Raw genomic sequence first — 47,691 nt, forward strand, 5'->3', positions numbered from 1 at the left:
GTGGGAAGTGCGTGTTCGTGTCGGGAACACGAATAGCCGACCCACAGGGATGTGGGAAGTGCACATGTTCGTCGGGAACGAACATGTGCCAGCTCGTAGCTCAGCTTACTCGAAACGCCCCGGCAGCCGCGACACCTGGGATAGGTCCCAATCCCCCACACCCGCCGTGGCCTCCCAGGCCGGCTCCAGACTTGCCGGTAGAGAGGGCAGGAAATTCAAGCCGGTCCGTTGCTCCACCTCATCAATGCTGACCAGGTACTGGCTCAGGGGCTCACCTCCGTCCACGTCCTGCGGCATGATGAAGGCCACGGCCAGTGGTGTATCTCCCGGTACCACGATGATCTTGTAGAAGCTCTCGGGAATCTCGACAAACCCGACCCGATTCAGTGCCAGATGTCTCCAGCTCTCGCCACTCAACCAGTCCATCGGGGTATATATCGGCCCGGTGATCACCTGCAACTGGCCGAAACGAGGCAGGAAATGATCCATCACCACCGCCTCGAGACGTTGCCATAGCTGGCGGTTGAGCTTCGGGCTCTGGGGCAGCATGTTGCTCATCAGGAAGCTGTCCCGCTGAGCGGCCTCGCCTCCGTTGACGGCCATCGCATAATTCGGCGCCAGATGACCGCGATCATACCCACTGCCACGGTAGCTACTGGTATCAACGGGCCACAGTGTGCGCCAGTCAGCGGAAAAGTCCGGGCGTGGTCCGATATCCACACTCCCCCGCTCCTGCAGGCGGTAGCTGGTCCACAGCGCTCCGACACGGAAATCCGACCACCCCACCAGGTACCCGTCATTACGCAGCACCCGTGTAAAGGCCTGAACACCGGGCTCCTGCCACTCGGTTACTCCCATCCAGCTCAGGCGCTCTCGATAGTGCTGTTCGGTGCTCTGCCAGAGCATCACGCCCGCAACCACCAACACCAGACTCATCAACAGGTTACGTGGTCGCGGCAACACCCGCGACAGGGACAGGTCTAGACTCATCCGCAAAAGACTCTCAGCAACAGACAGGCCGACAGGCCAACACAACGGGGGCACATCATCGCAGCGCACACAGCGCCATCAATGACTCATATCACCGGTTTCAGCTCACCAACCGAGGGAGAACATCGTCTCCAGATCGTGCCGTGAGTGGACCTGCATGGCGTTGAGGGTCTCGGTATCGGCAATCCCCTCGACAGCATTGAGGCGCTCAGTCACCAGATCAGCGAGGCTCTCGAAGTCGCGGGTACGAGCGATGGCAACCAGGTCATAACGGCCACAGGTGGAATAGACTTCACTGATGCCCTCGACGTCAGCGAGGCGCTCAGCCACCGCCTTGACCTGGCCTTTTTCGGTATTGATCAGAATCACCGCATTCTGCATGCTCACACTCCTCTTCTTCCGGCGCCCGAAGCCATCAGGCGGCAAATAATCCATATACATCCTTGATATCGCTACGCAGTATATCAGTGCCTCATACTCCAGAGCACTTGATCACTGATGCTGTGCCAGCATATCGAAAGGCAAGGACTTCTGACGTATAAGGGAATACAGGTGCCGCCAGAGCACCACGAGCCGCCACATCAGCTCAACCGGAATCACGACCGTGGAATGAGGACTCCAGATGCCACACCAGAGTCGGCGTAGTTTTCTGCGCCATGTCCTGCTCGGCCTTGCCGCGCTGCCCTTCGGCGGCGCCCTGCTGTCACGCAGTGCCCAGGCCAACGAACTACCACGCCTGCCCCTCGACAATGGCCAGGCCAGGGCACTCGATTATGTAGAGGTGGCCAGCGAAGCCAGTGACAATGCGGCCTGGGCCGAAGGAGAAACCTGCAGCAACTGCATGTTCTTCAACGCTGAGAACAACGGCTGCCAGCTGTTCCCGCGCCATAGTGTCGAAGCGAAAGGATGGTGCCAATCCTGGGCACCCAAAGCCTGAAGACGGGGCGGAGACGCCCCAACAACAACCCGCACTGGTTGACAGGCAACCTCGGCACTCGCTGGCAGGAGCACCGAGGATGCCCCGGCGCTCACCCCCCCTGGTGGTTGCCGGTTTCGTCGCTTTCGGGCAACGGCCAGTGATAGCGCCGCGCCACTTCCTCGCCTTCGATGGACTCCAGCTTGATCGGAAACCCCCACAGCTGATGCAGGTGGCGCATCACCGGATAGACGCTGCGGGCCAGAGGGCGGCGCTGGTCCTGCACATGACGCAGCGTCAAGGAACGATCACCGCGAATATCCGCCTCATAGACCTGGATATTGGGCTCGCGCAGTGACAGCGCATATTGCGCCGACAGCGCTTCACGAATACGGCGATAGCCTCGTTCGTCGTGAATGGCGGCAACTTCCAGCGTCTCCTCATGGTCGTCATCAATAATCTGGAACAGCTTGAGATCACGAATCACCTTCGGCGACAGGAACTGCTGGATGAAAGACTCGTCCTTGAAGTTGCGCATGGCAAAATTGAGCGTCTCGCGCCAATCGCTACCGGCTATATCAGGGAACCACTCGCGATCCTCATCATCCGGCGACTCGCAGATCCGCCTCAGGTCAGTGAAGATGGCAAAACCCAGCGCATACGGGTTGATTCCGTTGAACCAGGGACTGTCGAAAGGTGGCTGACTGACAACGGCGGTATGCGACTGCAGGAACTCCAGCATCAGCCCTTCATCCACCGCACCGTCATCGAACAGGCGGTTCATCAGCGTGTAGTGCCAGAAAGTGGCCCACCCCTCGTTCATCACCTGGGTCTGACGCTGAGGGTAGAAGTACTGCGCCAGCTTGCGCACGATGCGCACCACCTCACGCTGCCAGGGAGCCAGCAGCGGCGCATTCTTCTCGATGAAATACAGCAGGTTCTCCTGAGGCTCAGGAGGATAACGCCCACCCTCATGCAAACCCAGTGGATCTTCCTCGGATGCCTGAGGCTCCGGCGAGTCGCCGGGCAACCGTCCCGGGATAGTCCGCCACAAGGTATTCACCTGTGCCTGCAGATAGTCTTCACGCTCCTTCTGACGCCGAGCCTCTTCCTCGGCAGATACCGGCGAGGGGCGCTTGTAGCGGTCGACACCGTAGTTCTGCAGGGCGTGACAGGCGTCCAGCAACTGCTCGACCGCCTGAACGCCATAACGCTCCTCACACTCGCCCAGATACTTGCGGGCAAATACCAGGTAATCGACGATCGAGGAAGCATCGGTCCAGGCCCGGAACAGATAATTGCCCTTGAAGAACGAATTGTGGCCATAGCAGGCATGAGCCATGACCAACACCTGCATCATCAGGGTGTTCTCTTCCATAAGGTAGGCGATGCAGGGGTCGGAATTGATCACCAGCTCATAGGCCAGCCCCATCTGGCCACGACGATAGGCCTGCTCCGTGGCCAGGAACTGCTTGCCGAAGGACCAGTGGTGATATCCCACCGGCATGCCCACGCTGGCGTAGGCATCCATCATCTGCTCGGTGGTGATGATCTCGATCTGATTGGGGTAGCTATCAAGACGATATTCATCCGCCAGCCGCGCGATCTCGACTTCAAACTCCGTGAGGATGTCGAAGGTCCAGTCGGATCCGCTGGCAATGGGCGTCGAACGACGCCGGGAAAGACTGTTCATGGAAGCATCCTCCTGGTTGCCTGACTTCAACCAATACGTACATTCCCTGGTATACCGAATGGCTGCGGGAAGGTCTCGGGAATTGGACTCACCTCGAGCCCACTCCCCCCCCGGACTCAAGCGTCGGCACGCCGCTTGAACAACTCCCTGAACACCGGATAGATGTCCCCCGGCTCGACAATCTGACGCATGGCAAAGCGATCCGGGAAGGCGGCCTCGACGCGCTCGTATTCTTCCCACAGCGCCTGATGCGCATGGGGGGTAATCTCGACATAGGTGAAATACTGCAGCCGCGACATCAGCGACTCAGTGAGCAGCTCCCGGCAGTTGATCGAGTCATCGTCCCAATTGTCACCGTCCGAGGCCTGAGCTACGTAGAGATTCCATTGCGTTGGCGGGTAACGCTTGTCGATGATCTCATCGACCAGAGTCAACGCACTGGAAACGATGGTGCCGCCGGTTTCTCTCGAATAGAAGAATTCCTCCTCATCCACCTCTCGAGCCGCCGTATGGTGGCGCACGAAAACCAACTCAACACGCTCGTAACTGCGCTCGAGAAACAGGTAGAGCAACAGGAAGAAGCGCTTGGCGATATCCTTGTGCGACTGGGTCATCGAGCCGGAAACGTCCATGACACAGAACATCACCGCCTTGCTGGATGGTTGGGGTTGATTGACCAGATGGTTGTAGCGCAGGTCATAGGTATCGATGAATGGCACCGCCTCGAGACGCTTCTCGAGACGCTCGATCTCATCCTTCAACTCCTGGATACGCGCTGGATTGCGCAACACCGGATCCTTGCGCTCCTCCGTGGCCAGCGCCTCCTGCGCCTCGCGCAGCGCACGACGGATCGGAGCACGCATGGCAATGCGCCGTGCATGGGCCTCACGCATCGAACGCACGATATTGATACGCGCCGGCACTCCATCACGCGACACCCCAGCGCGCACCGGGCGCACTTCCTCGACATCCACCAGCGGCTTGCGCTCGAGGTGTGGCAACTCCAGGCCGTCGAAAACGAACTCCAGGAACTCTTCGCGGGTCAGGCTGAAGGCAAACTCATCCATCCCTTCGCCCTGATTGGACGCTCCGCCTTCACCACTTCCGTCACCTCCCCCGCCCCCACCGGGTCGGCGCAGCCGATCACCTTCCTGAAACTCCCGATTGCCGGGAGCGATGATAGAGCGCCGACCACCTGAGCCATGCTGAAACACCGGCTCGGAAATATCGCGGCTGGGAATCGATATCTTCTCACCACGCTCCATATCAGTAATCGAGCGGCGATTGACGGCCTCCTCGACGGAGCGCTTGATATGAGTGCGATAGCGATCCAGAAAGCGCTGTCGGTTGACCGCGCTCTTGTGCTTCGCATTGGCTCGCCGATCAATGAAGTAGGTCATGCGACCTCCTCTACCTGCAGTGTGCATCCGGGGGCGGGGGCATCCCTGACCCACCTATCTCCCCACCCCACCAGGCGGTGCCCCGTCATGCCGGGGCCGAGAGGCCACTACTGTGACTTGCGCACCCGCAGATACCACTCTGACAACAGCCGCACCTGCTTCTCGGTGTAGCCGCGTTCGACCATCCGCGCGACGAAGTCCTCGTGCTTTCTGAGGTCCGCCGACGATGCCTTGGCGTTGAACGAGATCACCGGCAGCAGTTCCTCGGTGTTGGCAAACATCTTGTGCTCGATCACTCCACGCAGCTTTTCGTAGGACTGCCAGCCCGGGTTCATGCCATTGTTCTGGGCCCGCGCACGCAGCACGAAGTTGACCACTTCGTGACGAAAGTCCTTGGGATTGGAAATACCCGCCGGTTTCTCGATCTTCTCCAGCTCCTCGTTGAGGGACTGGCGATCGAACAGTTCGCCGGTTTCCGGGTCGCGATATTCCTGATCCTGGATCCAGAAGTCGGCATAGGTGACATAGCGGTCGAAGATGTTCTGACCATACTCGGAGTAGGATTCGAGGTAGGCGGTCTGGATCTCCTTGCCGATGAAGTCGACATAGCGCGGCGCCAGGAACTCCTTGATGTAGCGCAGGTAACGCTCGAAGGTTTCCTTCGGCAGCTGTTCCTGCTCCAGACGCTGTTCCAGCACATACAGCAGGTGTACCGGGTTGGCGGCGACTTCATGATTGTCGAAGTTGAAGACCTTGGACAGGATCTTGAAGGCGAAGCGTGTCGACAAGCCGTCCATGCCTTCATCAACTCCGGCACTATCGCGATACTCCTGAATCGACTTGGCCTTGGGATCGGTGTCCTTGAGGTTCTCCCCGTCATAAATACGCATCTTCGAATAGACGCTGGAGTTTTCCGGCTCCTTGAGGCGCGACAACACCGAGAACTGGGCCAGCATGCGCAGAGTATCCGGCGCGCAGGGCGCCTCGTTGAGCGACGAGTGCTCAAGCAACTTCCTGTAGATATTGATCTCTTCACTGACTCGCAGGCAGTAAGGCACCTTGACGATATATACCCGGTCGAGGAACGCCTCGTTGTTGCGGTTATTGCGGAAGGCCTGCCACTCGCTCTCGTTGGAGTGGGCCAGCACGATGCCATCGAACGGGATCGCGCCCATCCCCTCGGTGGGGTTGTAGTTGCCTTCCTGGGTCGCTGTCAGCAGCGGATGCAGCACCTTGATCGGTGCCTTGAACATCTCGACGAACTCCATCAACCCCTGGTTGGCGCGGCACAGGCCACCGGAGAAGCTGTAAGCATCAGGATCATCCTGGGAGTACAGCTCCAGTTGACGAATATCGACCTTACCTACCAGCGAGGAGATATCCTGGTTGTTCTCGTCACCGGGCTCGGTCTTGGCGATGGCAATCTGGTTGAGGCGCGACGGATACAGCCTCACCACTCGGAATTGGGAAATGTCACCTTCGGCTTCGCTTAGACGCTTGGCAGCCCAGGGAGACATCACGCTGCGCAGGTAGCGCTCGGGAATACCGTATTCCTTCTCGAGCAGTTCACCATCCTCTTCGGGCGAGAACAGTCCCAACGGAGACTCATGCACCGGCGAGCCCTTGATGGCATAGAAGGGAATGCGCTCCATCAGCAGCTTGAGGCGCTCCGCCAGCGAGGATTTACCGCCACCCACCGGGCCAAGCAGATAGAGAATCTGCTTCTTCTCCTCGAGTCCCTGAGCCGCATGGCGGAAGTAGGCGACGATCTGCTCGATCGCTTCCTCCATGCCGTGGAACTCGTCGCTGAATGCCGGATAACGGCGAATCACCTTGTTGGAGAAGATCCGAGCCAGCCTTGGGTCCTTGGCGGTATCAATCACCTCAGGCTCACCAATTGCCTCAAGCATGCGCTCGGCTGCACTGGCATAGGCTGTAGGGTCCTGACGGCAGAGTTCGAGGTACTCCTGCAGGGACATTTCTTCCTGCTGAGTGCGAGCGAAACGGTTCTGCACGTGATCAAAGATACTCATCGATGCCTCCTGTATGCCCGGGAACCGGAGTCGGCGACACCCCAGGAATCGAGCCGCCGCCTTTCGCCGGGAGGGTACCTTCAGCGTAGAACAGCATTAGATAAATGCGATGTTCAACTTCAACGATCAGACTCCTATCTCTTGAGAACTCTACATAACAAAAGCGTTTCATCGGCGGGAGAATATTCGCCAAAGAAAACACTGTCGGCACCAGCAGGAATCGAACCTGCAACCCTCCTGATGCACGGCACTTTTCGGGCGGTTTCTCGATGCTGGATGACGCTGACGAAAGCCGCTCGGTGCCCTTTCTGGAGGGGAGCGGAATCCCGATCAAGCACAGTCCAGCGAATCCCGCCCACCTGTCACTCTGCTATTGACACGGCAATCAAATAGCTCACCCGGATCGATTTGATTGTCGTCCGCACCACACTGGCGCAGATACACGGATCTGCTGGTGTGGTGCGGTCTCGCGTCGGCCTGATGGCCGACGGCGGCATGTCCCTGTGCCGCCATTAACCCAACATGAAAGCATGCCGGGTTAATAGAACAGCGTCTCCTCCATACCTCCTACAATGATCACCCCGAGCGTGAGCTGTAAAGCCCTCTGGTCAACCCTTCCAGCACGCGCCTGAACCATCGCCCTGTCCAGACCAGTGAGCCTACCTACAGTCTAGATGCTCGCTGCCACTCGCGTGCCCTGGTCAATCGCACGACGCGCATCCAATTCCGCCGCCTTGTCCGCCCCACCGATGATATCCACAACGATCCCGGCTTCACCCAGTGGTTCGACCAGCTCACGCACCGACTCCTGGCCAGCGCACACCACCACGGTGTCCACTTCAAGACAACGCGGCTCACCAGACACCGTCAGATGCAGTCCGTCATCATCGATACGCTGGTAGTCACAACCGGCGAGCATTTCCACACCATGCTGGCGCAGGGAGGCACGATGCACCCAGCCTGTTGTCGTTCCCAGCCCCTTGCCCAGACGAGAGGTCTTGCGCTGCAGCAGATAGACCTGACGTGCCGCCTCGGGCGCCTGAGGCGGCTTCAGACCACCTGCTTCTGCCACGCCGAGGTCGACCCCCCATTGATCGCACCAATGGACCAGAGGATCACCGACGGGCTCACAGTGAGTCAGGAGTTCCGCCACATCGAAGCCGATACCTCCAGCACCAATGATCGCTACGCGCCGCCCCACACGCTGAGGTTCGTTGATCGCTTCGGCATAGCTCAGCACCGAAGCATGGTCTGCTCCCGGAATCGACAGGGGCCGCGGCGCCACCCCACTGGCCAACACCACATGATCAAACTCCTTGAGCATCTCGACATCCGCCGCCGTTGCCAGACGCACCTCGACACCGGTGCGATCGAGCATGACTCGGTAATAGCGCATGGTCTCGTCGAACTCTTCCTTGCCGGGAATGCGCCGCGCCAGATTGAACTGCCCGCCAAGCTCCGCTCGGCGCTCGAACAGCGTGACCCGGTGCCCACGCTCGGCAGCGGTGACTGCCGTCGCCATTCCCGCTGGACCACCCCCAACCACCGCAACTCGCTTGGCAACAGCGGTTTTCTCGATGACCAGTTCGGTCTCATGGCAGGCCCGCGGGTTGACCAGACACGAGGTCAACTTGCCCTGGAAGGTATGGTCGAGACAGGCCTGGTTGCAGGCAATACAGGTATTGATCTCATCACTGCGCCCGTCCTGCGCCTTGTCCAGCCACGCTGGATCAGCCAGAAAGGGACGTGCCATCGACACCATGTCGGCATGCTCCTCCGCCAGCACCCTTTCGGCGACGGCAGGCATATTGATGCGATTGGTGGTGACCAGCGGCAACGATACCGCTTCGCGCATGCGTCGCGAGACCTCGGTGAAGGCCGCACGCGGCACGCTGGTAACAATGGTCGGAACACGAGCCTCGTGCCAGCCGATGCCGGTGTTGATGACATCGGCACCGGCCGACTCAATGGCACGCCCCAGCTCCAGCACTTCTTCGGCGGTACTGCCACCTTCCACCAGATCGATCATCGACAAGCGGAAGATGATCAGAAACTCCTTCCCCACCACTTCTCGAATGCGGCGCACGATCTCGACGGCGAAGCGGATGCGATTGGCGAACTCACCGCCCCACTGATCCTCGCGATGGTTGGTTCGACGGCAGATGAACTGATTGATCAGATAGCCTTCCGACCCCATCACTTCGACACCATCGTAGCCGGCTGCCTGCGCCAGGCGAGCACAACGCACATAGTCCTCGATCTGCCGCTCCACCTCGTCACTGCTCAATTCACGCGGAGTGTGAGGATTGATGGGGGCCTGAATCGCGGACGGCGCGACCAGGTCCGGAGAGTAGGCGTAGCGACCGGCGTGCAGAATCTGCAGGCAGATATACGAGCCCTCGCGATGCACCGCCTCCACTACCTGTCGATGCTCGTCCAGTTGTGTTTCACGGGTCAGGGCAGCTGCTCCCTGAAACACCGCGCCCTCGGCATTGGGGGCAATACCACCGGTGACGATCAATGCCACCCCCTGCCGAGCGCGCTCGGCATAGAAGGCCGCCAGACGGGCGAAACCGTTGGGCGCCTCCTCGAGGTTGGTATGCATGGAGCCCATCAGCACACGATTGGGCAACTCCAGATGCCCCAGGCGCAGGGGACGAAACAGATGTGGATAGGAGGCAGTCACGGCAAATCCTCGACGGATATCATGAAGTGTTGTTGTCGACTCGGGCGATGAGCACAGCATGGCACCACATCAGCCGAAACGTTTTCAAACAACTGTATGATAGTCGAGATCACGACGCCAGCCCCAGGACAGAATCCACCAGGCCGAAATCCACTAGCCATGGGGAGAAAGCAGCCGGCGACCCACAGGGAAGTGGGAAGTGGGAAGTGGGAAGTGGGAAGTGGGAAGTGGGAAGTGGGAAGTGGGAAGTGGGCATGTTCGTCGGGAACGAACATGCTCCAGCTCGTAGCTCGTGTCCAGATACGAAAAAACCCGATGCCGGAAGGCATCGGGTTGAGATTTCTGCCGAAGAATACTGCTTTTCAGAAAAGCCCTTCGGACTTGATGAGTTGAGCAAATGGCGGACCGGACGGGACTCGAACCCGCGACCTCCGGCGTGACAGGCCGGCATTCTAACCAACTGAACTACCGGTCCGCATGGTGGGTGATACCGGATTCGAACCAGTGACCCCCAGCATGTGAGGCTGGTGCTCTAACCAACTGAGCTAATCACCCGCACGAATTACTCGCAACCCAACTCAAATTGACGATCTTCAGCCTATCGTCGCAAGGCGTGTCATCATGGCGGACCGGACGGGACTCGAACCCGCGACCTCCGGCGTGACAGGCCGGCATTCTAACCAACTGAACTACCGGTCCGCAGCAATGACGGATCGAGATATGATGATGGCGGACCGGACGGGACTCGAACCCGCGACCTCCGGCGTGACAGGCCGGCATTCTAACCAACTGAACTACCGGTCCACTTGCATCAATCTCTACGTGCCCATCACCAGAACTTGCGTAAATGGTGGGTGGTACAGGGTTCGAACCTGTGACCCCCAGCTTGTAAGGCTGGTGCTCTCCCAACTGAGCTAACCACCCGGTCACGTGGCGCTGCATTCTACAGAGCTGGCGGTCATTGTCAACACGCTTTTTTCAATATCCCGCGTCTTGCCGTGCTCCGGAAACTGACCAACATTCATCTACTTGGGCGGAAACATCGCTACCACGCGGCTTTCGCAGAAGATGACTCTGCCTGCAATGAATGACACCTCCATGATTGCGCCCAGTCCCCTGCCTGCTCCAAAGCACCTTCCCCCTTGTCACGGTCACCTGAAAAAATCAGGCCTACCTGCAGAAACCAGGGGTGGCTAAGGGAATCAATGCTGGTCAAGAAATAAACGTGTTCTGTGTGCAGCCTCATCGATCAGTTGTGCCTGACTGACACCGCTGGACTTGCGTGGCGACCAATCGTGATCACCATCCTTGAGCCACTGCACGGACGTCCGCTCACCCAACTCATATCCCACGACCTCCTCTCGGGTGCCAAAGGGATCACGCTCGCCCTGCAGCACCAGCACGGGGCACTCCAGCTGTGGCCAGTGATCAAGGCGCAGGCGCTCGGGTTTGCCGACCGGGTGGAACGGGTAGCCCATCAGTACCAGCCCCGGAACGCTGGATCTTTCTTTGAACTCTCCCCTGGCGGCCACCATGCTGGCCACTCGCCCCCCCATGGATTTACCGCCCAGCCACAGTCTACCCGGCACAAGATGCGACATAACGTCACGCCATTGCCGGTATTCCTCACACAGGCCATCAACACGCGGCGGGGGACGTCGACGCCCCTCATCACGCATCCTGCGCATATAAGCGAACTCCAGTGACAGGGTCTGAATCCCCTGGCTGGCCAGTGCACTGCGCCAGGCGCAGAGAAATGCCGAATCGTGACCGGCGCCAGCCCCATGGGCCAGCAACAGGGCATGCTCCGAGGCAGGGCCAGCCACAATCATCTCTCCCCACTCCGGCGTCAACCAGCGGCCCTCCTCGCCCTGGCGAATTCGATCACCAAGCGTATTCAGCGAGTGCTGCACAGGCCCTCCTGCTTTCCGGAGTCTGTCGTTTTCAGGCGCATTTTTCTCACCAAAGTGTATACATTTATATGCAGATTTGGGATACAGTTAGCCGAGACAATTAGCTGCATTATCAGCACAAGATATCAGTAAGTCACTGTAGTGATGGGATTCCATCCCGAAGACCGTTCGACGGAAGATGAATCATGAGCACAGCATTTGAACACCCGACCTACAACTACAAGGTGGTCCGGCAGTTCGCGATCATGACCGTGGTATGGGGCATCGTGGGCATGAGCATGGGGTTGGTTCTGGCCGGCCAACTGGTGTGGCCGGAGCTCAATCTCGGCCTGCCCTGGACAAGCTTTGGTCGCCTGCGCCCCCTGCACACCAATCTGGTCATTTTTGCCTTTGGCGGATCCGCGCTTTTTGCCACCTCGTACTATGTGGTGCAGCGCACCTGCCAGGTTCGCCTGGTAAGCGATCGCCTGGCAGCCTTCACCTTCTGGGGCTATCAGGCGGTGCTCGTCAGCGCCGTTATCACCCTGCCGATGGGGCTCACCGAGGTCAAGGAGTATGCCGAGCTGGAGTGGCCCATCGATATCGTGCTCGCCGTGGTCTGGGTGGTCTACGCTATCGTCTTCCTCGGCACCATCAAGGTCCGCCGTACCTCGCATATCTATGTGGCGAACTGGTTCTTTGCCGCCTTCATTCTGACAATTGCCGTACTGCACATCGTCAACAGCGCCGCCCTGCCGGTCACGGCCGGCTACTCGATCTCTGCCTACGCCGGCGCCGTCGATGCCATGGTCCAGTGGTGGTATGGCCATAACGCGGTCGGCTTCTTCCTCACCGCCGGCTTCCTCGGCATGATGTACTACTTCGTGCCGAAACAGGCCGAGCGCCCGGTATATTCCTACCGTCTGTCGATCGTCCACTTCTGGTCGCTGATCATGATCTATATGTGGGCGGGGCCCCACCACCTGCACTACACCGCGCTGCCGAACTGGGCCCAGTCACTGGGCATGGCGATGTCCATCATCCTGCTGGCGCCCTCCTGGGGCGGCATGATCAACGGCATGATGACGCTATCCGGGGCCTGGCATAAGCTGCGTACCGACCCGACTCTGCGCTTTCTCGTGGTCGCCCTGTCGTTCTACGGCATGTCGACCTTCGAAGGGCCGATGATGGCGGTCAAGACCGTCAATGCCCTGTCCCACTACACCGACTGGACCATCGGCCATGTCCACGCCGGAGCGCTCGGCTGGGTCGCCATGATCACCATCGGCTCCCTCTACCACATGGTACCGCGCCTGTTTGGGCGCACCGAGATGTACTCGGTCAAGCTGATTGCCGTGCACTTCTGGCTATCCACCGTGGGCACAGTGCTCTACATCGCCGCCATGTGGGTCAACGGCATCCTGCAGGGCCTGATGTGGAGAGCCATCAACCCTGACGGAACCCTGATGTACACCTTCATCGAGTCCATCGAAGCCAGTGGCCCCGGCTATCTCGTGCGCATGATCGGTGGACTGTTCTGGGTCATCGGCATGTGGGTCATGGCGGCCAACGTGTTCATGACCGCCAGACGCCCAGCTCCCCGCCACGAGCCCATGCCTCAACCCGCTTGAGGTCATCAGGGAAACCAACAGGGACGCAAATACCGATGAGACACGAGATTATCGAGAAGAATATTGGCCTGCTGGCGGTGCTGGTGCTGGTCGTGATCAGCTTTGGCGGGCTGGCGGAAATCGTGCCGCTGTTCTTCCAGAAACAGACGACCGAACCAGTGGAAGGGCTCAAGCCACTGAGCGCTCTGGAGCTCGAAGGACGGGACATCTATCGCCGCGAGGGCTGCGTTGGCTGCCATTCGCAGATGATCCGCCCCTTCCGCGCCGAGACCGAGCGCTATGGTCATTACAGCGTGGCAGGAGAGTCCGTCTACGAACACAATTTCCTGTGGGGCTCGAAGCGTACCGGGCCGGACCTTGCCCGCGTTGGAGGGCGCTACAGCGATGACTGGCATCGCGCCCACCTCTACAACCCCCGTGATGTGGTCCCCGAGTCGATCATGCCCGCCTATCCCTGGTTGTTCGACAACCAGCTCGATGGTCAGGATACGCCGAGCAAGATGCGCGCCCTGCGTCGACTCGGCGTCCCCTACAGCGACGAACAGATCGCCAGTGCCACTGATGACGTCCAGGGGCAATCGGAGATCACCGCACTGGTCGCCTATCTGCAGCAGCTCGGCACCGTCCTGCCCAGTTCAGCGAGGGTCCAGTAATCATGAACTTCACGATCATGAACTTCGCCATCATAGACATGGGTACCCTGCGCGGCCTGATCACCGGCATTCTGCTGAGTGCCTTTCTGGGTCTGGTCGCCTGGGCCTGGTCGAAACGACGCAAGGCCGATTTCGATGAGGCGGCCCACCTGCCCTTTGCCGATGACGAAAGCGTGGCGGAAGGCGCCAACGAGACCCAATCCCGCAGCAACAGGGGAGAATCCAACCTATGAGCACGTTATGGGGAAACGACCTCTCCGGCTTCTGGAGCGCCTGGATCATCATCATCACCCTCGGCTCCATCGGTCTTGCCTTCTGGTTGCTGTATGCCAATCGCAGGACCGACAAGGTCCCGGATAGCGATGGGAACGTCGACACCACTGGCCATATGGCCGACGGCATTGCCGAGTACGACAACCCGCTGCCACGCTGGTGGTTTCTGCTCTACATCGGCACGGTCATCTTTGCCCTGTGCTACCTCGCGCTCTATCCCGGCCTTGGTAACTTCACCGGCCTGCTCGGCTGGAGTCAGGAGGCGCAATGGGAAAAGGAGGTGACCGAGGCAGACGCGCGCTTCACACCCATCTTCGAGCAGTACCAGGCGGTACCGATTCCCGAGTTGGCCGAGGACGCGGAGGCCATGCAGGTGGCCGAGCGCATCTTTCTCAACAACTGCGCCATCTGCCACGGTTCCAATGCCCGCGGCGGCAACGGTTTTCCCGACCTGACCGATGAGGACTGGCTATACGGAGGCACCCCGGAAGCCATCACTCACACCCTCGAGAAGGGGCGTAGTGGCACAATGCCGGCCTGGCAGCAGTTGGGTGAGGACAATATCGAGAATATCACCCAGTTCGTGCTTTCCATGTCCGGCAATGCAGAGGACCCACAACGTGCCGCAGCGGGCGAGACGATGTTTACCTCGATGTGTACGGCCTGCCATGGTCCTCAGGGCACCGGCAACCAGGCGCTGGGAGCCCCCAACCTGGCGGATGACATCTGGCTCTACCAGGCACCGGGACAGAGTGTTGCCGACTCGGTGCGCGAAACCCTGCGTAACGGACGCAATGGTCAGATGCCGGCCCAGGCTGAGTGGATCGGTGAAGAGCGTGTTCACCTGGTGGCCGCCTATGTCTATCACCTTGGTCAACAGCACCCCGACAAATAGCGTCAAGGCCGTCGATTCGCGGCACAGTGAAGTGCCGCGATCAACCGCCTGTTCAGCGCTCTCATGATTCCACGTGACCGGTATCCAGCATGAGTGACAGAATTCCCGTCAGTGATGTGACTTCAGCGTTCGTACCGCCCCACGCCGAGGGCGACACTTCCCGAAGTTTGTACGAACGCCGTCGACACATCTACGTTCGCGAATTCAAGGGCGCCTTCCAGCGTCTGAGACGCTACGCCAGCTGGATCCTGATCCTCAGCTACCTGATAGTGCCCTGGGTTTCCTGGGGAGAACGCCCCGCCGTGTGGTTCGACCTTCCCGGACGCGAATTCCACATCTTCGCTGCGACCTTCTACCCGCAGGAGTTCATGCTGCTGTCGTGGCTGCTGATCATCTGTGCCTTCGGACTGTTCTTCATCACCGTATTCGCAGGACGAGTATGGTGTGGCTACGCCTGCCCACAGAGCATATGGACCCTGCTGTACATCTGGGTGGAGCACCGTGTCGAAGGCTCACGCCACCAACGCATCAGGCTCGACCAGCAGCCCTGGAGCCTCGGCAAGCTGTGGCGCAAGGCCACCAAGCACCTGTTGTGGCTACTGATCGCGCTGATCACCGCCGTCACCTTCGTCGGCTACTTCACCCCCATCGGCGAGCTGGTCCAGGGCCTGAGTCGACTTCAGGCGCATGGCTGGTCCTGGTTCTGGCTAGGCTTCCTTGTGCTGTTCACCTACCTCAATGCCGGTTGGCTACGCGAACAGGTATGCACCCATATGTGCCCCTATGCACGCTTCCAGTCGGTGATGTTCGATCGCGATACCCTGATCGTCTCCTACGATTCCGAACGCGGCGAGCCCCGCGGAGCACGCAGGCGACACCAGGATCCTGATACGGCAGGGCTGGGCCACTGCATCGACTGCGGGCTCTGTGTTCAGGTATGTCCGACCGGCATCGATATACGTGAGGGTCTGCAGCCCCAGTGCATCAGTTGCGCCGCCTGTATCGATGCCTGTGACAGCGTGATGGACAGGATGGGATATCCACGCGGTCTGGTGAGCTACACCACCGAACGCGCCCTGGAGGGCCGACAGTCCCGGTTGTTGCGCCCACGTCTACTGGGTTACCTCGCCGCTCTGCTCATCATGGTCGCCCTGTTCATCCATGCCATCGCTGATCGTGTTCCTCTGGATGTGGATATCCACCGCGACCGCGGCCAGCTGTTCCAGACGCTCAACGATGGCAGTATCGCCAACTCCGTCACCATCGTTGTGCGCAACCTCGACCACCGTGATCACCAGTACCGAATCGCGGTCAGCGGCATCGACGGCCTTCACAGCGATGTTCCGCCCATTACGGTACCGGCCGGAGCATCCCGTCAGCGGGTCATGACCCTGAGCGTCGACCCTGACAGGCTTCAACAACGCAGCACCGACATCCAGATCACGATAGCCGCCACCGATGCCCCCGACATGAGGGTTGTCAGAGAAAGCCGCTTCATGGGAGTCAGCCGTCGATGACGTTTCAATCACAAACCTCACCCGCAGCGCAAACGGGAACAGCCGCCGTGCCCCCCTGGTACCGACAGTTCTGGCCGTGGTTCCTGATCGCCCTGCTGCTGTCCTCGGTGACCTTCAGCCTGACCTATCTAGCTGTCTCGATCCGCTACTTCGACGGATCGGTGTCCGAGGACTATTACAAGGATGGCCTGGCCATCAACATGCAGTTGGAGAAACAGCAACACGCTCGGCAGTTGGGCCTTACCGCCGAGCTGCGCATCGATGCCACTACTGGTGACGTCCAGATCAAGCTCGAAGGCGAACAGCGACCCGAGACACTGCATCTGCGACTGCTGTTTCCCACTGCTGGCGACCGTGATATTGAAGTCCGCCTGGGCCATGCACGCGATGGACATTACCGCGGCACTCTCGATCACCGCCTGCGCCACCGCTGGTACCTGCAGCTTCAACCAGCCCCCGGCAACGATGCAGACTGGCGACTGACCGGTGAAGCGGACCTTCCCACGGCTACGCCCATCAGCCTGACACCTGGACTCTAGAGCGGCATGCAGACGCTTCCCTGTTATCACTGCGGCACCACGGTCGGTGACGACAATCGCTGGTCCCTGGAGATCAATGGCCAGACACAACCGATGTGCTGCCCGGGTTGCCAGTCTGTAGCCCAGGCCATCATCACCGGCGGTCTGGGACGCTACTACGACTTCCGTACCTCGCCAGCAGAACGCCCGGCGACTGCTCGACCGGATACCTATCGCTGGCAGTTGTTCGACGACCCCCAAGTACAAGCACGTATGATACAAGCACGTATGGTTCGCCAGGCGGGCGAGAGTCGAGAGGATGTCCAGGCTACCTTCGCCATTGATGGCATCACCTGCGCCGCCTGCGCCTGGTTGATCGAGCATCACCTCAATGCCATCGATGGCGTTACCTCCAGCGCGGTCAACCTTTCCGAACATCGTCTACGCCTGTGCTGGCAGCCGGGTCGCGTAGCTCTGTCCAGACTGCTCGCCGAGCTATCCGCCATTGGGTACCCCGCCCATCCCTGGCACCCTGATGCGGCACAACAGCAGCTCAAGCGCCAATCACGCCGCCTGGTACGCCGCCTGATCGTCGCCGCGGTCGGCATGATGCAGGTGGTGATGTTCGCCATTCCACACTACGTCGCAACGCCAGGGGACCTGGCCCCACACCTTGAACGGCTCTTTGCCTGGCTGTCGGTGGCGCTGACCACACCAGTGGTACTGTTTTCGGCGCAACCCTTCTTCGTCGGCGCCTGTCGGGACCTGCGTACCCGTATGCTGGGGATGGACGTCCCGGTGGCACTGGCCATCGGTGGTGCCTATATCGCCAGCCTGTGGTCGGTCGTCAGTGACAGCGGAGACATGTACTTCGATTCAGTGTGCATGTTTACCTTCTTCCTGCTGTCTGGACGCTATATCGAGGCGCGCACGCGAACTCACCACGGCCGGGTCGGCAACGCCCTGAGCACGGCCTTGCCCGATGCTGCGCTGCGTCTCGACGAACAGCACAACGAACAGGTGGTACCCGCGACCCGCCTGGAAGTGGGCGACAGAGTCCGAGTGCTGGCCGGTGAACAGGTGCCGGCGGACGGCATCCTCAGCTCCGCCCGAGCCAGTGTCGATGAGTCGATGCTCAGCGGTGAGCCGCTACCGGTATCCAGAGTCCGCGGCGACACCATCCATGCCGGCAGCATGGTCGTGGACAGCCCACTGGAGCTGCACGTTACGAGGGTAGGCAACGCGACTCGAGTCACCAGCATCATCGACCTGACCGACCGCGCCTTCGCCGAGCGCCCACGTCTGGCTCGGGCCACCGAGCGCATCGCTCACCATTTCATATTGAGCCTACTGATCTTCAGCGTGCTGGTGGCTGGTACATGGTGGTATATCGATCCCTCTCGCAGTCTCTGGGTCACACTGTCGGTTCTCATCGTCACCTGCCCCTGCGCCCTGGCACTGGCGACGCCAACCGCACTGACGGTAGCCCATGGGCGCCTACGCCGAGCAGGAGTGCTGGTGACACGGGGCGATGCACTGGAAAAGCTGGCAGGTATCGAGCGCATCATCTTCGACAAGACCGGAACCCTGACCCGCGGTCGGATGGTGCTGAACGGCTTCCGAGTGATCAGTGCCGAACACCGCGATGCCACGCAGTTGCTGGCCGTTGCCGCGGCCCTGGAAGCTGCCTCGGAACACCCCATCGCCCGCGCCTTCCGCCGCTGTCGCCGTAGCGACGTACATGCCAGCGATTTCCGCAATCACCCCGGACAGGGCATTCAGGCCCGCTGCCTGAACGCTGAATGGCGCATCGGTCGGCCGGACTTTGCCGTGGAAGGGCAAACTGCCCCTCAACCACCCCCAGACGGTAGCTGGCTGCTGTTGGCCTGCGAGGGAGAGCCCATGGCCTGGTTCGGCGTGGAGGATGAACTGCGCCACGACGCCGCCGCCACCATCCGGCAGTTGCGGAACGCAGGGCTGGCGGTGGAGATTCTTTCCGGCGATGGTGCTGCTGGCGTAGCGCCGGTGGCCCACCGCCTGGGTGTCGATGACTGGCAAGCTGGCGCGCTACCCCAGGACAAGCTGGAACGGGTGCGGACGCTACAACGCCAGGGACAGAGCGTCGCCATGGTCGGTGATGGTATCAATGATGTTGCCGTACTGGCGGGTGCCGATCTGGCCATTGCCATGCCTGGCGCCAGCGACCTGACGCGCAATCATGCCGACATCCTGCTGCTTGGCGAGCAGCTCAGTGCGATCACCGAAGCCACCGAAGTCGCCCGAGCCACTCAACGTATCATTCGCCAGAACCTGAGCTGGTCGGTGGTCTACAATCTCATTGCCCTGCCTCTGGCGGCACTCGGGCTGGTCGCCCCCTGGCTCGCGGCCCTCGGTATGTCCGCCAGTTCCCTGCTGGTGATCGCCAATGCGCTGCGGCTCAAGGCGCCACACAAGCCGACAATGCCCCTCTTTGATGCCAGCGATGCCGACCGATGACCATTCTCTACCTGTTGATACCTCTGTCGATGATCCTGCTGGGCCTGGCGGTATGGGCCTTCTTCTGGGCGGTCAAACACGACCAGTTCGAAGACCTCGAAGGGCCCGCCTGGCGCATCCTGTTTGATGACGATGAACACCCGTCCTGCTCGTCTCGGCCCTCACCACCAACCTCCGAGCCCCCGAAATCGGCGGAGGAACCATGAACCCCACTGGACTCGATCTACCGCCGCTGGCAGCAGCCTTCATCTTCGGCTTGCTGGGTGGCGCCCACTGCATCGGCATGTGCAGTGGCATCATGAGTGCCCTGACCTTCGCCGTCCCGCCCAGCATGCGAAGCCCGGCAAGGATGGTCGGCCTGGTACTGGGCTACAACATCGGACGCATCACCAGCTACATGCTGGCCGGTGCTCTCGTCGCCAGTCTTGGCGCACTGGTCAGCCTGGCTCCAGGAGTCCGCACCGCCATGCAATGGCTATCCAGCCTCATGCTGTGTCTAATGGCGCTATACATAGCTGATATATGGAAGGGACTGCGCCATATCGAGGCTGTCGGCAAACGTTACTGGAAGTATCTCGAGCCTGCCGGGCGCACGCTGTTGCCGGTAACGCGTCCCTATCAGGCCCTGCTGTTGGGGGCGGTTTGGGGCTGGCTCCCCTGCGGACTGGTGTATTCCATGCTGGGTTGGAGTCTGGCGACGACAACACCTCTACAAGGCGCCATGCTGATGCTGGCGTTTGGTGCCGGTACTCTACCGGCACTGCTGGTCACCGGCATTGCCGCCGATCAACTGCGCGGCCTGCTGCAATCACGCTCGACACGGTGGCTGGCAGCCCTGTTGATCATCGGTCTGGCCCTCTGGCAGCTCGCCATCATGCGACAAGGTTGAGGTAATACTGCGTAAAATTTACGTTCAAAAGAGGTATCTAGACTTTATCCGCGAATAGTGGGTGTAGAATATTGGCTATGAGGTGCTGAGATGAGCTAATGCTCGTTATCAGCGTGTTTTATCGATCGCCGACTCACAGGAGCTCCGAATGTGTGCCATGGCCCAGGAGCGACGACGCCCCATGCTGCATGAAACGCGATGCGAATCCTGCAGCCTCAGTTCTCTATGTCTGCCCCTCGCACTCGATACGGCGGATATGGAGCGCTTCGATGCCATTATCCGGCGTCATCCCCCCGTCAAGAAGGGTACCCGGCTGATCGAGCAGGGCGACAGCTTCACCAGTGTCTACGCAGTGCGCTCAGGTAGCCTCAAGCAGATCATTACCGAGGGTAGCGGCGAAGCCCAATTGACCAATTTCTTCCTGCCCAGTGAGCTGATCGGGCTGGACGGTATCGACGATGGCCACTACTCCGGTAGCGTGGTCGCCCTCGAAACCACCACCGTCTGCGAAATTCCTTTCGACCGCCTTGATGCCCTGTCTCAGACACTGCCCGATCTCAGGGCTCAGCTGTTTCGTACTCTGAGCAAGGAACTGCGTCATGACCGACGCATGATGCAGCTGTTGTCCCGCAAGACAGCGGATCAACGCCTGGCCTGCTTCTTCCTCGGTCTATCCGACCGATTCCGTCGCCGCGGCTACTCAGCATTCAGCTTCCGTCTATCGATGTCACGCGCGGATATCGGTAACCACCTTGGCCTGGCCGTGGAAACCGTCAGTCGCATTCTGGGGCGGTTTCAGCAACAGGAGCTGGTGGCCGTCTCCGGTCGCGAAGTGAATATCCTCGACATGAATGCTCTGAGTCGTCTGGCAGACACCGAAGCCGCTCCAGCCTGACCAGCAATGCCATCAGAGCCTGCAACGACAAGGAGGAGCGCAACTCATTGCGCTCCTCCTTGTGTCTTCAGCTGGTTCATCTGGCTGGTGGCGCTCTACTCCATGCGCCTGGTCTGACCGACTCGCCGACTCAGTCGGTGCCGATCACATCGATACGATTGCGCTGGCGGCGCGTCTGCTCCGCTTCCAGCCCCTGGAAGTCAAACAGGTTACGGTCAGCCAACTGCGATGGCGCCACATTGGTCACCGCCTTGAACATGCTTTCGAGGCGCCCGGGATGCCTGGCCTCCCACTCGGCAAGCATTTCCTTGACCACCTGACGTTGCAGGTTGGGTTGAGAGCCGCACAGATTGCAGGGGATGATCGGGAACTGCATCTGCTCGGCATAGGCGGCGATATCTGCCTCGCGACAATAGGCCAGCGGGCGGATCACGATATTCCTGCCATCATCCGAAAGCAGCTTGGGAGGCATCGCCTTGAGACTGCCGCCGAAGAACATGTTGAGGAACAGTGTCTCGAGAATGTCCTCTCGATGATGCCCCAGGGCAATCTTGGTGGCACCGATTTCCTCGGCGAAACCGTACAGTGAACCACGACGCAACCGAGAGCACAGCGCACAGGTGGTCTTGCCTTCCGGCGTCTTCTCCTTGACCACCGAGTAGGTGTCCTTCTCGAGGATGTGGTAGTCCACCCCGATTCTGTCGAGGTACTCCGGCAGCACATGCTCGGGGAAACCGGGTTGCTTCTGGTCGAGATTGACCGCCACCAGCGAGAAATTGACCGGCGCGTTGCGCTGCAGGCTACGCAGCACCTCCAGCATGGTATAGCTGTCCTTGCCACCGGACAGGCAGACCATGACCTTGTCGCCTTCCTGGATCATGCCGTAATCGATGATGGCATTGCCGGTGAGGCGTCTCAGCCGCTTCTGCAACTTGTTGAATTCACGCTTTTCCTTGACCAACAAAAGCGCATCATCCGCTTCGCTTTCTGCGCTCGCGACGGCAGATTGCGGATCAACGGACTCTGGTTCCGGAAAAGCACCGGGGTCAACGGAAACGACGGGCGACATGGTCATTGCACTACACGGCTGAACGGATGGGGCACGCATTCTAGCATTGCTCGACAGGCACCGCGAAGGGCTCAACCCGGCGTCATTGACCGTGCGGGCTAAACCACTTGCAGAATCAATAGATAACGTACCAGCACCCCGAGCAGCAATACCAGGATACCGCTTCGCTGCCAGGCGTGCTCGCGACTGGTCAGGGTCAATCGACGCTCCCAGAATCTGACCACCGACCAGGGATCACCGGTACGACGGATGTACTGCATGTAAGCAATCATCACCATCACCACCCCGGACACCAACAGGATGGGCTCCAGCCATGAGAGCAAGGCATGAACATTCATCAACCGGGCTCCTGAAGGGCACCATTCTGCAGGCGCAGGTGCATCAAGGCCGTGGTAACGGCATCTCCCAGAGCAGTGTGTCGGCCCATGATGGGCACTCCAAGGCGCTCGGCCACCCGTTCGAACTCGGGGCTCACCACGACCTCCGGGTGGCTGCGGCGCAACTGGCGACGATACTCCTGGGCCACGTCGATGGTGGCATTGGGCAGGGCAAAACCCAGCAACTCCTTGAGATAGCGATCCAGGATCGTCAAGTCATAACCGATACACCAGCCCACCAGCGGACGATTGCCGATGAAGTCGAGTAACCTGGTCAAGGCCTCCTCCACGTCCAGACCACCATCAAGATCTATGCCACGCAAGCGGTGCACACAGATCGACTGGCCATCCAGCGACCCCGGACGTGCCAGACGCAGGTCGAGTGATTCACTGGTCAACACTCGGTCATCACGAATGCAGACAGCGGCAATCGAGACCAGCTCGGCAGTCTTCGGGTCGAGTCCGGTTGTCTCGCAATCCAGCGACACCATTTCATTGCCGGTATAGGGATTGAACAGCCAGCCGTAGTCTCCCTGAGCCTGCCGACGACGATCGGCTACGCGCCTGAGCGCTCGCAACATGGTATTCATTCCCGACAGCTCCTTCTTGCATACAGGCCTGTAACAGCCGTTCGTGCCCACTCCTGGTGCTCATGCATCTTTCCGATGCTCACGCATACTCCAGGTGATAGCGGTGCGACAGACGTCCCTTGAATTCCCTGACGATATGCAGGGCCTCTCGCAATAGATCCCTTTCCAGTGATGACAGCGACTGCACCACGATGCGGTTCGCGCCACCCTCATTGATATCCGGCACACTGCCACCGGTCCTCCAACGCAACTCACTGAACACCTGCAGCGCCTCCCCCAGGTCGTCGGCATCTCGTCGCTCGACACGGCCGTCGATGACCAGAGCCTCCAGGCGTTCCAGCGTTGAAGTCGCGCGGATACCGCGCTCCAACGCCAGACTGCGGACACCGTGCACAATAGGAAAGATGCCGCCCTTCTTCAGATCGATGCCATGCTCCGGACGCTTCAGGGAACCGAACAGCGTCAACGGCGTCGAGAACTGCAGCACGGCACGGGCAAAATGACTCAGCAGTACCTCGTTGCCTCGGGTCTCGGTGATCAGGATGTCACGCAACCGGTCCCCCAGCGTCAGGTCGCCGGCAACACTGCAGGCATCCATCAGAATCGACAGCTGCATGAGGTTGTCGGGGCCTGGCTCGGCAACCCAGCTACGAACCCGTTTCTGCCACTGCGTCAAGGTTCCCACCCACTGCGGGTTGGAAATCATGATATGGCCGCTACAGTGCGGATAACCGAGTTCGGCCAGCACATTGGTGAAGTGGGTGGCGTCATCCGCGAGATTCGGCCAGTCACAACCGTCGGCGAGGATCAGCGCATTATCCTGGTCGGTGCGTGACACCTGCTCGCCTCGCCCTTCACTGCCCAACAACAGCAAACAGCAAGCGCTGCGTTGAGGCTCGGCCATGCTCAGCCCCCAGGCCTTGTGGATAATGCGACCATTGAGCGCAGCCAGCATGCTCATGGCAAAGCGCATGCGCACCCCTCGAGCCATCAGCGAGTCGAGCATTTCCGGCACACGCTGACTGGCCGCCCGCAGGTCATCAAGATCACTCGCCTGCTCGACCTGCAGACTGACCACGTAACTGCGGCTGGAGAAGAAACTCAACACATCGGTGAGCTCGACGATGCCGACCAACTGACCACCACTCCAGACCACGACTCGCGCCACCTTGTGGCGGGTCATCTCGATCAACGCCTCAAACAGGTACTGCTGCGCTTCCACCCCCACCAGATCGCGGCTGGCGACGGCGCTCAGCGCCAGCTCCGGATCAGCGCCCTCGAGCACCAGCGATTCGAGCATGTCAGTACGCGTGACCATGCCGTAGCCCTTGCCGGGTCGAGAACTGTCCTCCTCCACCAGACCTTCCTGCCATTCGACCAACAGGCTGTCGGCCTGCCGATCACGGAGTATGCGAACGGCCTCGCCAATGGACGTGGTTGACGCAACCACCAGCGGCTCACGTTGACACTCACTGACCCTGGCCACCATGAAGTCGGCCAGACTGACATCCTCTTGACTGCGCCGCTGGCTCATCAAGCGCGTCTTTTCCGCGATGCGGTTGCGGAAGTACTCGGCGAAGGCCGGTTCGCTGTCGCACAGGGACAGGAACAACTGCCCCGGCATCAGGTAGCAGAGGCTTTCCTGCTCGGCGATGAATCGATAACGGCTGGTTCCATTGAGCACACTGATGGCACCGAACAGATCACCATCGGTGTAGTGGCCGATACGCGACCGTTCTGGAGCTTCATTGATGTCCAGCTCTGCGACTTCGCCCTTGTGAATGACAAAGACGAACTCGCCGGGCTGTCCGGCGTCGAGGATGATGGTATCGCGTGCGAAATATGCAAGGTCGAGTCCGGCACGCAGGTGTTCTCTGGCGCTGTCATTCAACAGCGAGAACGGTGGCTCTGACATGTCGAGATCAACCATGACCTGCTCCTGAAACGCCCCCGGCGCAGGCCGGGGGCGATACTACTCCATGAGGACAACGATCAGTGCCCGTGGGCAACTCCCGCACCTCGCGGTACGCGCACACTCTCGACCAGTTCCTGAATTTCCTCGGGCGGCGCCTTGGTCACACGCGACACCGCAAAGGCCACTACAAAGTGCAACATCATGCCCAGCGTGCCGATACCCTCCGGCGAGATGCCGAACCACCAGATCGAGGGATCGGTATTGATGAACTTGGTGTAGACGATGTAGCTGAAGGTGAACGTCAGACCCACGATCATGCCGACGATGGCACCTTCTCGGTTCATGCGCTTGTCGAAGATACCCAGCAGGATCGCCGGGAAGAACGAGGACGCGGCCAGACCGAAGGCGAAGGCCACCACCTGAGCCACGAAGCCCGGGGGATTGATACCGAAGTAACCGGCAATCACCACCGCGACAGCCGCAGCGGAGCGCGCTGCAATCAACTCTCCCCGTTCACTGAGGTTGGGGTTGATCTGCTTCTTGATCAGGTCGTGGGAGACTGCTGCCGAAATCACCAGCAACAGACCTGCCGCCGTGGACAATGCCGCGGCCACACCACCGGCCGCCATCAGCGCTACCACCCAGGCGGGCAGGCCACCGATCTCCGGGTTGGCCAGTACGATGATGTCGCGATCGATGTAGACCTCATTGTCGCCTTCACTCGGAGTGTTGGTGACAACGCGCTGGCCATGTTCACCGCGCACGGGTTCCTCCAGAGGGCCAGCTTCATAGTCCGGCTTGCCCGCGAATGGGTCTCCGGCCCCCATCTGCACGCGGCCATCATCGTTCTTGTCCAGCCAGCCGATCAGACCGACCCCTTCCCAACTCTTGAACCAGCCGGGAATCTCCTCATAGGTGTTATTGTGCACTGCCTCGATGATGTTGGTACGAGCAAATACCCCGACCGCCGGAGCCGTGGTGTACAGCAGGGCAATGAAAATCAATGCCCAACCCGCACTGACACGTGCATCACGCACTCGCGGCACCGTAAAGAAACGCACGATGACATGCGGCAGACCAGCAGTACCGCACATCAGGGCAGCAGTAATGAAGAACACATTGATCATCGGCTGGCTGCCATCGGTGTAGGGAGTAATCCCCAACTCATCAAGCAGGCCATCGAGACGATCCAGAATGTACTGACCACTGTCATTGCCGGCGGCATCGACAAAGGTGGCACCAAGTCCTGTCTGAGGCAGAACATGCCCGGTCATCATGATCGACAGGAAGACTGCCGGCACGATGAAGGCCGTAATCAGCACGCAGTACTGAGCTACCTGGGTATAGGTAATGCCCTTCATGCCACCCAACACGGCATAGAAGAAAACAATGACCATACCGATGACGACACCAATATTGACGTCCACCTCGAGGAAACGGGCGAACACGATACCCGTACCACGCATCTGCCCGGCGACATAGGTAAAGGATACGAAGATGACACAGATGACTGCCACGGTCCGCGCCACATTCGAATAGTAACGATCGCCGATAAAGTCCGGCACCGTGAACTTGCCGAACTTGCGAAGGTACGGTGCCAGCAGCATCGCCAGCATGACGTAGCCCCCCGTCCAGCCCATCAGATAGACCGAGGCGTCATAGCCGAGGTAGGCAATCAGGCCAGCCATGGAAATGAACGATGCCGCCGACATCCAGTCAGCGGCGGTCGCCATACCGTTGGCTGCCGGATGCACGCCCCCGCCGGCCACATAGAAGTCCTTGGTGGACCCTGCTCGCGACCATATCGCAATGCCGATATAGAGAACGAAGGACGCACCTACGAAGAGATAAGTCAGGAATTGTACATCCATGGAAAAGCTTCCCGTTGATTGACGTTATTTTTCGGGCTTACTGCTCGTGTACGTCGAACTCCTCATCGAGTTTATTCATCTTCCAGGCGTAGAAGATGATCAGCCCGATAAAGACGAAGATCGATCCCTGCTGGGCAAACCAGAAACCAAGCTTGAAGCCAAAGAAGCGTATGTTGTTGAGGACATCCACCAGCAGGATGCCAAAGCCGTAGGAGACGATGAACCACACGGCCAGACAGCCGAGAATGATCCTGACATTGCGTTTCCAGTAAGCCTGCGCACTCTTGTCCAGCATAAGGCTCCCCTCAGAACGATGGTTTAAACACCGGATTCCGCCACGATATTGGCGGTCTTCTCGAAAAACAGCCTAGTCAAAAGGCGCTCTCCGCATAACGAGAACTTTAGTCGAAAGCAATGAATGCACCGCAACACATAATGTAAAAATTATTTATATTCAAAAGGTTAACAAAAGCTACGAAATATTAGCCGATGGTCTATCACGACAAAGGTGCAATCCACGTTAGTCTTATATGAAGAATAATATTCTCGATAATTTCCGGTGATATTTCGTCATTCATCATCCACAAGGCAAACCGGGCCGCAGCACGGCACAATGATCGACAATCCTGCCCGCCCCCTGCCGGGGGAGCCGCCAATGCCCTAGAATGGCCGCTGATGTCGAGGAGGTGGCCATGTTTCCCGGTTGGATATTGATACTTGTCTCGCTGCTGTACATTGCGGTGCTTTTTGCCATCGCCTGGCGAGGCGACCGCCGTGCCCGTCAGCAGGGTGCCAGTCGCCGCCGGCCGCTGGTGTATAGCCTGGCGCTGGCCATCTACTGCACCTCATGGACCTTTCACGGCGCAGTCGGGCAGGCGGCGACCTCGGGCTGGTCCTTTGCCAGTATCTTCGTCGGCCCGGTACTGACGTTACTGCTGTTCTGGCCGGTGCTGGCCAAGATGGTGCGGGTCGCCAAGCATCAGAATGTCACCTCCATCGCTGACTTCATCGCCTCACGCTACGGCAAGACCCAGTCACTGGCGGCCTTCGCCAGTCTGGTGGCACTGATCGGCACCCTCCCCTATATCGCGCTGCAACTGAAGGCCGTTTCGACCTCCTTCAACGTGCTGACGGAGGCATCGGACATCACCCGCTCGCCACTGTTCGGCGACACCGCCTTCTATGTCGCCATTGTCATGGCCATCTTCGCCATTCTGTTCGGCACCCGTCATACCGATGCCACCGAGCACCACGAAGGCCTGATCCATGCGGTGGCCTTCGAATCCCTGATCAAACTGCTGGCCTTTCTGGTCCTGGGCATCTACGTCACCTGGGGCATGTTTGATGGTCTCGGGGAGTTGCTGGCCATTGCCGATACTCAACTGGAGCTGCAACGCCAACTGGCACAGCAGGACTTCGGTCAGAGTTTCTGGGCCCAGACTCTACTCGCCATGCTGGCCATCCTGTGCCTACCGCGTCAGTTCCACGTCACCGTGGTCGAGAATACCCACCGCGATGATGCCTCCCGGGCGCGCTGGCTGTTCCCGATGTACCTGGTGGTGTTTGCGTTCTTTGTACTGCCGCTGGCAGCGGCGGGCTTGACCGTGTTTGCCGGGACCGACGTGTCACCGGATACCTATGTACTGTCACTGCCGATCGCCGCCAACCAGCCCTGGTTGACGCTGCTGACCTTCATCGGTGGGTTCTCGGCGGCCACCGGCATGGTGATCGTAGCGGCGGTGGCGGTGTCGATCATGATCTCCAACGAGATCGTGATCCCGGCACTGTTCCGGTTGCGCTGGTTCGATACCAAGGCGCGTGACTACGGTCGTCTGGTGCTGCGCGCCCGGCGCATCACCATTGCCGTGATTCTGGCCATGGCCTATGGCTTCTATCAGTTGATCGGCGAGTTCACTTCTCTGGCATCGATCGGCATGCTGTCCTTTGCCGCCGCCGCCCAGTTCGCCCCGGCGCTGATCGGCGGACTGTACTGGAAGCGCGGCAACCGCCTGGGCGTCATTGTCGGCATGAATACGGGCTTCGCGATCTGGGCCTATACCCTGTTGCTGCCGGCCATGATCAATGCGGGTGTGCTGCCGTCCAGTTGGCTGGCCGGGGGCCCCTGGAACATCATCTGGCTGTCTCCTACCTCACTGTTCGGGCTGCACATCGGGGACCACTTTACCCACGGGGTGATGCTGTCGCTGGGCATCAACCTCGTCTCCTACATCTTCATTTCCCAGGTCACACCCCAGCGTGTCGTCGAACGCATCCAGGCTTCGCTGTTCGTGGACAGCGTCGAGACTCGCCAGACCTCGGTCAACCGTCCCTGGACCGGCGCCACCACCGTCGGCGACCTCAAGGTGCTGTGTCAGCGCTTCCTCAGTGCCAGCCAGGTCGAGCGTGCCTTCAGCGATTACGCTCGCCGCAACGGCAAGGCACTGGAAGACAGCAACCGGGCCTCGATCGATGTCATCCAGTTCACTGAGCGCTTTCTTGCTTCGGTATTGGGAGCTTCCTCGGCGCGCATCGTCGTCAACTCGGCACTGCAGGGACGCGGCATTGGCATCTCCGATGTCATCTCCATCGTCGACGAAGCCTCCCAGGTCCTCGAGTTCAACCGCGCCTTGCTGCAGGCCACCATCGAGAACATCAACCAGGGCATCAGTGTGGTCGACCAGAACCTCAGACTGGTGGTGTGGAACCAGCGTTATCTGGAGCTGTTTCGCTTCCCGGACCACTTGATCCGGGTTGGCGCGCCGATGGATAGAATCTTCCGCTACAACGCCCACAATGGCGAGTACGGCCCCGGAGATCCGGAAGAACACGTTCAACTGCTGCTCGACAATATCCGCGAGGGACAGCCGCATCGCTACGTGCGCTATCGTCAGGACGGCAGCGTACTCGAGGTCCAGGGCAACCCCATGCCCGGCGGCGGCTTCGTCTATACCTATCAGGACATTACCCAGCAGAAGCGCACCGAAGAGGCCCTGATCCGGTCGGAAAACAACATCCGCATCTATACCGACAATGTTCCGGCGCTGATTGCCTACTTCGATCGCGACTGCCGCTACCTGTTTACCAATCGCGCCTATGAACAGGCCTTCGATATCGATCGTAATGCGGTGATCGGCAAGAGTGTCAGCGATGTGATGTCTCCGGAAATGGCCGGAGCGCGTACCCCCTGGATCGAACGCACCCTGTCCGGCGAGCGTGTCAGTTTCGAGGTCTCGCTGACCCTGCCCCGGGAAGGCCTGCGTTACATGCTGGTCACCTATACCCCTCACTTCGGTGATAGTGGAGCCATTCTCGGCTTCTTCGCCCTCTACCAGGACATCACCGAACGGCGACGCGCCGAGATTGCGCTCAAGGAAACCAACGAGACGCTCGAGGAGCGAGTGCGCGAACGCACCCTGGCGCTGTCCGAAGCCAACGCAGCGCTACGCCAGGAAAACCGCGTGCGTGCCGAGGCCGAGCAGGCATTGCGTCAGGCCAAACAGGTGGCAGAGGATGCCAATGCCTCCAAGACACGCTTCCTCGCAGCCGCCAGCCATGACCTTCTGCAACCGCTCAATGCGGCGCGATTGTTCACTTCAGCGATGTCCCAGAACATGGGGGCCGAGGACATGAAGCGCACCATCGGCCATATCGACAGTTCTCTGCAATCCGCCGAGGAATTGCTGAGCACCCTGCTGGACATCTCCAAACTGGATGCCGGCGCCCTGACGCCCAGACGTAGCCATTTTGCGCTCACCGACATCATCCGCCCGCTGCAGGCACAGTTCGCCGTGATGGCGGAGGATCGTGGCCTGGACCTCAAGGTGGTCGGCACCGCGCTGTGGGTCGACAGCGATGCCCAGATGCTGCGTCGAATCATCCAGAACTTCCTGTCCAACGCCATCCGCTACACCCAGGAAGGCAGAGTCCTGCTGGGCGTCAGAAGGCAAGGAGAGCGCGTACTGATCGAGGTCTGGGACAGCGGTCCCGGCATCCCCGAAGCCAAACAGTCGGAGATCTTCCAGGAATTTCGTCGCCTGGACCAGGCCTCTCGGCACAAGGAAAGCGAGAAGGGCCTCGGTCTTGGCCTGTCGATTGCCGATCGCATGAGCCGCGTACTGGATCACCCCATCCAGGTTCGCTCCTGGCTGGGTGTGGGTACGGTGTTCTCGGTCAAGGTGCCGCGCGTGGCGGCTCAGCAGAAGAGCAGTGAGCAGGAAGAGCGGCCCACACGGCGCGCCGGCAACAAGCTGGCCGGCCGCCGCATCCTGTGCATCGACAATGAGTCACTGATCCTGGAGGGCATGAAGGCCATGCTCTCCGGCTGGGGCTGCGAGGTCTTCACGGCGACCTCCATCGGTGGCGCCAAATCGGTGCTGCGCCACCTCGACAGCGACCCCGATGCCATTCTGGCCGACTATCACCTCGACAACGAAGTGACGGGGCTGATGGCGCTGGATGCCTTGAGCGAACGCCTCAATGGCGCCGTACCGGGCATCGTGATCACCGCTGATCGTACCGAAGAAGTCGCCGAGGAGGTCAAACGTGGCGGTTATCAGCTGTTGCTCAAGCCAGTACGCCCGGCAGCTCTGCGAGCTCTGTTGACGCGTACGCTTCAGGCCAGCCGGGCACCTCGGTAAGACAACAGGGGTCAGGTTCCGCAGAAGGTGCGCAGGACACGCTCACCGGGCTCCGGTGGCCGCAGCAGACTCTGGTCAGCCGGCGCTGACCAGGGGTTGGCCACTGCGGCGAGCAGGGTCTCGAACGGAGCCAGGTCGTCATGGTCGACCGCGGCTCGGATCACACCTTCGACCAGATGGTTGCGGGGAATCACCAGCGGGTTGCTGGACTGCAGTCGTGCCTGCAATGCCTCGCTGGCCCGGCCTTCCTCACTCAGGCGCTCGCGCCAGCTCGGCAACCAGGCATCCAGAGCGGCGTCGGCATTGAGCCGTTGACGCAGTGTCTGCTCACCTTCGCCCGGCTCGATGGCAGCCGCCAGTTCGCGGAAGCTCAAGGTGAAGTCGGCCTTGTCCGTCTGCAACACTTCCAGCCACTGCCCACCCAGGGCCAGGTCGCCTCCGGCCTCCGGCTCAGCCTCACGGGTCAGCCCCAGCTTGCCGCGCAGGACATCGGCCCAGGCCTGTTCATGACGCTCGCTGAAGCTCTCGATCGCCGCGGTAGCACGGTCGATGGCCCGCTGTTGATCGTCATCGATCAGCGCCAGCAAGGTCTCGGCGAACCGCGCCAGATTCCACTGGGCGATCACAGGCTGGTTGACCCAGGCATAGCGCCCACGTTCATCGATCGAGCTGAATACCGTCGCCGGGTGATACTCATCCATGAAGGCACAGGGGCCATAGTCGATGGTTTCACCGGAAATGGCGCAGTTGTCGGTGTTCATCACCCCATGAATGAAGCCCAGCCCCTTCCACTGAGCGACCAGGCTCGCCTGACGACCGATGACCGCATCCAGCAGAGCCATGGCCTGCTCATCTTCCGGCAGACCGACAAGCTCTGGATAATGGCGTTCGATGGACAGCGTGACCAGTAACTTGACCGCATCGATGTCGCCACGTGCGGCAAAGAACTGGAAGGTACCCACCCGCAGGTGGCTCGCGGCCACGCGGGTCAGGACTGCGCCGGGTTCCGGCAACTGGCGATGCACGCTTTCACCGGTGGCCACGGCGGCCAGGGCTCTCGTCGTCGGAACGCCCAGCGCATGCATGGCTTCGGAGACCAGATACTCACGCAACACGGGGCCAATTGGCGAACGACCATCACCACCACGAGAAAAGGGGGTGCGCCCGGAGCCCTTGAGCTGGACATCACGCAGCCTACCGTCGCGGTGCGCCAGCTCACCCAGCAACAGCGCTCGCCCATCGCCCAACTGAGGCACGAAATTACCGAACTGATGCCCGGCATAGGCTGCCGCCACGGGGGTCACTCCCGGCGGCAGACGGGTACCCGAGAATATCTGAGTCGCCTCTTCAGCATCGAAGTCCCTGGGGTCGAACCCCAGTGCCTCGGCCAGCGAGTGGTTGAAAGCCAGCAGACGCGGTGCAGCTACCGGTGTCGGCTGACACTCGGCACGCATGCGGTCGGGCAGGGCAAGATACTGCTGTGAAAAACGGGGGAACATGTCAACCTCGGCAGACGCTCTGGAGCACAGCTCCCATGACAACAGAGCACGATGGCAAAAGAAACCGGCGGCAACAGAAACCGGGGAAAAGAGCCCGGTGGAAAAAGAGCCCGGTGAAAAGAACACAGTGGAAACAGGGCGTACAGGCAGGTGATACCGCCAATCAGCTGGAAACGGCTTCGGCACGGCGCTCCATTTCACGCACACTGGACACGAAGTCGCTGAACCTTTCCCCCTGGATCAGTACATGATCACGCAGCCCCTGCTCCGCCGCCTCGGCATCCCCCCGCTCGATGGCCTCGAGGATGCGTGAGTGCTCATCCAACGAGCTCTGCATACGGCTACGCACCTGCAACTGAAGGCGTCGATAGGGTTTGAGACGTTGTTTCAGCGCCGTCGCCTCGGCGGCGAGGAAGGTGTTGTGACTGGCCGCATAGATGCAGCCATGGAAACCTTCATTCTCGTAGTAATACTCGTCACTGTCACCGGCCTCGGCCGCTGTCCGGCAACGCTCATAAGCGTTGCGCAACTCGCCGAGTTCATCAACGGTGATACGGCGCGCCGCCAGGCGCCCACACATGCCTTCCAGCTCAGCCATGACCTCGAACATCTCGATCAACTGGTCGAGCCCTACACGGGCCACGAAGGTGCCCTTCTTGGGTGATACCGTCACCAGGCCGCTGGCCACCAGTTGCTGTATGGCCTCTCGCACCGGTGTACGCGAAACACCATAGACGCGACAGAGTTCTTCCGGATCAAGGCGCTCACCCGGTACACGCCGACCATTGATGATGTCGTCCTCGAGCGAGTCTCTGAGCCGCTGGGCGTTGGATGGTTTCTTCATTCCCTACCCCTTCTGCCTCTATGGTCACATGCCGGTCGGATCGCAGGTATTGCCGCTGTACACAGCAACCACCTCCGCTCCATTGTACATCCTCAACGAAGTGCAACGGACAGGACCCACACCACCATGGTCTAACACGCTGTAGATTGACACTGATATACCTGACAGCTATTGAAGTATACATCAATGTGATTGATACATTTCACAACGCCAACATTTCACAACGCCACCGAGGCCATACTGACCTGACATAACCTTCAACCACTGCGACTGCATCTGTCGCTACCGGCCACTCACCCATTCGAAAACCGTATTGCGCAAGGTACCAACTCGAACCCCATTGGCTCGACCAGCACCAGTTCGATCAGAACCAGCTGACCAGCACTATGCTTCTTGATGAAAGCGTCCTGTCACCACAACAACAATGTCGACCAGGAGTCCCTCATGAAACGCCAGGCTATCGTCCTTTCCCTTACCATCGCGGCCATGACCGCCGCCTCTCTCGCCAATGCAGCTACCGTGCTGCGCGTCTCTCACCAGTTCCCCGGCGGTCAGGGGGATGTCCGCGATGAGATGGTGCAATTGATGGCCAGCGAGGTCGAAGCAGCGGACGTCGACCTCGAACTGCAGGTCTACCCCGGCCAGTCACTGTTCAAGGCCAAGGAGCAGTGGGGCGCCCTGGTTCAGGGGCGGCTCGACATGACGGCCCTGCCACTCGACTATGCCAGCGGCCGCCATCCTGAGTTCTCCGCTACGCTGATGCCGGGCCTGGTGCGCAACCACGAGCGTGCCCAGCGACTCAACGACTCCGAGTTCATGGGCATGATCAAGCAGGTCATCGAGGATGCGGGTGCGCGGGTGCTGGCCGATGCCTGGCTGGCAGGTGGCTTTGCCTCCAGCCAGCAGTGCATCACCTCACCGGACACCGTCCAGGGCCAGACCATGCGTGCGGCCGGGCCGGCCTTCGATGAGATGCTGGCTACCGCCGGTGCTTCAATTTCCTCGATGCCGTCCTCGGAGATCTACACCTCCATGCAGACCGGAGTGCTTGACGGCGCCAACACCTCCTCCGGCTCATTCGTTTCCTACCGCATCTACGAACAGGTCACCTGCTTGACCGCGCCCGGCGAGAATGCCCTGTGGTTCATGTATGAGCCAATTCTCATTTCAGAGCGCAGTTGGCAACGCCTCAACGAGGAACAGCAGCAGGCCTTGACCGCCGCTGGCGAAAAGGCAGAGCAGTATTTCGCCGAACAGGCTGCCGAGCTGGATCAGAAGATGGTCGACGTCTTCACCGAGAACGGCGTCGAAGTGGTGCAGATGTCGCAGGAGAACTACGACGCCTGGCTGGAGATCGCCAGGGACAGCGCCTACAGGAACTTTGCCGAGAATGTCGAGAACGGTCAGGCATTGATCGATGCCGCCCTGGCGGTGGAATGATTCCGACGTAGCGAGTGGCGAGTGGCGGCAGGTACGGCACCATGCCGGGACTGCCGCCACTTATCGGCACAAGCCGACCCCCTGTGACGCCCAAGGCCAGCGGAGGCCCCATGCACCCCAGCCCTCACCGTCCGTCCCCCGGGCCGCGTTCTCATTCGGCGCCGTCCGTAACACAACGCTCCCGCGGAAGATTGATCGACGGTTACTGCCACATGATGAGATGGGTCTCCATCGGTGCGGCCATCATTGCGGCCCTGGCGCTGCTGATCGGCGTACTGGCGGTCTGCCACATGATCTTCACACGTTATGTGATGGGAGAAAGCACCACCTGGCAAACCGAATTCGCCATCTTCTCGATCACCGCTGCCATGTTGCTCGGCTCTCCCTACGTGCTTCTGACGGGGGGACATGTGGCGGTGACGGTCCTTCCCGACGCCCTGAGCAGTGGCCCCCGTTATGCCATGCAACTGATCGCCGCTCTGGTCGGTCTGCTGTTCTGTGCTGCCCTTGCCTATGGCTCCTGGCTTTATCTGCTCGAGGCCTGGCACGGCGGCTGGACCACGGGCTCGGTGTGGAACCCGCCGCTGTGGCCCGCTCTGGTGCCATTGGTGGTGGGAACCACCCTGCTGGTGACACAGTATCTCGCCGAGATCCTGCAACCCGGCAAACCGGAACCATCGGCTTCAGCTCCGGCACCTTCAACCCCGGGCACTACAGAGTCGGGAGGACATGACTGATGGATCCTGTCACCAGTGGCATCCTGATCGTAACCGCACTGTTCGTATTGATGGCAATCGGCACTCCCATCGCCTTTGCACTGGGTTCGGTTGCGCTTGCCGCGCTGGTCATGAACCGCGGCATGATCGAGCTGACCTATTTCGGCGAGACCTTCTTCGGCAGCCTTGCCTCTTTCGGTTTCGTAGCCATTCCGATGTTCATCCTGATGGGCGCCGCCGTCGCCTCCTCACCCACCGGCCGCGACCTGTATCGTTCGCTGGATCTGTGGTTGGGGCGCGTGCCCGGTGGGCTGGCAATTTCCAATATCGGTGCCTGCTCGATCTTTGCCGCACTATCCGGCTCATCACCAGCCACCAGCGCCGCCATAGGCAAGCTGGGCATTCCTGAAATGCGCAAGCGGGGCTACCCGGATGGTGTAGCGGCCGGCTGTGTGGCGGCAGGCGGCACCCTGGGCATTCTGATTCCACCTTCAGTGACGATGATCGTCTACGGCATTTCCACCGAGACATCCATCGGTCGCCTGTTCATTGCCGGTGCCCTGCCCGGCGTGATGCTGGCTGTGCTGTTCATGGCCTGGACGCTGATTGCCTGCCAGTTGGCTGGCGGTTACCACACCCCCAACCCCGTCAGTGAGGCGGCGGAGAGGCTCAAGGAAAATGTCCGCGAGAATGTCGACCAGAATCTCAAGGCGCTGATTCGGGTACTGCCGTTTCTGGTCGTGGTGACCTGCATCCTGTTTGCCCTCTACGGCGGTGTCGCCACTCCGTCCGAAGCGGCTGGCGCCGGGGCCTTCCTGTGTCTGGTGCTGGCCATTCTCGTCTACCGCATGTGGCGGCTGAAGCCGCTGACTACCATCATGCGCGATGCCCTGCGTGAGAGCGTGATGATCATGCTGATCATCGCCTGTGCCGAGATCTTTGCCTACGCACTGTCCTCGCTGTTCATCACCCAGACGGTGGCCGGTGCCATCGCCGACCTCGAGGTCAACCGCTGGGTGCTGATGGCGATCATCAATCTGTTCCTGCTGGTTGCCGGGTTCTTCCTGCCGCCTGTGGCGGTGATCGTGATGACCGCACCGATTCTGTTGCCGATCATTCTCGCCGCCAACTTCGACCCGTACTGGTTTGCCGTGATCCTGACCATCAACCTGGAGATCGGTCTGATCACGCCGCCTGTGGGGCTCAACCTGTTCATCATCAAGGGGATCGCCCCTGACATCGCCCTACGCGACATTCTGCTCGGCAGTCTGCCCTATGCCCTGTGCATGGTGCTCGGCATCATCCTGCTGTGCTTCTTCCCCGGTATCGCCACCTGGCTGCCGGATCTGATCATGGGGACTGGTGGTTGAAGCCCGCCCTCCCGGTGAACACCGTCAACTGGCCGCTCAATCGGCGACGTTCGTTCCCGACGAACGATCGCATTTCCCACGTCCCTGTGGGTCGGCTACTTGTGTTCCCGGCACGAGCGACGGGCACCGCCAATTGACTCTGAGGAGTGACGAGCCTGTGAATATCAGTTTTCTTCAGGAACTTTTCAGCAGCATTACCCAACGAGATGCGCTTCTGTGGCGGCGTAGTGACGGGAAGCCAGTCTCTCACGAGCAGGTAGTCGATGCCTGTCGCCTGGTGCTGGAAAGCGATGGAGAGGCCTCGAGCATCGCCCTGGCCAGCCGCGCCCTGAGCGGCTATGCCAGCCTTGATGACGAGCAGAAGACTCGACTCTTCTACACACTCACCGATGACTTTGCCGCCGATCCCGAGCGTATCGACCAGGCCTGGCAGGCCTATCACGCCACGCGAGGCAATCTCGAGTTGCAACTGTTGTGCGAGGCCTGCGAACCCGAGCGCCAGGAACTGCTGCGACGCCTCAATCTCACCGCGGGTGGCACCCATGCGCTGGTGCGTATGCGCGAGGATCTGCTCACCCGACTCCGAGAGATGCCGGAGCTGGCCGCACTGGATGCCGACTTTGCCCACCTGTTCGGCTCCTGGTTCAATCGTGGTTTTCTGGTACTCAAACGCATTGATTGGAACACCCCCGCCGCAATTCTCGAGAAACTCATTCGCTACGAGGCCGTCCACGAGATCCGCGACTGGAACGATCTGCGCCGCCGCCTGGATGCCCGTGACCGGCGGTGTTACGCCTTCTTCCATCCGGCCATTGGTGACGAACCGCTGATCTTCGTCGAGGTGGCTCTGACCCGTGGCCTACCCGAACGCATCCAGCCGATACTCGATGCCAGCCATCAGGCCATTGATGCAGAGGAGGCCGACAGCGCCGCCTTCTTCGGCATCAGCAATTGCCAGACCGGACTGCGCGGCATTTCCTTCGGTAACTTTCTGATCAAGCAGGTGGTCCTGGAGCTGCAGCAGGAACTTCCTCAGTTGGTGAATTTCGTCACTCTGTCGCCCATCCCGGGCTTTCGCGTGTGGCTGGATCAGCAACGCCAACGAGATCAGAACCTTCTCGAGGACGAACTCCTCCAGCGCCTGACCGAACTCGGGCGTGCAGACTGGCACACCGACAGTGAGGTGGCCGCCGCACTCGGCGAACACATTCGTCCACTGGCCGCCCACTATCTGACCCGAGTGCGCAACGAACAGGGGCTGCCACTCAATGCCGTGGCGCGTTTTCACCTCGGCAACGGCGCAGAATTGCACCGGATCAACTGGCTGGGCGATACCTCCGCCAAGGGTCTCGCCAACGGCCTCGGCCTGATGGTCAACTATCTCTATGTGCCTGACGACATCGAACGCAACCACGAGCGCTACTCCACCGACGGCAAGGTGATGTGCTCATCCTCCGTGCGCGACCTGAGGCGCCGGGCACGCAAGTTTCTCAAGGGAGATCACCGCACATGAACCACAATCTCTTCGCAACCTTTGCCACGCGTATGGATGAGCGTGGCGCAGCCCCCTTCATAACCACCAGCGAAGGTGCCGATTACAGCTACTCCGAGGCCCTGGCGATGAGTGCCCGGCTGGCCGGCGCGCTCCACGAGCAGGGCGTACAGCCGGGTGATCGCGTTGCGGTTCAGGTCGACAAGAGCCCCGAGGCCATTCTGTTGTACCTGGCCTGCCTGCGCGTCGGCGGCGTCTATCTGCCGCTCAATATCGGCTACACCAGCGAAGAAATCCGCTACTTCCTGGGCGATGCCGAACCGGCGCTGTTCGTGTGCCGTCCAGCCAGTCTGGAGGAAGCCCGCACTGTGGCCGCAGAATGCGGCAATATTCGTGTCAAAACACTGGGCACCGCCGCTGATGGCAGCCTGATGCAAGCGGCCTCACAGGCCACGCCGCTGGACGAGATCCTTCCGCGTGACCCCGATGATCTCGCGGCGATCCTCTATACCTCTGGCACCACTGGCCGCTCCAAGGGCGCCATGCTGACTCACCGCAATCTCGGCTCCAATGCCGCCTCGCTGGTCGAGGCATGGCGCTTTACCGAACGGGACCGTCTGATTCATGCTCTGCCGATCTTCCACACCCACGGCCTGTTTGTGGCCTGCAATGTGATTCTGAGGTCCGGCGCCAGCATGCGCCTGCTGCCGAAGTTCGATGTCGATGTGATCTTCGAGGAATTGCTTCAGAGCACAACCATGATGGGGGTTCCGACCTTCTACACCCGACTGCTCCAGGATCCGCGCCTGACACGCGAGGCCTGTGCGGGAATGCGCCTGTTCACGTCCGGTTCGGCGCCACTCACAGCAGAGACTCACCAGGCTTTCGAAGCGGCAACCGGCCACGCCATCCTCGAGCGTTACGGCATGACCGAAACCAACATGAACACGTCCAACCCCTACGACGGAGACCGTATTGCCGGCACCGTCGGAATGCCTCTTCCGGGTGTGGAGATTCGCATCACCTCGCGTGACAGCGACAATCATGCTGCCCTTCCCCAGGGTGAGATCGGTATGCTCGAAGTACGCGGCCCCAATGTGTTCAAGGGCTACTGGCGGATGCCCGAAAAGACTCGCGAGGAGCTGCTCGACGACGGGTTCTTCATTACCGGCGACCTGGCATTGGTCGACGAGCGCGGCTACGTGCAGATCGTCGGGCGCGACAAGGATCTGGTGATTTCCGGCGGCTATAACGTCTACCCCAAGGAGGTCGAGGGATATATCGACGAACTGGAAGGAGTGGTGGAATCAGCGGTGATCGGACTGCCCCACCCGGATCTCGGTGAAGGCGTGGCTGCTGTGGTGGTTGTGCATGATGGTGCCCGACTCAGCGAAGCCGAGATCATTCAGCCATTGCAGGACAGGCTGGCCCGCTACAAGCAGCCCCGACAGGTGTTTTTCGTCGACTCCCTGCCGCGCAACACCATGGGCAAGGTGCAGAAGAATCAGCTGAGAGAGCAGTTCAGGGACACCTGGCAGCCCTGAGCGACAGCCCTGAGCGGCGACCTTGCAACTCAGACTTGTAACTCGGACTTGCAACTTAGACTTGCAACTCCGACCTGAAGGTCTGACCTGCAACTCGGATGGATCGAGATTGGGGGCGGGCCTTCCCCCGCCCTCACTCCTGCCGCTGCCATTCCTGAACGGCCCTGCGCACCTGCTCGAAGTCAAAGCCACGACCGGCCAGAAAGCGTTCGTGACGTGCTCGCTCACGAGGCGGTATCTGGTTTGGCGCGACGCTGCCGAAACGCCGTTGCAGCACGTCCATGGCCCGCTCCGCCCAGTCGATAGCCTGGTCGCGTTCCAGCTCGGCCAGGCTCTGGCGAGCCAACTCGCGATCCACTCCCCGCTGGCCAAGCTCGGCCAGCATCTTTCTCGGGCCGTGGCCGCGCAGTAGACGGTCACGCAAAAAACACTCGGCAAAGCGCGCATCACTCTGCAGGCCTTCCTCAGCCAGTTGTTGCAGGGCCTCCGCCACAGCGTTGACCCCATGCCCCCGAGCGGTCAGGCGATCGGTCAACTCCTGCAAGGAGTAATCACGTCTCGCCAGCAGGCGGATGGCATCATCTCGTGGCGTGCTGTCGGCCGTTTTCGCAACATTCCACATCACTAGATACCCCACATCGCTCGACACCCCACATCGGGCTTGTCCATCATCAGATACGCATCGGGCCCCGCCATGCGGAGCCCGATCGGGTTATATCGCGAGTTCCTGCCGAGCCTTACAGGAGGTCGTCGCCCAGGTCTTCGCCCACTGCGACCTCTGCAGCTGCATCCTTTCCGGCGGCGTCCTGATCCTCCGGTTTGGCGTTCGGCTGAGCCAGCAGTTGGGCACGAATCTGGGTCTCGATCTCGTTCATGATCGCCGGGTTGTCCTCGAGGAACTGCGCCGAATTGGCCTTGCCCTGGCCGATCTTGTTGCCCTGATAGCTGTACCAGGCACCGGCCTTGTCGACCAGCTTGCACTGCACACCGAGGTCGATCACTTCACCGGCATGATAGATGCCCTTGCCGTAGAGGATCTGGAACTCGGCCTGACGGAACGGCGGCGCCACCTTGTTCTTGACCACCTTGACGCGGGTCTCGTTACCCACGACCTCGTCGCCCTGCTTGACCGACCCGGTACGACGAATATCCAGACGGACACTGGCGTAGAACTTGAGAGCATTACCCCCGGTCGTGGTCTCGGGGCTGCCGAACATGACCCCGATCTTCATGCGGATCTGGTTGATGAACACCACCATGCAGTTGGCGTTCTTGATGTTGCCGGTGATCTTGCGCAGCGCCTGGGACATCAGGCGAGCCTGCAGGCCCACATGAGAGTCGCCCATCTCGCCCTCGATCTCGGCACGAGGCGTCAGCGCCGCCACGGAGTCGATGATGATGACATCGACACCACCGGAACGCACCAGCATGTCGCAGATCTCCAGCGCCTGTTCACCGGTGTCAGGCTGCGAGACCAACAGGTCATCCAGGTTGACGCCAAGCTTCTCGGCATAGCTGGGATCCAGCGCATGCTCGGCATCGATGAAGGCACAGGTCTTGCCCTCACGCTGTGCCTGAGCAATCACCGACAGGGTAAGCGTCGTCTTGCCCGAGGATTCCGGACCAAAGATCTCGACCACACGACCATAGGGCAGGCCACCGATCCCCAGGGCGACATCCAGCCCCAGAGAACCCGTCGAGACCGAAGGCATCACCACACGCGGTGCATCACCCAACCGCATGACCGTGCCCTTGCCGAACTGGCGGTCGATCTGGGAAAGAGCGGCATTCAGTGCCTTGGTACGGTTTTCATCCTGCGCCATGGAGGAGCTCCTGTTGATCTGTTGTCATGCGGAAGCCGCAGAGCGAGTGTCCTTGGTTCCGTCCTCGAGGTCGCTCGGCGGCCGGACAGAATCACTGTATGGTTGAACAGTAGTATGACGAAAAATCTCGAGCACGACCAGTCTTTCTGAAGCGCACTGCCCTTCTCTCAGGACAATCGCTCCAGCAGTCCTTCCAGAGCCGTGATCACTGCCTGCTGACGCACCGCGATTCGGTCGCCCTCGAAGTGACAGCACCGGGCGTCGACTCGGCCTCCGGCACGCCAGGCAAGCCAGACGGTTCCTACCGGCTTCTCCGCGCTGCCTCCTCCCGGGCCGGCGACTCCGCTGATCGCCACCCCGGCCTGCGCACCGCTATCGGCACAAGCCCCTTCGACCATGGCCTCGACCACGGCCTGACTGACTGCACCATGCTGTGCAAGAAGCGCCTCCGATACCCCCAGCAGACGGGTCTTGGCTGCGTTGGAATAAGTCACATAGCCGGTTTCGAACCAGTCTGAACTACCGGCGATATCGGTAATGGCCGCGGCGACACCGCCACCAGTGCAGGACTCTGCAGCCGTGACACTGACCACCATCTCCAGGCATTGCCTGCCCAGACGCTCGGCCAGGGACTGCGATCTCTTCGAGAATTCGGACATCGGGACGCTACGCCTCACAAAAGGTACGCATCACAACAAGCGGCGCCACAAGGGCGCCGCAGGACTTCACCGGAACAGGCAGTCCAGTTGCCGCCCAGGCTCAACGCCTGGCGATGATCCACACCGCATGAACGATGCCCGGGATGTAACCGAGAAGCGTCAGCAGAATGTTGAGCCAGAAATGCAGACCAAAGCCCACCTGCAGGAACACACCTACCGGTGGCAGGAGAATTGCCAGAATGATACGAATAACATCCATATTCCCGCTCCTTGAACGATTCAAGTCATGTGTACATGAGTCTGCACAGGGCATGTCGCGTGTTGCTGCCACTCACACAGCGTAACCGCGACACCGCTACGTCACCAACCATTGCGCAGCAAATTCATGCAATTTTCAATATCCGTTAAGCACTGGACACCACCACTGTCGACTTCGTTCCTCGGCGCTGTGCGGAAAGTGTCATCAACCCGGCCAGCCGTTCACCGGCCACCTTATTAACCCGGCATGCTTTTATGTCGGGTTGATTGCGGTACAGGGACGTGCCGCCGTCGGCCATCAGGCCGACGCGAGACCGCGCCACACCAGCAGATCCGCGCATCTGCGCCAGTGTGGTGCGGACGACAATCAAATCGATCAGGATGAGCTATTTGATTGCCATGTTAATAACCAACCCCGTGATCAAGGATGCCGTCAACGGCTACAGAGAGCCCCCATTGACATGCTATTCTGTGCGGTCGTCAGACGCCCATGATGACCAGCCACTCGCCACAGGAATCATCTCGTCCCCATGAACGACATGGCCAAGCCCAGCACTCCCAGCCATACGCCGATGATGGCTCAGTACCTCAAGATCAAGCGCGAGCACCCCGAGGTGCTGCTGTTCTATCGCATGGGCGATTTCTACGAGCTGTTCTTCGACGACGCCAGGCGTGCCTCGGCACTGCTCGACATCACGCTGACCCAACGCGGTCAATCGGCCGGCAAGCCGATCCCGATGGCTGGCATTCCCTATCACAGTGCCGAAGGCTACCTGGCGCGCCTGGTAGCCGCCGGAGAATCGGTGGCAATCTGTGAGCAGATCGGTGACCCGGCGACCTCCAAGGGGCCCGTCGAGCGCAAGGTGGTGCGTATCGTCACCCCCGGCACCCTGTACGACGAAGCCCTGCTGGACGCTCGCCGCGACAACCTGCTGGTATCCATCGCGCCCACTGGCGAGCATATCGGCATTGCCTGGCTGGAGCTGTCCAGCGGACGCTTCAGTGTTCTCGAAGTCGATGGCGAATCGGAACTGCTGACCGAGCTGATGCGTCTCGACCCAGCCGAGCTGCTGGTGCCCGAGAATCAGACACTGCCCGCCAATCTGGCCGAACGCCGAGGCCTGCGCCGTCAGAGCGACTGGTTGTTTGACCTCGAGGGCGCCACGCGAGTGCTGTGCGATCAGTTTGGCGTCCAGGATCTGCGCGGTTTCGGTTGTGCCCATCTTCAGGCCGGCATCATTGCCGCGGGTGTGTTGATCGATTATGCCCGCGATACCCAGCGCAGTGCTCTACCCCACGTCACCTCGATCGGCGTCGAGAATCGCGATGATGCCGTGGTCATTGATGCCGCCAGCCGACGCAACCTGGAAATCGATACCAACCTGACCGGCAGCGGTGACAACACCCTGGCCAGTGTGCTCGACACCACGACTACCGCCATGGGCTCCCGTCTGCTCAAGCGTTGGCTGAACCGCCCTCTGCGCGACCGCCCACAGATACAGGGACGCCAGGCTGCCATCGCGCTACTGCTCGACCGCGATGAATACCAGGGACTGCGCGACGAACTCAAGGCGATCGGAGATGTTGAACGCATTCTGGCGAGGGTAGCGCTCTACAGCGCCCGGCCACGTGACATTGCACGTCTGCGCGATGCCTTCAATGCCCTGCCGAACCTCGAGGCCGACCTGTCCGCCTTTGATGAAGGAACCGTCCTCGACGAGCTGAGGCGCCACATTCACCCCTATCCCGAACTGGCCGATACACTGACCCGGGCGCTGGTCGAGAATCCGCCGGTGGTGATTCGCGATGGCGGCGTACTCGCCGATGGCTTCGATGCCGAGCTCGACGAGCACCGCGGCCTCGCCGAGCATGCTGGAGACTATCTGGTGCAGCTCGAGGCCCGAGAGCGTGAGCGTACCGGTCTGGCTGGTCTCAAGGTCGGGTATAACCGCGTACACGGCTACTACATCGAGATCCCGCGTGCTCAGGCCCGTGAGGCACCGGCCGACTATATCCGTCGTCAGACACTGAAGAATGCCGAACGCTTCATCATCCCCGAGTTGAAGGAGTTCGAGGACAAGGCACTGTCGGCAAAATCTCGCGCTCTGGCCCGAGAGAAACTGCTCTATGACGGTCTGCTGGACAGCCTCAATGCTCAATTGGGTGAGTTACAGGCCACAGGTCGTGCGCTGGCATCGCTGGATGTGCTCTGCGCCCTCGCCGAGCGAGCTCGCTCACTGGACCTGGTACGCCCCACCCTCGCTGAAGCGCCTGGCATCGAGATCCTCGGTGGGCGGCACCCGGTGGTCGAGCAGGTCAGCGAAGGTCCCTTTGTGCCCAATGACCTGCGCATGGACGACGAGCGCCGCATGCTGGTGATCACCGGCCCCAACATGGGCGGTAAATCGACCTACATGCGTCAGGCAGCGCTGATTACCCTGCTCGCCCACGCCGGCAGTTTCGTGCCTGCCGATGCCGCCACCATTGGCCCGGTGGATCGAATCTTCACCCGTATCGGCTCCAGCGATGACCTGGCAGGTGGTCGCTCGACCTTCATGGTCGAGATGACCGAAACCGCCAACATCCTGCACAACGCCACTGAGCAGAGTCTGGTGCTGATGGATGAGATCGGCCGTGGAACCAGCACCTTCGACGGCCTGTCACTGGCCTGGGCCAGCGCCGAACACCTGACCGGTACCCGCGCCTTCACGCTGTTCGCCACTCACTACTTCGAGATGACGGCTCTGGCCGAGCAATCACCCACAGTGGTCAATGTTCACCTGACCGCCGCAGAGCACAACGATGGAATCGTCTTCATGCACCGGGTCGAGGATGGTCCGGCCAGCCAGAGTTACGGCCTGCAGGTCGCACAACTGGCCGGTGTCCCCCAGGCAGTGATCGCCGCGGCCAGAAGCAAACTGGCGACCCTCGAACAGCATGAGGTCGACCTGGGACATTCACCGCAGCAGCATGCTTCCGCCCCGGATATGCCCCAGCAAGCGGACTTGTTCGCCAGCGCCCCTCATCCGCTGGTAGAGCGGCTGTCGGAACTGGCAATGGATGACCTGACACCACGTCAGGCCCTCGATCTCCTTTATGAATGGAAGGCCAGCCTCTGACCTCCATTGATCCGGCAATCGAATCGCTCATCCCGGGCTGTTATGGGTCGACGACGGCGCTTTCCTGTACTGCGTTCGATCCGACGCGAGACCGTACCACACCAGCAGATCCACGCATCTGCGCCAGTGTGGTGCGGACGACAATCAAATCGATCAGGATGAGCTATTTGATTGTCATGTTAATAATATCTGGCGGAGAGGACAGCCAAGGCTTGCCCCCTTCCGACCCGCAGGACTAGAATGTGGCTCTCGCGACCGTGATTATAAAAACACCATTGCCTTATAACCAAGAGCACTAAACGTTACCGATGCGGCAATCACCTGCGGAGGTCACGAAAAGGCGTCAGGCATGCCTGGCATCATGACTCACCCATCAATGACGTTTCTGCCGGCAGGACACCGGCGAGAGGAAGGGAGACTGGCATGACATTCGTCGTCACCGAAAACTGCATCAAGTGCAAGTACACCGACTGTGTCGAGGTGTGCCCGGTGGATTGTTTCTATGAAGGACCGAATTTTCTGGTAATCCACCCCGACGAATGCATCGACTGCGCATTGTGCGAGCCGGAGTGTCCGGCTGAGGCGATCTTTTCCGAGGACGAGCTCCCCGACGGGCAGGAACAGTTCATCGAGATCAACGCTGAGCTGTCGGAAGTGTGGCCCAACATCGCCGAGAAGAAGGACCCGCTGGACGACGCCCAGGAATGGGACGGCAAGACCGGCAAGCTCGAGTATCTCGAACGGTAAGCCGGAAGCTACGAGCTACGAGCTACGAGCTACGAGCTACGAGCTACGAGCTACCCAGTGGTGTGCCCCCAAAAAAGTAGACACCTCGGTTCAAGCCGCCAACTCGTATGCCCTGGGCGCTAACCCGCCCAGGGTTTCGTGAGAGCGGACATTGTCATAATACTCGCCAATGTAATATGCCACGGCGTCTTCCATCTCCCTGCGGCTGATCAAGCCCAGATGGTGCAACCACTCCCGTTTCATCAACGAGAAGAAGCTCTCTGCACAGGCGTTATCCCAACAGTTTCCACGTCGGGACATGCTGATGGTGAGGCCGGCTCCACTCAGCGTCTTCAGCACCTCTT

At 60.3% G+C, this 47,691-nt stretch carries 40 protein-coding genes, 5 tRNA genes and 1 pseudogene; 20 read left to right on the forward strand and 26 right to left on the reverse strand.

The genetic code is table 11. The annotated features are described in order from the left end of the window. Positions 1-105: 105 nt before the first annotated feature. A complete protein-coding gene (locus BUE38_RS12945; RefSeq protein ID WP_073435629.1) occupies positions 106-990 on the reverse strand; it encodes a DNA/RNA non-specific endonuclease in 885 nt (294 codons plus the stop codon). Between the two features lie 105 nt (positions 991-1,095). Next, complete coding sequence (locus BUE38_RS12950) at positions 1,096-1,371, reverse strand: Lrp/AsnC family transcriptional regulator (RefSeq protein WP_073435630.1); 276 nt, start codon at positions 1,369-1,371, stop codon at positions 1,096-1,098. A 241-nt stretch (positions 1,372-1,612) separates the two neighbouring features. Here BUE38_RS12950 and BUE38_RS12955 point away from each other — a divergent pair, with 241 nt between their 5' ends. Continuing rightward, positions 1,613-1,927 carry a high-potential iron-sulfur protein gene (locus BUE38_RS12955; RefSeq protein WP_073435631.1) on the forward strand — a complete coding sequence of 105 codons (315 nt, stop codon included), beginning with the start codon at positions 1,613-1,615 and terminating at the stop codon, positions 1,925-1,927. A gap of 91 nt (positions 1,928-2,018) precedes the next feature. Here the strand turns inward: BUE38_RS12955 and BUE38_RS12960 are convergent, their stop codons facing one another. The 11 genes from BUE38_RS12960 to BUE38_RS13005 all read right to left on the reverse strand — a co-directional run bounded on the left by BUE38_RS12960 (position 2,019) and on the right by BUE38_RS13005 (position 11,631). Continuing rightward, positions 2,019-3,599 carry a SpoVR family protein gene (locus BUE38_RS12960; protein WP_073435632.1) on the reverse strand — a complete coding sequence of 527 codons (1,581 nt, stop codon included), beginning with the start codon at positions 3,597-3,599 and terminating at the stop codon, positions 2,019-2,021. A gap of 116 nt (positions 3,600-3,715) precedes the next feature. Then, positions 3,716-4,999, reverse strand: coding sequence for a YeaH/YhbH family protein (locus BUE38_RS12965; protein ID WP_073435633.1), 1,284 nt, complete (start codon positions 4,997-4,999; stop codon positions 3,716-3,718). 107 nt (positions 5,000-5,106) lie between these two features. Then, the gene (locus BUE38_RS12970) at positions 5,107-7,032 is read right to left on the reverse strand and encodes a PrkA family serine protein kinase (protein WP_073435634.1); all 1,926 of its coding nucleotides are present in this window, start codon (positions 7,030-7,032) and stop codon (positions 5,107-5,109) included. 330 nt (positions 7,033-7,362) lie between these two features. Continuing rightward, a complete protein-coding gene (locus BUE38_RS22570; RefSeq protein WP_143166310.1) occupies positions 7,363-7,545 on the reverse strand; it encodes a hypothetical protein in 183 nt (60 codons plus the stop codon). Positions 7,546-7,702: 157 nt separating this feature from the next. Next, positions 7,703-9,778 (reverse strand): NADPH-dependent 2,4-dienoyl-CoA reductase, encoded by a 2,076-nt coding sequence (locus BUE38_RS12975; protein ID WP_084541919.1) that lies wholly within the window; start codon positions 9,776-9,778, stop codon positions 7,703-7,705. Between the two features lie 338 nt (positions 9,779-10,116). Continuing rightward, a tRNA-Asp gene (locus BUE38_RS12980) sits at positions 10,117-10,193 on the reverse strand. A gap of 3 nt (positions 10,194-10,196) precedes the next feature. Beyond that, positions 10,197-10,273: transfer RNA gene (locus BUE38_RS12985), tRNA-Val, on the reverse strand. A gap of 67 nt (positions 10,274-10,340) precedes the next feature. After that, positions 10,341-10,417, reverse strand: a tRNA-Asp gene (locus BUE38_RS12990). A gap of 28 nt (positions 10,418-10,445) precedes the next feature. Further along, positions 10,446-10,522 (reverse strand) — tRNA-Asp (locus BUE38_RS12995). Between the two features lie 44 nt (positions 10,523-10,566). After that, a tRNA-Val gene (locus BUE38_RS13000) sits at positions 10,567-10,642 on the reverse strand. A 278-nt stretch (positions 10,643-10,920) separates the two neighbouring features. Beyond that, a complete protein-coding gene (locus BUE38_RS13005) occupies positions 10,921-11,631 on the reverse strand; it encodes an alpha/beta family hydrolase (protein WP_073435636.1) in 711 nt (236 codons plus the stop codon). A gap of 185 nt (positions 11,632-11,816) precedes the next feature. On the opposite strand from BUE38_RS13005, the gene ccoN reads away from it, so the two are divergent. From ccoN to fnr, 10 genes are all read left to right on the forward strand, one after another. Beyond that, positions 11,817-13,241, forward strand: coding sequence for a cytochrome-c oxidase, cbb3-type subunit I (gene ccoN / locus BUE38_RS13010; protein WP_073435637.1), 1,425 nt, complete (start codon positions 11,817-11,819; stop codon positions 13,239-13,241). A 35-nt stretch (positions 13,242-13,276) separates the two neighbouring features. Continuing rightward, positions 13,277-13,894, forward strand: coding sequence for a cytochrome-c oxidase, cbb3-type subunit II (gene ccoO, locus BUE38_RS13015; RefSeq protein ID WP_073435638.1), 618 nt, complete (start codon positions 13,277-13,279; stop codon positions 13,892-13,894). Positions 13,895-13,896: 2 nt separating this feature from the next. After that, entirely contained in the window at positions 13,897-14,127 is a 231-nt protein-coding gene (locus tag BUE38_RS13020) for a cbb3-type cytochrome oxidase subunit 3 (protein ID WP_371860432.1), read from the forward strand. Then, the gene (ccoP, locus tag BUE38_RS13025; protein WP_073435639.1) at positions 14,124-15,062 is read left to right on the forward strand and encodes a cytochrome-c oxidase, cbb3-type subunit III; all 939 of its coding nucleotides are present in this window, start codon (positions 14,124-14,126) and stop codon (positions 15,060-15,062) included. Before BUE38_RS13020 ends, ccoP begins: the two co-directional genes overlap by 4 nt. A gap of 89 nt (positions 15,063-15,151) precedes the next feature. Next, complete coding sequence (ccoG, locus tag BUE38_RS13030) at positions 15,152-16,579, forward strand: cytochrome c oxidase accessory protein CcoG (RefSeq protein WP_084541920.1); 1,428 nt, start codon at positions 15,152-15,154, stop codon at positions 16,577-16,579. Beyond that, a complete protein-coding gene (locus BUE38_RS13035; protein WP_073435640.1) occupies positions 16,576-17,118 on the forward strand; it encodes a FixH family protein in 543 nt (180 codons plus the stop codon). The genes ccoG and BUE38_RS13035 overlap by 4 nt, the downstream gene beginning before the upstream one ends. 6 nt (positions 17,119-17,124) lie before the next feature. Continuing rightward, positions 17,125-19,593, forward strand: a complete 2,469-nt coding sequence (locus BUE38_RS13040; protein ID WP_073435641.1) for a heavy metal translocating P-type ATPase — start codon at positions 17,125-17,127, stop codon at positions 19,591-19,593. Further along, a complete protein-coding gene (gene ccoS / locus BUE38_RS13045; RefSeq protein ID WP_073435642.1) occupies positions 19,590-19,799 on the forward strand; it encodes a cbb3-type cytochrome oxidase assembly protein CcoS in 210 nt (69 codons plus the stop codon). The genes BUE38_RS13040 and ccoS overlap by 4 nt, the downstream gene beginning before the upstream one ends. Beyond that, complete coding sequence (locus BUE38_RS13050) at positions 19,796-20,482, forward strand: sulfite exporter TauE/SafE family protein (protein ID WP_073435643.1); 687 nt, start codon at positions 19,796-19,798, stop codon at positions 20,480-20,482. The genes ccoS and BUE38_RS13050 overlap by 4 nt, the downstream gene beginning before the upstream one ends. A 148-nt stretch (positions 20,483-20,630) precedes the next feature. Continuing rightward, positions 20,631-21,377: a fumarate/nitrate reduction transcriptional regulator Fnr gene (fnr, locus tag BUE38_RS13055; protein WP_084541921.1), complete on the forward strand. Its 747-nt coding sequence runs from the start codon at positions 20,631-20,633 to the stop codon at positions 21,375-21,377. A 130-nt stretch (positions 21,378-21,507) separates the two neighbouring features. Here the strand turns inward: fnr and ttcA are convergent, their stop codons facing one another. The 6 genes from ttcA to BUE38_RS13085 all read right to left on the reverse strand — a co-directional run bounded on the left by ttcA (position 21,508) and on the right by BUE38_RS13085 (position 27,494). Next, positions 21,508-22,452 (reverse strand): tRNA 2-thiocytidine(32) synthetase TtcA, encoded by a 945-nt coding sequence (gene ttcA, locus BUE38_RS13060; RefSeq protein ID WP_371860431.1) that lies wholly within the window; start codon positions 22,450-22,452, stop codon positions 21,508-21,510. Between the two features lie 92 nt (positions 22,453-22,544). Further along, entirely contained in the window at positions 22,545-22,784 is a 240-nt protein-coding gene (locus BUE38_RS13065) for a hypothetical protein (RefSeq protein ID WP_073435644.1), read from the reverse strand. After that, positions 22,784-23,413, reverse strand: a complete 630-nt coding sequence (locus BUE38_RS13070) for a 3'-5' exonuclease (protein WP_307725409.1) — start codon at positions 23,411-23,413, stop codon at positions 22,784-22,786. The genes BUE38_RS13065 and BUE38_RS13070 overlap by 1 nt, the downstream gene beginning before the upstream one ends. Positions 23,414-23,492: 79 nt before the next feature. Next, positions 23,493-25,343, reverse strand: a complete 1,851-nt coding sequence (locus tag BUE38_RS13075) for a putative nucleotidyltransferase substrate binding domain-containing protein (RefSeq protein ID WP_073435645.1) — start codon at positions 25,341-25,343, stop codon at positions 23,493-23,495. A gap of 62 nt (positions 25,344-25,405) precedes the next feature. Further along, positions 25,406-27,199, reverse strand: a complete 1,794-nt coding sequence (locus BUE38_RS13080) for a sodium:solute symporter family protein (protein ID WP_073435646.1) — start codon at positions 27,197-27,199, stop codon at positions 25,406-25,408. A gap of 37 nt (positions 27,200-27,236) precedes the next feature. Next, a complete protein-coding gene (locus BUE38_RS13085; protein ID WP_021820093.1) occupies positions 27,237-27,494 on the reverse strand; it encodes a DUF4212 domain-containing protein in 258 nt (85 codons plus the stop codon). A gap of 397 nt (positions 27,495-27,891) precedes the next feature. Between BUE38_RS13085 and BUE38_RS13090 the strand changes: the two genes are divergently transcribed. Next, positions 27,892-31,836 (forward strand): hybrid sensor histidine kinase/response regulator, encoded by a 3,945-nt coding sequence (locus BUE38_RS13090; RefSeq protein ID WP_073435686.1) that lies wholly within the window; start codon positions 27,892-27,894, stop codon positions 31,834-31,836. A gap of 11 nt (positions 31,837-31,847) precedes the next feature. Here BUE38_RS13090 and BUE38_RS13095 read toward each other — a convergent pair whose 3' ends face one another. Then, positions 31,848-33,335: a protein adenylyltransferase SelO gene (locus tag BUE38_RS13095; protein ID WP_073435647.1), complete on the reverse strand. Its 1,488-nt coding sequence runs from the start codon at positions 33,333-33,335 to the stop codon at positions 31,848-31,850. Between the two features lie 163 nt (positions 33,336-33,498). Then, positions 33,499-34,179 carry a GntR family transcriptional regulator gene (locus tag BUE38_RS13100; protein WP_073435648.1) on the reverse strand — a complete coding sequence of 227 codons (681 nt, stop codon included), beginning with the start codon at positions 34,177-34,179 and terminating at the stop codon, positions 33,499-33,501. A gap of 444 nt (positions 34,180-34,623) precedes the next feature. Between BUE38_RS13100 and dctP the strand changes: the two genes are divergently transcribed. The 5 genes from dctP to BUE38_RS13125 all read left to right on the forward strand — a co-directional run bounded on the left by dctP (position 34,624) and on the right by BUE38_RS13125 (position 40,741). Further along, positions 34,624-35,619: a TRAP transporter substrate-binding protein DctP gene (gene dctP, locus BUE38_RS13105; RefSeq protein ID WP_073435649.1), complete on the forward strand. Its 996-nt coding sequence runs from the start codon at positions 34,624-34,626 to the stop codon at positions 35,617-35,619. A gap of 212 nt (positions 35,620-35,831) precedes the next feature. Continuing rightward, positions 35,832-36,356, forward strand: coding sequence for a TRAP transporter small permease (locus BUE38_RS13110; RefSeq protein WP_073435650.1), 525 nt, complete (start codon positions 35,832-35,834; stop codon positions 36,354-36,356). Then, on the forward strand, positions 36,356-37,705 hold the full coding sequence (locus BUE38_RS13115) for a TRAP transporter large permease (protein WP_073435651.1): 1,350 nt from the start codon (positions 36,356-36,358) through the stop codon (positions 37,703-37,705). Before BUE38_RS13110 ends, BUE38_RS13115 begins: the two co-directional genes overlap by 1 nt. Positions 37,706-37,862: 157 nt before the next feature. Continuing rightward, entirely contained in the window at positions 37,863-39,218 is a 1,356-nt protein-coding gene (locus tag BUE38_RS13120; protein ID WP_073435652.1) for a malonyl-CoA decarboxylase, read from the forward strand. Beyond that, positions 39,215-40,741 (forward strand): malonate--CoA ligase, encoded by a 1,527-nt coding sequence (locus tag BUE38_RS13125; protein WP_073435653.1) that lies wholly within the window; start codon positions 39,215-39,217, stop codon positions 40,739-40,741. Before BUE38_RS13120 ends, BUE38_RS13125 begins: the two co-directional genes overlap by 4 nt. 133 nt (positions 40,742-40,874) lie before the next feature. On the opposite strand, the gene BUE38_RS13130 is transcribed toward BUE38_RS13125, so the two are convergent. The 4 genes from BUE38_RS13130 to BUE38_RS13145 all read right to left on the reverse strand — a co-directional run bounded on the left by BUE38_RS13130 (position 40,875) and on the right by BUE38_RS13145 (position 43,482). Beyond that, a complete protein-coding gene (locus BUE38_RS13130; RefSeq protein ID WP_073435654.1) occupies positions 40,875-41,363 on the reverse strand; it encodes a regulatory protein RecX in 489 nt (162 codons plus the stop codon). A gap of 115 nt (positions 41,364-41,478) precedes the next feature. Then, the gene (gene recA / locus BUE38_RS13135) at positions 41,479-42,564 is read right to left on the reverse strand and encodes a recombinase RecA (RefSeq protein WP_073435655.1); all 1,086 of its coding nucleotides are present in this window, start codon (positions 42,562-42,564) and stop codon (positions 41,479-41,481) included. 167 nt (positions 42,565-42,731) lie between these two features. Further along, on the reverse strand, positions 42,732-43,223 hold the full coding sequence (locus tag BUE38_RS13140) for a CinA family protein (RefSeq protein ID WP_073435656.1): 492 nt from the start codon (positions 43,221-43,223) through the stop codon (positions 42,732-42,734). Positions 43,224-43,323: 100 nt separating this feature from the next. Next, on the reverse strand, positions 43,324-43,482 hold the full coding sequence (locus BUE38_RS13145; protein WP_021819908.1) for a YqaE/Pmp3 family membrane protein: 159 nt from the start codon (positions 43,480-43,482) through the stop codon (positions 43,324-43,326). Between the two features lie 262 nt (positions 43,483-43,744). On the opposite strand from BUE38_RS13145, the gene BUE38_RS22575 reads away from it, so the two are divergent. From BUE38_RS22575 to fdxA, 3 genes are all read left to right on the forward strand, one after another. Then, the gene (locus BUE38_RS22575) at positions 43,745-43,975 is read left to right on the forward strand and encodes a hypothetical protein (RefSeq protein ID WP_143166311.1); all 231 of its coding nucleotides are present in this window, start codon (positions 43,745-43,747) and stop codon (positions 43,973-43,975) included. Positions 43,976-44,011: 36 nt separating this feature from the next. After that, complete coding sequence (gene mutS, locus BUE38_RS13150; protein WP_073435657.1) at positions 44,012-46,600, forward strand: DNA mismatch repair protein MutS; 2,589 nt, start codon at positions 44,012-44,014, stop codon at positions 46,598-46,600. 423 nt (positions 46,601-47,023) lie between these two features. Then, positions 47,024-47,347, forward strand: a complete 324-nt coding sequence (fdxA, locus tag BUE38_RS13155; protein ID WP_073435658.1) for a ferredoxin FdxA — start codon at positions 47,024-47,026, stop codon at positions 47,345-47,347. Positions 47,348-47,437: 90 nt separating this feature from the next. On the opposite strand, the pseudogene BUE38_RS23495 reads toward fdxA, so the two are convergent. After that, positions 47,438-47,602, reverse strand: a pseudogene (locus BUE38_RS23495) (IS3 family transposase); the annotation flags it as partial. Positions 47,603-47,691 lie beyond the last annotated feature (89 nt).

Source organism: Halomonas cupida (assembly GCF_900142755.1).
GTDB classification, from domain to species: Bacteria; Pseudomonadota; Gammaproteobacteria; order Pseudomonadales; family Halomonadaceae; genus Halomonas; species Halomonas cupida.

Bases quoted from the DNA above. Each gene is read 5' to 3' on its own strand.
- BUE38_RS13130 (WP_073435654.1), bottom strand. From the start codon at position 41,363: ATGTGGAATGTTGCGAAAACGGCCGACAGCACGCCACGAGATGATGCC.
- BUE38_RS13070 (WP_307725409.1), bottom strand. From the start codon at position 23,413: ATGAATACCATGTTGCGAGCGCTCAGGCGCGTAGCCGATCGTCGTCGG.
- BUE38_RS13040 (WP_073435641.1), top strand. From the start codon at position 17,125: ATGCAGACGCTTCCCTGTTATCACTGCGGCACCACGGTCGGTGACGAC.
- BUE38_RS13080 (WP_073435646.1), bottom strand. From the start codon at position 27,199: ATGGATGTACAATTCCTGACTTATCTCTTCGTAGGTGCGTCCTTCGTT.
- BUE38_RS12975 (WP_084541919.1), bottom strand. From the start codon at position 9,778: ATGCTGTGCTCATCGCCCGAGTCGACAACAACACTTCATGATATCCGT.
- BUE38_RS12960 (WP_073435632.1), bottom strand. From the start codon at position 3,599: ATGAACAGTCTTTCCCGGCGTCGTTCGACGCCCATTGCCAGCGGATCC.
- ccoO (WP_073435638.1), top strand. From the start codon at position 13,277: ATGAGACACGAGATTATCGAGAAGAATATTGGCCTGCTGGCGGTGCTG.
- mutS (WP_073435657.1), top strand. From the start codon at position 44,012: ATGAACGACATGGCCAAGCCCAGCACTCCCAGCCATACGCCGATGATG.
- BUE38_RS13125 (WP_073435653.1), top strand. From the start codon at position 39,215: ATGAACCACAATCTCTTCGCAACCTTTGCCACGCGTATGGATGAGCGT.
- BUE38_RS12970 (WP_073435634.1), bottom strand. From the start codon at position 7,032: ATGAGTATCTTTGATCACGTGCAGAACCGTTTCGCTCGCACTCAGCAG.
- BUE38_RS13110 (WP_073435650.1), top strand. From the start codon at position 35,832: ATGATGAGATGGGTCTCCATCGGTGCGGCCATCATTGCGGCCCTGGCG.
- BUE38_RS13145 (WP_021819908.1), bottom strand. From the start codon at position 43,482: ATGGATGTTATTCGTATCATTCTGGCAATTCTCCTGCCACCGGTAGGT.
- BUE38_RS13075 (WP_073435645.1), bottom strand. From the start codon at position 25,343: ATGGTTGATCTCGACATGTCAGAGCCACCGTTCTCGCTGTTGAATGAC.
- BUE38_RS12945 (WP_073435629.1), bottom strand. From the start codon at position 990: ATGAGTCTAGACCTGTCCCTGTCGCGGGTGTTGCCGCGACCACGTAAC.
- BUE38_RS13085 (WP_021820093.1), bottom strand. From the start codon at position 27,494: ATGCTGGACAAGAGTGCGCAGGCTTACTGGAAACGCAATGTCAGGATC.
- BUE38_RS13050 (WP_073435643.1), top strand. From the start codon at position 19,796: ATGAACCCCACTGGACTCGATCTACCGCCGCTGGCAGCAGCCTTCATC.
- ccoS (WP_073435642.1), top strand. From the start codon at position 19,590: ATGACCATTCTCTACCTGTTGATACCTCTGTCGATGATCCTGCTGGGC.
- fnr (WP_084541921.1), top strand. From the start codon at position 20,631: ATGTGTGCCATGGCCCAGGAGCGACGACGCCCCATGCTGCATGAAACG.
- BUE38_RS22570 (WP_143166310.1), bottom strand. From the start codon at position 7,545: ATGGCGGCACAGGGACATGCCGCCGTCGGCCATCAGGCCGACGCGAGA.
- BUE38_RS13065 (WP_073435644.1), bottom strand. From the start codon at position 22,784: ATGAATGTTCATGCCTTGCTCTCATGGCTGGAGCCCATCCTGTTGGTG.
- dctP (WP_073435649.1), top strand. From the start codon at position 34,624: ATGAAACGCCAGGCTATCGTCCTTTCCCTTACCATCGCGGCCATGACC.
- ccoN (WP_073435637.1), top strand. From the start codon at position 11,817: ATGAGCACAGCATTTGAACACCCGACCTACAACTACAAGGTGGTCCGG.
- ttcA (WP_371860431.1), bottom strand. From the start codon at position 22,452: ATGACCATGTCGCCCGTCGTTTCCGTTGACCCCGGTGCTTTTCCGGAA.
- BUE38_RS13140 (WP_073435656.1), bottom strand. From the start codon at position 43,223: ATGTCCGAATTCTCGAAGAGATCGCAGTCCCTGGCCGAGCGTCTGGGC.
- BUE38_RS12965 (WP_073435633.1), bottom strand. From the start codon at position 4,999: ATGACCTACTTCATTGATCGGCGAGCCAATGCGAAGCACAAGAGCGCG.
- BUE38_RS13035 (WP_073435640.1), top strand. From the start codon at position 16,576: ATGACGTTTCAATCACAAACCTCACCCGCAGCGCAAACGGGAACAGCC.
- BUE38_RS12950 (WP_073435630.1), bottom strand. From the start codon at position 1,371: ATGCAGAATGCGGTGATTCTGATCAATACCGAAAAAGGCCAGGTCAAG.
- BUE38_RS13100 (WP_073435648.1), bottom strand. From the start codon at position 34,179: ATGAAGAAACCATCCAACGCCCAGCGGCTCAGAGACTCGCTCGAGGAC.
- BUE38_RS12955 (WP_073435631.1), top strand. From the start codon at position 1,613: ATGCCACACCAGAGTCGGCGTAGTTTTCTGCGCCATGTCCTGCTCGGC.
- ccoP (WP_073435639.1), top strand. From the start codon at position 14,124: ATGAGCACGTTATGGGGAAACGACCTCTCCGGCTTCTGGAGCGCCTGG.
- BUE38_RS13020 (WP_371860432.1), top strand. From the start codon at position 13,897: ATGAACTTCACGATCATGAACTTCGCCATCATAGACATGGGTACCCTG.
- BUE38_RS13095 (WP_073435647.1), bottom strand. From the start codon at position 33,335: ATGTTCCCCCGTTTTTCACAGCAGTATCTTGCCCTGCCCGACCGCATG.
- fdxA (WP_073435658.1), top strand. From the start codon at position 47,024: ATGACATTCGTCGTCACCGAAAACTGCATCAAGTGCAAGTACACCGAC.
- BUE38_RS13115 (WP_073435651.1), top strand. From the start codon at position 36,356: ATGGATCCTGTCACCAGTGGCATCCTGATCGTAACCGCACTGTTCGTA.
- recA (WP_073435655.1), bottom strand. From the start codon at position 42,564: ATGGCGCAGGATGAAAACCGTACCAAGGCACTGAATGCCGCTCTTTCC.
- ccoG (WP_084541920.1), top strand. From the start codon at position 15,152: ATGAGTGACAGAATTCCCGTCAGTGATGTGACTTCAGCGTTCGTACCG.
- BUE38_RS13090 (WP_073435686.1), top strand. From the start codon at position 27,892: ATGTTTCCCGGTTGGATATTGATACTTGTCTCGCTGCTGTACATTGCG.